This window comes from Hymenobacter cellulosilyticus, assembly GCF_022919215.1.
In the GTDB taxonomy this organism is placed as follows: Bacteria; Bacteroidota; Bacteroidia; order Cytophagales; family Hymenobacteraceae; genus Hymenobacter; species Hymenobacter cellulosilyticus.
In genome coordinates this window covers 2,183,678-2,239,138 of sequence record NZ_CP095046.1, presented here as the reverse complement: position 1 = coordinate 2,239,138, position 55,461 = coordinate 2,183,678, and the positions used below count along the sequence as shown (strand labels likewise).

At 60.6% G+C, this 55,461-nt stretch carries 56 protein-coding genes, 1 tRNA gene and 1 pseudogene (2 of these 58 only partly in view); 34 read left to right on the top strand and 24 right to left on the bottom strand.

What is annotated here, in order from left to right; translation table 11 throughout:
* The 3 genes in view from MUN79_RS10910 to MUN79_RS10900 are tightly spaced (each overlapping or abutting the next) and all read left to right on the top strand, a layout consistent with a single transcriptional unit that may run on beyond the window.
* A protein-coding gene (locus MUN79_RS10910) for a sugar transferase (RefSeq protein ID WP_311136710.1) crosses the window boundary here: on the top strand, positions 1-145 show its 3' portion. 719 nt of this gene lie to the left of the window's left edge; 145 of the gene's 864 nt are visible here — the last part of the coding sequence; its start codon lies beyond the left edge, outside the window; the stop codon is at positions 143-145.
* A complete protein-coding gene (locus MUN79_RS10905) occupies positions 36-617 on the top strand; it encodes a NeuD/PglB/VioB family sugar acetyltransferase (RefSeq protein WP_311136774.1) in 582 nt (193 codons plus the stop codon). Before MUN79_RS10910 ends, MUN79_RS10905 begins: the two co-directional genes overlap by 110 nt.
* Positions 610-1,755: a DegT/DnrJ/EryC1/StrS family aminotransferase gene (locus MUN79_RS10900; protein ID WP_244677680.1), complete on the top strand. Its 1,146-nt coding sequence runs from the start codon at positions 610-612 to the stop codon at positions 1,753-1,755. Before MUN79_RS10905 ends, MUN79_RS10900 begins: the two co-directional genes overlap by 8 nt.
* A 126-nt stretch (positions 1,756-1,881) precedes the next feature.
* On the opposite strand, the gene MUN79_RS10895 is transcribed toward MUN79_RS10900, so the two are convergent.
* The 6 genes from MUN79_RS10895 to atpD all read right to left on the bottom strand — a co-directional run bounded on the left by MUN79_RS10895 (position 1,882) and on the right by atpD (position 6,881).
* A complete protein-coding gene (locus tag MUN79_RS10895) occupies positions 1,882-2,550 on the bottom strand; it encodes a membrane-associated protein (protein WP_244677679.1) in 669 nt (222 codons plus the stop codon).
* 250 nt (positions 2,551-2,800) lie between these two features.
* The gene (locus MUN79_RS10890; RefSeq protein WP_244677678.1) at positions 2,801-3,922 is read right to left on the bottom strand and encodes a trans-sulfuration enzyme family protein; all 1,122 of its coding nucleotides are present in this window, start codon (positions 3,920-3,922) and stop codon (positions 2,801-2,803) included.
* A 61-nt stretch (positions 3,923-3,983) separates the two neighbouring features.
* Positions 3,984-4,499 (bottom strand): tetratricopeptide repeat protein, encoded by a 516-nt coding sequence (locus tag MUN79_RS10885; RefSeq protein ID WP_244677677.1) that lies wholly within the window; start codon positions 4,497-4,499, stop codon positions 3,984-3,986.
* Positions 4,466-4,867, bottom strand: coding sequence for a hypothetical protein (locus MUN79_RS10880; RefSeq protein ID WP_244677676.1), 402 nt, complete (start codon positions 4,865-4,867; stop codon positions 4,466-4,468). The genes MUN79_RS10885 and MUN79_RS10880 overlap by 34 nt, the downstream gene beginning before the upstream one ends.
* 160 nt (positions 4,868-5,027) lie before the next feature.
* Positions 5,028-5,273 (bottom strand): ATP synthase F1 subunit epsilon, encoded by a 246-nt coding sequence (gene atpC / locus MUN79_RS10875; RefSeq protein WP_244677675.1) that lies wholly within the window; start codon positions 5,271-5,273, stop codon positions 5,028-5,030.
* Positions 5,274-5,375: 102 nt separating this feature from the next.
* Positions 5,376-6,881, bottom strand: coding sequence for a F0F1 ATP synthase subunit beta (gene atpD / locus MUN79_RS10870; protein ID WP_244677674.1), 1,506 nt, complete (start codon positions 6,879-6,881; stop codon positions 5,376-5,378).
* Between the two features lie 276 nt (positions 6,882-7,157).
* Between atpD and MUN79_RS10865 the strand changes: the two genes are divergently transcribed.
* From MUN79_RS10865 to pth, 5 genes and pseudogenes are all read left to right on the top strand, one after another.
* Positions 7,158-7,230 (top strand) — tRNA-Gln (locus MUN79_RS10865).
* Between the two features lie 100 nt (positions 7,231-7,330).
* Positions 7,331-8,259: pseudogene (locus tag MUN79_RS10860) on the top strand (ribose-phosphate pyrophosphokinase).
* A gap of 104 nt (positions 8,260-8,363) precedes the next feature.
* Positions 8,364-9,428 (top strand): DUF6340 family protein, encoded by a 1,065-nt coding sequence (locus MUN79_RS10855; RefSeq protein WP_244677673.1) that lies wholly within the window; start codon positions 8,364-8,366, stop codon positions 9,426-9,428.
* Between the two features lie 144 nt (positions 9,429-9,572).
* Positions 9,573-10,148: a 50S ribosomal protein L25/general stress protein Ctc gene (locus tag MUN79_RS10850; RefSeq protein WP_244677672.1), complete on the top strand. Its 576-nt coding sequence runs from the start codon at positions 9,573-9,575 to the stop codon at positions 10,146-10,148.
* A gap of 88 nt (positions 10,149-10,236) precedes the next feature.
* Entirely contained in the window at positions 10,237-10,800 is a 564-nt protein-coding gene (gene pth / locus MUN79_RS10845; RefSeq protein WP_244677671.1) for an aminoacyl-tRNA hydrolase, read from the top strand.
* 230 nt (positions 10,801-11,030) lie between these two features.
* Here the strand turns inward: pth and metG are convergent, their stop codons facing one another.
* Complete coding sequence (metG, locus tag MUN79_RS10840; RefSeq protein WP_244677670.1) at positions 11,031-13,076, bottom strand: methionine--tRNA ligase; 2,046 nt, start codon at positions 13,074-13,076, stop codon at positions 11,031-11,033.
* Between the two features lie 216 nt (positions 13,077-13,292).
* Between metG and MUN79_RS10835 the strand changes: the two genes are divergently transcribed.
* Positions 13,293-13,880, top strand: a complete 588-nt coding sequence (locus tag MUN79_RS10835) for a hypothetical protein (protein WP_244677669.1) — start codon at positions 13,293-13,295, stop codon at positions 13,878-13,880.
* Positions 13,881-13,951: 71 nt separating this feature from the next.
* Here MUN79_RS10835 and MUN79_RS10830 read toward each other — a convergent pair whose 3' ends face one another.
* The 3 genes from MUN79_RS10830 to msrB form a co-directional block, all read right to left on the bottom strand.
* Positions 13,952-14,308: a hypothetical protein gene (locus MUN79_RS10830; RefSeq protein WP_244677668.1), complete on the bottom strand. Its 357-nt coding sequence runs from the start codon at positions 14,306-14,308 to the stop codon at positions 13,952-13,954.
* A gap of 66 nt (positions 14,309-14,374) precedes the next feature.
* A complete protein-coding gene (locus MUN79_RS10825) occupies positions 14,375-15,175 on the bottom strand; it encodes a DUF3050 domain-containing protein (RefSeq protein ID WP_244677667.1) in 801 nt (266 codons plus the stop codon).
* Positions 15,176-15,300: 125 nt separating this feature from the next.
* Entirely contained in the window at positions 15,301-15,861 is a 561-nt protein-coding gene (gene msrB / locus MUN79_RS10820; protein WP_244677666.1) for a peptide-methionine (R)-S-oxide reductase MsrB, read from the bottom strand.
* Positions 15,862-16,052: 191 nt separating this feature from the next.
* On the opposite strand from msrB, the gene typA reads away from it, so the two are divergent.
* Together typA and MUN79_RS10810 are read left to right on the top strand one after the other, a co-directional pair.
* On the top strand, positions 16,053-17,861 hold the full coding sequence (gene typA / locus MUN79_RS10815) for a translational GTPase TypA (protein ID WP_244677665.1): 1,809 nt from the start codon (positions 16,053-16,055) through the stop codon (positions 17,859-17,861).
* Between the two features lie 121 nt (positions 17,862-17,982).
* Positions 17,983-18,726, top strand: a complete 744-nt coding sequence (locus MUN79_RS10810; RefSeq protein ID WP_244677664.1) for a YqjF family protein — start codon at positions 17,983-17,985, stop codon at positions 18,724-18,726.
* Between the two features lie 8 nt (positions 18,727-18,734).
* Here the strand turns inward: MUN79_RS10810 and MUN79_RS10805 are convergent, their stop codons facing one another.
* Genes MUN79_RS10805 through MUN79_RS10795 form a run of 3 tightly spaced genes read right to left on the bottom strand, consistent with a single transcriptional unit; the run spans position 18,735 to position 19,833 of the window.
* Positions 18,735-19,010 carry an acylphosphatase gene (locus MUN79_RS10805; RefSeq protein WP_244677663.1) on the bottom strand — a complete coding sequence of 92 codons (276 nt, stop codon included), beginning with the start codon at positions 19,008-19,010 and terminating at the stop codon, positions 18,735-18,737.
* A gap of 17 nt (positions 19,011-19,027) precedes the next feature.
* A complete protein-coding gene (locus MUN79_RS10800) occupies positions 19,028-19,489 on the bottom strand; it encodes an RNA methyltransferase (RefSeq protein WP_244677662.1) in 462 nt (153 codons plus the stop codon).
* Entirely contained in the window at positions 19,465-19,833 is a 369-nt protein-coding gene (locus MUN79_RS10795; protein WP_244677661.1) for a hypothetical protein, read from the bottom strand. The genes MUN79_RS10800 and MUN79_RS10795 overlap by 25 nt, the downstream gene beginning before the upstream one ends.
* A gap of 180 nt (positions 19,834-20,013) precedes the next feature.
* On the opposite strand from MUN79_RS10795, the gene MUN79_RS10790 reads away from it, so the two are divergent.
* From MUN79_RS10790 to MUN79_RS10760, 7 genes are all read left to right on the top strand, one after another.
* Positions 20,014-20,913 carry a CHASE3 domain-containing protein gene (locus tag MUN79_RS10790; protein WP_244677660.1) on the top strand — a complete coding sequence of 300 codons (900 nt, stop codon included), beginning with the start codon at positions 20,014-20,016 and terminating at the stop codon, positions 20,911-20,913.
* Positions 20,913-21,527: a sensor histidine kinase gene (locus MUN79_RS10785; RefSeq protein ID WP_244677659.1), complete on the top strand. Its 615-nt coding sequence runs from the start codon at positions 20,913-20,915 to the stop codon at positions 21,525-21,527. Before MUN79_RS10790 ends, MUN79_RS10785 begins: the two co-directional genes overlap by 1 nt.
* A 78-nt stretch (positions 21,528-21,605) precedes the next feature.
* Positions 21,606-22,016, top strand: coding sequence for a response regulator (locus MUN79_RS10780; protein WP_244677658.1), 411 nt, complete (start codon positions 21,606-21,608; stop codon positions 22,014-22,016).
* A 267-nt stretch (positions 22,017-22,283) separates the two neighbouring features.
* Positions 22,284-23,186, top strand: a complete 903-nt coding sequence (locus MUN79_RS10775) for a hypothetical protein (protein WP_244677657.1) — start codon at positions 22,284-22,286, stop codon at positions 23,184-23,186.
* A 50-nt stretch (positions 23,187-23,236) separates the two neighbouring features.
* On the top strand, positions 23,237-23,980 hold the full coding sequence (locus MUN79_RS10770) for an endonuclease III domain-containing protein (protein WP_244677656.1): 744 nt from the start codon (positions 23,237-23,239) through the stop codon (positions 23,978-23,980).
* Positions 23,981-24,007: 27 nt separating this feature from the next.
* Positions 24,008-24,283: a DUF167 domain-containing protein gene (locus MUN79_RS10765; protein ID WP_244677655.1), complete on the top strand. Its 276-nt coding sequence runs from the start codon at positions 24,008-24,010 to the stop codon at positions 24,281-24,283.
* 94 nt (positions 24,284-24,377) lie between these two features.
* Positions 24,378-25,172: a ZIP family metal transporter gene (locus MUN79_RS10760; RefSeq protein WP_244677654.1), complete on the top strand. Its 795-nt coding sequence runs from the start codon at positions 24,378-24,380 to the stop codon at positions 25,170-25,172.
* Between the two features lie 101 nt (positions 25,173-25,273).
* On the opposite strand, the gene MUN79_RS10755 is transcribed toward MUN79_RS10760, so the two are convergent.
* Both MUN79_RS10755 and MUN79_RS10750 read right to left on the bottom strand, forming a co-directional pair.
* Positions 25,274-26,665, bottom strand: a complete 1,392-nt coding sequence (locus MUN79_RS10755) for an ammonium transporter (RefSeq protein WP_244677653.1) — start codon at positions 26,663-26,665, stop codon at positions 25,274-25,276.
* Between the two features lie 287 nt (positions 26,666-26,952).
* Positions 26,953-28,791 (bottom strand): polysaccharide deacetylase family protein, encoded by a 1,839-nt coding sequence (locus MUN79_RS10750; protein ID WP_244677652.1) that lies wholly within the window; start codon positions 28,789-28,791, stop codon positions 26,953-26,955.
* Between the two features lie 149 nt (positions 28,792-28,940).
* Here MUN79_RS10750 and MUN79_RS10745 point away from each other — a divergent pair, with 149 nt between their 5' ends.
* The 4 genes from MUN79_RS10745 (at position 28,941) to MUN79_RS10730 (ending at position 32,747) form a co-directional block, all read left to right on the top strand.
* Positions 28,941-29,651: a tetratricopeptide repeat protein gene (locus MUN79_RS10745; RefSeq protein WP_244677651.1), complete on the top strand. Its 711-nt coding sequence runs from the start codon at positions 28,941-28,943 to the stop codon at positions 29,649-29,651.
* Entirely contained in the window at positions 29,540-30,316 is a 777-nt protein-coding gene (locus MUN79_RS10740) for an ATP-binding protein (RefSeq protein ID WP_311136773.1), read from the top strand. The genes MUN79_RS10745 and MUN79_RS10740 overlap by 112 nt, the downstream gene beginning before the upstream one ends.
* 14 nt (positions 30,317-30,330) lie before the next feature.
* Positions 30,331-31,392: a tetratricopeptide repeat protein gene (locus tag MUN79_RS10735; protein WP_244677650.1), complete on the top strand. Its 1,062-nt coding sequence runs from the start codon at positions 30,331-30,333 to the stop codon at positions 31,390-31,392.
* 152 nt (positions 31,393-31,544) lie between these two features.
* The gene (locus MUN79_RS10730; RefSeq protein WP_244677649.1) at positions 31,545-32,747 is read left to right on the top strand and encodes a tetratricopeptide repeat protein; all 1,203 of its coding nucleotides are present in this window, start codon (positions 31,545-31,547) and stop codon (positions 32,745-32,747) included.
* On the opposite strand, the gene MUN79_RS10725 is transcribed toward MUN79_RS10730, so the two are convergent.
* From MUN79_RS10725 to MUN79_RS10710, 4 genes are all read right to left on the bottom strand, one after another.
* The gene (locus MUN79_RS10725) at positions 32,700-33,719 is read right to left on the bottom strand and encodes a M28 family peptidase (RefSeq protein WP_244677648.1); all 1,020 of its coding nucleotides are present in this window, start codon (positions 33,717-33,719) and stop codon (positions 32,700-32,702) included. The genes MUN79_RS10730 and MUN79_RS10725 overlap by 48 nt on opposite strands.
* A 117-nt stretch (positions 33,720-33,836) precedes the next feature.
* Positions 33,837-34,256, bottom strand: coding sequence for a hypothetical protein (locus tag MUN79_RS10720; protein ID WP_244677647.1), 420 nt, complete (start codon positions 34,254-34,256; stop codon positions 33,837-33,839).
* Positions 34,257-34,315: 59 nt separating this feature from the next.
* On the bottom strand, positions 34,316-35,509 hold the full coding sequence (locus tag MUN79_RS10715; protein WP_244677646.1) for a threonine synthase: 1,194 nt from the start codon (positions 35,507-35,509) through the stop codon (positions 34,316-34,318).
* Between the two features lie 81 nt (positions 35,510-35,590).
* The gene (locus MUN79_RS10710; RefSeq protein ID WP_244677645.1) at positions 35,591-36,496 is read right to left on the bottom strand and encodes a LysR family transcriptional regulator; all 906 of its coding nucleotides are present in this window, start codon (positions 36,494-36,496) and stop codon (positions 35,591-35,593) included.
* Positions 36,497-36,758: 262 nt separating this feature from the next.
* Between MUN79_RS10710 and MUN79_RS10705 the strand changes: the two genes are divergently transcribed.
* Complete coding sequence (locus MUN79_RS10705; protein ID WP_244677644.1) at positions 36,759-40,628, top strand: bZIP transcription factor; 3,870 nt, start codon at positions 36,759-36,761, stop codon at positions 40,626-40,628.
* A 561-nt stretch (positions 40,629-41,189) separates the two neighbouring features.
* On the opposite strand, the gene MUN79_RS10700 is transcribed toward MUN79_RS10705, so the two are convergent.
* The 3 genes from MUN79_RS10700 to MUN79_RS10690 all read right to left on the bottom strand — a co-directional run bounded on the left by MUN79_RS10700 (position 41,190) and on the right by MUN79_RS10690 (position 43,047).
* Entirely contained in the window at positions 41,190-41,735 is a 546-nt protein-coding gene (locus MUN79_RS10700) for an RBBP9/YdeN family alpha/beta hydrolase (protein WP_244677643.1), read from the bottom strand.
* Between the two features lie 19 nt (positions 41,736-41,754).
* Positions 41,755-42,591 carry a class D beta-lactamase gene (gene blaOXA, locus MUN79_RS10695; RefSeq protein ID WP_244677642.1) on the bottom strand — a complete coding sequence of 279 codons (837 nt, stop codon included), beginning with the start codon at positions 42,589-42,591 and terminating at the stop codon, positions 41,755-41,757.
* Between the two features lie 249 nt (positions 42,592-42,840).
* Positions 42,841-43,047, bottom strand: coding sequence for a hypothetical protein (locus tag MUN79_RS10690; RefSeq protein ID WP_244677641.1), 207 nt, complete (start codon positions 43,045-43,047; stop codon positions 42,841-42,843).
* 200 nt (positions 43,048-43,247) lie between these two features.
* Here MUN79_RS10690 and MUN79_RS10685 point away from each other — a divergent pair, with 200 nt between their 5' ends.
* The 6 genes from MUN79_RS10685 to MUN79_RS10660 all read left to right on the top strand — a co-directional run bounded on the left by MUN79_RS10685 (position 43,248) and on the right by MUN79_RS10660 (position 49,290).
* Entirely contained in the window at positions 43,248-44,495 is a 1,248-nt protein-coding gene (locus MUN79_RS10685; RefSeq protein WP_244677640.1) for a serpin family protein, read from the top strand.
* A 145-nt stretch (positions 44,496-44,640) separates the two neighbouring features.
* A complete protein-coding gene (locus MUN79_RS10680) occupies positions 44,641-44,778 on the top strand; it encodes a hypothetical protein (protein WP_244677639.1) in 138 nt (45 codons plus the stop codon).
* A gap of 566 nt (positions 44,779-45,344) precedes the next feature.
* The gene (locus MUN79_RS10675; RefSeq protein ID WP_244677638.1) at positions 45,345-47,912 is read left to right on the top strand and encodes a S8/S53 family peptidase; all 2,568 of its coding nucleotides are present in this window, start codon (positions 45,345-45,347) and stop codon (positions 47,910-47,912) included.
* A gap of 116 nt (positions 47,913-48,028) precedes the next feature.
* Positions 48,029-48,472, top strand: a complete 444-nt coding sequence (locus MUN79_RS10670) for a hypothetical protein (RefSeq protein WP_244677637.1) — start codon at positions 48,029-48,031, stop codon at positions 48,470-48,472.
* A 33-nt stretch (positions 48,473-48,505) separates the two neighbouring features.
* Positions 48,506-48,880, top strand: a complete 375-nt coding sequence (locus MUN79_RS10665; protein WP_244677636.1) for a hypothetical protein — start codon at positions 48,506-48,508, stop codon at positions 48,878-48,880.
* Between the two features lie 53 nt (positions 48,881-48,933).
* Complete coding sequence (locus MUN79_RS10660) at positions 48,934-49,290, top strand: hypothetical protein (protein ID WP_244677635.1); 357 nt, start codon at positions 48,934-48,936, stop codon at positions 49,288-49,290.
* Positions 49,291-49,364: 74 nt separating this feature from the next.
* Here the strand turns inward: MUN79_RS10660 and MUN79_RS10655 are convergent, their stop codons facing one another.
* Positions 49,365-49,628, bottom strand: a complete 264-nt coding sequence (locus MUN79_RS10655; protein ID WP_244677634.1) for a hypothetical protein — start codon at positions 49,626-49,628, stop codon at positions 49,365-49,367.
* Between the two features lie 253 nt (positions 49,629-49,881).
* On the opposite strand from MUN79_RS10655, the gene MUN79_RS10650 reads away from it, so the two are divergent.
* The 5 genes from MUN79_RS10650 to MUN79_RS10630 all read left to right on the top strand — a co-directional run bounded on the left by MUN79_RS10650 (position 49,882) and on the right by MUN79_RS10630 (position 54,833).
* On the top strand, positions 49,882-51,213 hold the full coding sequence (locus MUN79_RS10650) for a Gfo/Idh/MocA family protein (RefSeq protein ID WP_244677633.1): 1,332 nt from the start codon (positions 49,882-49,884) through the stop codon (positions 51,211-51,213).
* Between the two features lie 258 nt (positions 51,214-51,471).
* On the top strand, positions 51,472-52,725 hold the full coding sequence (locus MUN79_RS10645; RefSeq protein ID WP_244677632.1) for a hypothetical protein: 1,254 nt from the start codon (positions 51,472-51,474) through the stop codon (positions 52,723-52,725).
* Between the two features lie 324 nt (positions 52,726-53,049).
* Complete coding sequence (locus MUN79_RS10640) at positions 53,050-53,514, top strand: T9SS type A sorting domain-containing protein (protein ID WP_244677631.1); 465 nt, start codon at positions 53,050-53,052, stop codon at positions 53,512-53,514.
* A gap of 261 nt (positions 53,515-53,775) precedes the next feature.
* On the top strand, positions 53,776-54,339 hold the full coding sequence (locus tag MUN79_RS10635; protein WP_244677630.1) for a Crp/Fnr family transcriptional regulator: 564 nt from the start codon (positions 53,776-53,778) through the stop codon (positions 54,337-54,339).
* Between the two features lie 104 nt (positions 54,340-54,443).
* Positions 54,444-54,833 (top strand): RidA family protein, encoded by a 390-nt coding sequence (locus MUN79_RS10630; protein ID WP_244677629.1) that lies wholly within the window; start codon positions 54,444-54,446, stop codon positions 54,831-54,833.
* A gap of 115 nt (positions 54,834-54,948) precedes the next feature.
* Here MUN79_RS10630 and MUN79_RS10625 read toward each other — a convergent pair whose 3' ends face one another.
* On the bottom strand, positions 54,949-55,461 hold the 3' portion of the coding sequence (locus MUN79_RS10625; protein WP_244677628.1) for an energy transducer TonB. It continues 303 nt past the right edge of the window; only the last 513 of its 816 coding nucleotides appear in the window; its start codon lies beyond the right edge, outside the window; it ends in the stop codon at positions 54,949-54,951.

Here is a 55,461-nt window from a genome sequence, read left to right as displayed (position 1 = left end):
GGCTGGGCCGAGAAGTTTTGGTGCTGGCCCGGCAAATCAACGAAGCCCGGCCCACGTGGGAGCTGACTGGTTTCTACGACGACCAGGCTCCGGCCAACCCTACCATTCACGGCCTGCCGTACTTGGGCAACGCGGCGGCTCTTAACGCTACGACCGAGGACCTGCACGTCAGTATCGCCGTGGGCAATGGTCACAGCCGGGCCGCCATTGCCGGCAGCCTCACCTCGCCGCGGCTGCGCTTTGCCACCCTGGTGCACCCGGCCGTAGCCTGCCAGCCTTACCAGCACATCGAGCTGGGCGAAGGCTGCATTGTCGGCCAAGGCTGCATTCTGACCACCGATATCCGCCTGGGCCGCCACGTGCTGCTCAACCTGGGCTGCACCATCGGCCACGACGCCGTACTCGACGATTTTTGCTCCCTGATGCCCCACGCCAACGTGGGTGGGGAAGCGCACCTGAGCACCGGCGTGTACTTGGGCACCAATGCCACCGTTATCAACCAGGTCCGCATTGGGGCCCGCACCATCGTGGGTGCCGGGGCCGTAGCCGTGCGCGACCTGCCCGCCGACTGCACTGCTGTGGGAGTGCCCGCCACCGTTATCAAAATGCATGCATAGCCAGGATTACGACCGTATTTTCCTTTCCCCGCCCCATCTCGGCCGCCACGAGCTCAACTACGTGCACAAAGCCATTGAGGACAACTGGGTGGCTCCGGCTGGCCCCAACCTCACCGGCTTCGAGCAGGATATCTGCCAGTATACGGGTGCGGCCCACTGCGTGGCACTGTCGTCGGGCACGGCTGCTATTCACCTGGGCTTGATCTTGCTGGGCGTGGGTCCAGGCGACGAGGTGCTCTGCCCCTCATTCACGTTTGTCGCCACGGCCAACCCGATTTTGTACCTGGGCGCCACGCCGGTATTCGTGGACAGTGAGCCGACAACCTGGAATATGTGCCCCGACCGGCTGCGCGAGGCTATCGAAGACCGGCTGCGCAAGGGTAAAAAGCCCAAAGCCTTGATTTTGGTGCACCTTTACGGTATGCCCGCCCTGCTCCAGCAGCTGCTGGCCGTTGCCGAAGCCCATGATATACCGGTGCTGGAAGACGCCGCCGAAGCCCTGGGCTCCCGCTACGACGGGCGCCGGCTGGGCACCTTCGGCCACATAGGCGTTTTCTCTTTTAACGGCAACAAGATTATTACCACCAGCAGCGGCGGGGCGCTGGTTACCAACCAAGCTACCTGGGCCGAGAAAACCCGCTTTCTGGCTACTCAGGCCAAAGATCCGGCGCCGTATTACCAACACTCGACCGTGGGCTACAACTACCGGCTCAGCAACATCCTGGCCGGCATTGGCCGCGGGCAAATGGAGCTGATTGACAGCCGCGTAAAAAGCCGCCGGGAAAATTATCAGTGGTACCAGAAGAACCTGCGCGACGTGCCGGCCTTGCAGTTTGGTCCCACCGAACCGGCTCTGGGCACCTCCAACCGCTGGCTCACCACTATTACCCTCGACCCGGAGCACACTTCTGTTACGCCCGAGCAAGTGCGCCAACACCTGGAAACGCACAATATTGAGTCCCGGCCGTTGTGGAAACCCCTGCACCAGCAGCCGCTTTTCGCTCATGCTCCGCGCTACGGCCAGGCCGTCAGCGCCGACTTATTCGCCCGTGGCCTGTGCCTGCCCTCCGGCTCAGCCCTGACAGAGACCGAATTGCAGCGCGTCGCCAGCGCATTGCGCGAAATTCTGGCTCCCTGATTTCGCCTCTTATTTAGTACATACTCCAGTGGAGCAGTACATATAGTTCACTAGGCAGTACAAGCCGTACAAAAGCAGGGGAAGCTAGTACAAGACTTAAGGACCTGGTATATACTTCGTAGACTGTTACGCGGCCATTCGCGCGTTACTTTGGGGCTTTTCAGGGCCTTTAGCGAGTTGCATCGGGCTCTGGAACACTTTGCGGAGCACAAAGTGAGTTGGCACATAAACCAAGGCCAGTAGGGTCGCCATCCAGCACACCAGGTATACCGGGGCCGGTAGCCAAGTTTGGGCCTGGGCATCGTCGAAGCCGAACACGTAGTTTATGTTGACCGGAATTTTGGGGTCAGACATTACGGTACCAGCGGCGGGCAGCAGAAAATACGCCACCAGACACAAGCTCCAGCCCAGGCCCGTCCAGGCCCACAGGGCGCGCCGGTCGTAGCCCAGGCGCTTCACCAAAAACAGCAGCAGAAACGGCAGCCAGCCGTGGAAGAACGACAGGCCACGCAGAAACAACGACCGGTTGGGGTCAAACATGTAGGACGTCATGCCCACCAGCCGCACGCCCAGCAACTCGCCCAGAAAGTCGGCGCACCAGAAGGCCTGGGGCAGCAGAATCCCGACGGCGGCCATAGAAGCTGGCAGCGCCGACTCCGTCCACAGACTGATAAAGCACAGCAGCAGGGCAATGTCGCAGAAATACAGGAAGTTGGTAGCGCCGTAGTTGAGGTAATATACGGGCACCATCACCGCCAGAAAGGCGCTGACAACAAGCTTAAGCGGAAGCGGCAAGCGGGACGAAGCAGAAGCCATGAGCAATGACGTTTGAAAGCGTGAAAGGAAGCCGGATTCAGTCCAGCAGTACCGTAGTACCAGGACGAAATACGGCACCTTCCAGGCAAACGCAACGGCAAAAAACGCTCCTTACAGACTTTTACTTGGGCTGATTTACACTATTACAACCTTGAATATCAATCAACTGACCTCGACTAATCAGACTTAATAAGTTGTCTGCTTCTGTCTATTTCGGCCGGTTTGTCACTTAATCCAGGGCCTGCGCCAGGTCGGCCAAGAGCTCTTCCAGGGGCTCAATACCCACCGACAAGCGCACCAACCCCACGGTAATTCCCAGCTCCTGCTGCTGCTCGGAGCTCAGGTAGCGGTGGGAAGTGCCCAGCGGGTACGACAAGGACGAATCGACGCCGGCCAGGGAGGGCGCAAAGGGAAACCGCTTGGTGCGGTGCATCAAATCATTGACGGCCGAGGCCTCATCCGCCAGCAAAAACGACATCATGCCCCCAAACTGTCCGGCCCCCTGCTCCCGGGCCAGCGCGTGCTGCGGGTGGGCATCCAAACCCGGGTAATTGACCTGCCGCACTTTTGGGTGAGCAGCCAAAAAATGGGCAATGGCCAGGGCGTTGGCACTATGCTCACGCATGCGCAGCCGCAGGGTCTTGAGGCCGCGCACCGCCAGCCAGCTTTCCATGGGGCTTAACGTGAGGCCATAAAATACGCCGATTTGCTTAAGCCGGGCTGCTGTTTCCGCGTCGTTGGTTACCACTACGCCCGCCGTCACGTCGCTGTGCCCGGCAATGTATTTGGTTACGCTGTGCAGCGTAATATCAGCGCCGAGCTCCAGCGGCCGGGTAATAATGGGCGAGGCAAACGTGTTGTCGACTACCAGCTTCAACCCGTGCCGGTGGCACTCGGTGGCCAGGCTCTGCAGGTCGGCTACGCGCAGCAGCGGGTTGCTGATGGTTTCGGCCAGTAGCAGCCGCGTTGTGGGCTGCACAAATTCATCCAGTGTGTAGAGCTGCTCAAACGGCACATACGTGACGGTGATACCCATCCGGCTCAGTTCAGCGTTCAACAATGACGATGAGCCCCCGTAGATATCAGCGGCGCACAGCACATGGTCCCCGGCCTGGCAATAGGCCAAAATAGCAGCAAAAATGGCGGCCATCCCCGAACCCGTAGCAATGGCCCCTACCCCACCCTCCAGCTTATTGACCGCCTCGGCCAGCTCGTCGGAGTTCGGGTTGCCGTTGCGCGAGTACATATACCGGCTGCCCGGCTCCCCAAAATATTGCTCCAGTTCGTTTAAGTCATCAAACTTGAAGACGGAGGTCTGGTAAATCGGGGTGATTTTGGGGGTGATTTTCATGAGCACACGAAGGCAAACGGCGAATATGACGGCAAGGTACGGCCGCTGCCGGAGCCATGCGCTATTTCATTTCCCGAATTTCCTTGCTCAGGTCGGCAGCAGCCGGGCGGCCCTCCGGCAACTTGCGCAGCGCTGCCAGGTACTGCTGGGCCTGAGTCTTGTGGCCCAGCTCAATTTCCACCTTGGTCAAGTTAGCCAAGGTTTGCCAGTCGTTGGGCTTGCGGGTGTTGGCCTGCTCAAACAGCTCCAACGACTTCTGCCACTGCTTATTTTGCGCGTAGTACGTACCCAGATTAAACGGAGCCAAGGAGCTTTCCGGGTAGTACTTGCCCAGTAGTTCAGCCAGTTGGCGCACCACTTCATCGGCCTCAGAATTCTGCATCTGCCAGTAGGGCAACATGTATTCCTCCATGCTCTCGGGCACAAAAACTTTTTCCGCCGCGGGCAAAGCGGCTCCGTCCTTCCACCGCCAGGGTTTATTGCTGGCTTGCCGGTCGGCCAGCGCGGCCGTCAGCACCTCAATTTCCCCCGCTGCCTCCCCGGTCATCTCGTAGGTCTTAGCCAAGCCAAAGCGCATATCCAGCCGGTCGGGGCCACCCGAATTCCTTCGCGCAGCGTGGTGCGTGCGGCAGCCAGCAGCGTTGGCTCGTAGCCCTCACTGATGGAGCCGGCCGCTTCCCCGTTGGGCTTGCTGAACACTAGACCGCCCGGCTTGCCCGGGTTTGAGCTTACTTCAACCCGGTAGGCTTTCTTTAGCAGATAGTTAAAGTTGGCTACGTACCAGTCCGGGTCCTGCGGCTTCTTCTGCTGCCAGGTGGTCAGCACCTTTCGGACCTTGGCCGTATCCTGGGTCTGCATGGCTCGCCGAAAATCAATCTGATACGTCTGGGCATAGCCGGTAAGGGAGACCAGGGTCAGCAGGGAAACTGCCAGGATCTTACGCATAAATAAGGCACCAATAAGGATTGAAGGAGTATCGCAAGCTACTCAAATTGCATCCTTTTTCCAGCCCCACCACTGCTGTTCCGTCTGTGAGTACCAGCCACAAAAAAGCCCCGCACCTGTTGCCAGATGTGGGGCTTCAAAAATTGGAGGAAATAGCAGCTTATGCCACTACGCCTTCGGCCAGTACAATCACATTGTTGCGGAGCACTTCCACCACGCCACCTTCGATGCGGAAGGATTCGCGGCCGGCAGCCCCCGTCACCGTGATGTTGCCCGACTTCAGGGCGCTGATCAGCGGGGCGTGGTTGTTCAGAACCTCAAACAGCCCGTCGGTACCCGGAAACTGCGCCGATACGACGTCACCCTCAAATACTTTCCGGTCCGGCGTGATGATTTCTAAATGCATGGTTTCTAATGTGAGAAATGTGGAAATGTGATGAATGTGCTGGGGGTGGTGTGAAAATCATTTCACATTGCCCACATCAGCACATTCCCCACATTAGAAATATTACTTGGCCTCCGCCATCAGCTTAGCACCCTTGGCTACGGCATCCTCAATGGTGCCGACTAGGTTGAAAGCCGACTCGGGCAGGTGGTCGTAAGTACCGTCGATGATGGCGTTGAAGCCTTTGATGGTATCCTTGATATCAACCAGTACGCCGGCCAGACCGGTGAACTGCTCGGCCACGAAGAAGGGCTGCGACAGGAAGCGCTGTACCCGACGGGCCCGCGTTACGGTCAGTTTATCCTCTTCCGAGAGTTCGTCCATACCCAGGATGGCGATGATGTCCTGCAGTTCCTTGTAGCGCTGCAGAATCTCCTTCACGCGCTGAGCCGTGTTGTAGTGCTCAGCACCAAGAACTTCAATCGACAGAATGCGCGAGGTGGAGTCCAGCGGGTCTACTGCGGGATAAATGCCAAGCTCAGCAATTTTCCGCGACAGTACCGTAGTAGCGTCCAAGTGGGCAAAGGTGTTAGCCGGAGCTGGGTCAGTCAAGTCATCGGCAGGTACATATACGGCCTGTACCGAGGTGATGGAACCACGCTTGGTCGAGGTGATACGCTCCTGCATGGCGCCCATTTCGGTAGCCAGCGTGGGCTGGTAACCTACGGCCGACGGCATACGACCCAACAGAGCCGATACTTCCGAACCCGCCTGGGTGAAGCGGAAAATGTTGTCGATGAAGAACAGGATGTCGCGGCCAGCGCCGGTGCCGTCACCGTCACGGAAGTTTTCCGCAATGGTCAGACCCGACAGGGCTACGCGGGCACGGGCTCCGGGGGGCTCGTTCATCTGGCCGAACACCAGGGTGGCCTGCGACTTGAGCAGTTCGTTCTGGTCCACCTTCGAGAGGTCCCAGCCGCCTTGCTCCATCGAGTGCTTGAACTCTTCACCATACTTGATGATGTCCGACTCGATGAATTCGCGCAGCAGGTCATTGCCTTCGCGGGTGCGCTCACCCACGCCAGCAAACACCGACAGACCAGCGTAAGCCTTAGCAATGTTGTTTACCAGCTCCATGATCAGTACGGTCTTGCCCACACCGGCACCACCAAACAAACCAATCTTGCCACCCTTTACATAGGGAGCGAGTAGGTCGATTACTTTGATACCCGTGAACAGGATTTCCGACGACGTGGCCAGATCTTCGAAGGGCGGGGGCTGGCGGTGGATGGGCAGCGGACCGTCGCTCTTGGGCTGGGGAATGCCGTCGATGGCGTAGCCTACCACGTTGAAGAGACGACCTTTCACGCCTTCGCCCGTGGGCATCGACATGGGGGCGCCCAGGTTCCGGACTACCGCGCCGCGGGTCAGGCCCTCGGTTGAGTCCATGGCGATGGTGCGCACACGGTCTTCACCGAGGTGTTGCTGGCACTCCAGGATGACTACCTGGCCGTTGTCTTTCGTGACTTCGAGTGCGTCGAGGATATTGGGAAGCGTAGAGCCTTCACCCGCGAAGCTCACGTCCACAACGGGACCGATTACCTGGGTGATTTTACCGTTATTCGCCATTGCGAGTCTTTATAGAGGATGGGTGCAACGTTTTCAGGGTGCAAAACTACGGCTTAATCCCGGCTTTGCCAAAGGCTGTTTGGAGTAAAGCTCGGAGCTTTTTTTCGGCCTTAATCCACCCTGATTATCAGCCTATAAGGTCAAAAACGCCATATTTAAGGGGATAGTGCCTGAAAAAAACTTGAAATATTTTTGCGGTAAAATTTGCCTTGAATGATTCCCGTAGTACATTTGCACACCCAAACGGCACATCCACACCGATAGCCGCTTGGAAATTGTCCGATGGTGTAACTGGCAACACGCTTGATTTTGATTCAAGAAAGTCCAGGTTCGAGCCCTGGTCGGACAACCGACTAAGTAACGCGAAAGGCGCTGATCCTTCCTCCCCGGAAGAATCGGCGCCTTTCGCTTTTTCAGTTTATTCCGTTTTCGCTTCCTTTCCCCTCTCCATGGCCCAGCAGGTTAAAATCTTTGCAGGAAACGCATCTCCTGAACTCGGTAAAGCAATTGCCGAAGCATACGGTACTACGCTCGGTGATTTGAGCATTCAGCGCTTCGCTGACACGGAGCTCGGTCCCAGCTTCAATGAAAGCGTGCGCGGCTGCGCCGTATTCCTGATTCAGAGCACCAACCCACCGGCCGAAAACCTGATGGAGCTGATGCTGATGGTGGACGCCGCCAAGCGTGCCTCGGCCGCCTCGGTTACCGTCGTGATGCCCTACTTCGGCTACGCCCGCCAAGACCGTAAGGACAAACCCCGGGTAAGCATCGGGGCCAAAGTGGTGGCCGACTTCATTCAGAGCGTAGGCACCGACCGTCTGATGACTTGCGACCTGCACGCGGGCCAGATTCAGGGCTTCTTCGACATCCCCGTGGATCATTTGGATGGAGCTACTGTTTCGGCTCCTTATATAAAGTCGCTGGGCCTGGATGATTTGATCTTCGCTTCCCCGACGTAGGCGGCGTGGTGCGCACCCGGGCCTTTGCCAAGAAGTTCGGCGCCGAAATCGTAGTCTGCGACAAAATGCGTTTGCGGGCCAACGAAATTGCCTCGATGCAGGTCATTGGCGACGTGACGGGCATGAATGTGGTGCTCGTGGATGACATCGTGGACACGGCCGGCACCATTTGCAAAGCCGCCGAGCTCTTGATGGAGCGCGGAGCCAAGTCGGTACGGGCCGTTATTACCCACGGCGTGCTCAGCGGCCCGGCCCACGAGCGGATCCGCAACTCGGTGCTGGAAGAGTTGGTCATTACCGACACGATTCCGCTGAAAGAGGAAAACCACAAGATCAAGGTGATTTCGCTGGCCAACCTATTTGCCCAGGCTATTCGCAACGTGGTGACCCACGAGTCAATCAGCTCGCTGTTTATCTAACCACCAGCTCAGGCTGGGTTGTATAGTAGTCAGAGCCAATTTTGGCACGGTGTTGAAGAGGGGAGCTGAAAGGTTCCCCTCTTTCCGTTTTTATTTTTCTGACTATGAATTATTCTCTACTCCGTTTTGCCTGGGCCAGCATGGTCATCCTGGGCCTAGCCAGCAGCTGCACCACGACCGTTCACCTGGAGGCACTGGCTCCGGCCTCGGTACCCATGCCTCCCGCCCTGCAGCGCATTGCTACCGCCAACCGCATTCTGCCCGACAGCCGCCGCGACAAGTTCTTCGACGTAATGGAGGGTATTTTCACGGGGGAAGGCCCGATGGTAGACCGGGCCGGGGCGGAAGCCTGCGTACTGAGTACCGGCGAGGCTCTGATGCGCAACAGCCCGCGTTTCCGCGTGACTCCGGCCAACCTGCAGCTCGTGGGCCGCACACGCGAGTTTTTCCTGCCCCCCATGGCTCCTGACTACGTCCGCAAGGTCTGCCGCACCTCGCAGGTCGATGGGCTGGTGGTGCTCGAAGCCTTCGACTCCGACATGCAGCTGCAGAAGCGCCAGGAAGAGCGGGTTATTAAGGAGAAAGACAAGCCCGACCGCAAAGTACTGGTGACGGTGGTGCACATGGACATGCGCATTGTGTCCGGATTCCGCACCTACGGCCCCGAGGGAATAGTAGTCGATCAGGCCCGGCAGGAAGACCATTTGGGCTGGACCAGCGAGGGCGCCACTTACCAAGCTGCGCTGGCCGGCTTGCCCGCCCCGGAGCGCTGCATCCGGGAAGTGGCCCTACGGGTCGGCGACCAGTATGCCCGCCGGATTGCGCCGTCTTACGTGCCGTTGTCGCGCAATATTTACACCCGCGCCAAGAAGAATGCGCACATGCAGCAAGCCCGGCAGTGCGTGCAGGCCACCGACTGGAGCCAGGCCGCGGCCCGCTGGCAGCAGGCTGCCCGCAACCTCAACCACGTAGTAGCAGGCCGGGCCTTTTATAATCTGGCGGTGTACGAGGAAATGAACAACCGCCTGCCCGAGGCAATCGACTACGCCCGCAAGGCAGCCTACACCTGCCAGATGCGGCCGGCCGTGGCGTATCTGCGCGTGCTGCAGGACCGGCAGCAGGCCGAGCAGCTGGTGCAACAGCAGATGGCCGGTACTGCCGCCAAATAGGTTGGTTTTGCCCTACCCTATCCCGACAAAGCTGAGAGCGAGTTTTAATTGTCGGATAGTCCGCCTATCTTTGCGGCCCGTTTTGGGCTGATTGTCAGCTTGGCCGGGAAAACACAATTTACTTTTTCTCAAAAACACAAGCTTATGAAAAGCCTCGAGATTGTAGGGTTTAAAAGAGCGAATCTCGGTAAGAAGGATGCGAAAGCACTGCGTCTTGACTCGTATGTTCCGTGCGTATTGTACGGTGGCGAAGAGCAAGTGCACTTCTCGGCTCCGGCCATCCTCTTCCGCGAATTGCTGTACACCCCCGAAGTACACGTTGTAGACGTGAACGTAGAGGGCACTGTATACCGCGCCATCGTGCAGGATGCTCAGTTCCACCCCGTGAACGAAATGCTGCTGCACGTTGACTTCCTGTTGCTGCAGCCCGGCAAGGAAGTGAAGATGGAAATTCCCGTGAAGTTCGTGGGCGTTTCGCCCGGCGTACTGGCCGGTGGTAAGCTGGTGAGCAAGCTGCGTAAGCTGAAGGTAAAGGCTCTGCCCGAAAACCTGCCCGACTTCGTAGAAGTAAACATCTCGGACCTCGAGCTGGGCAAGTCGATTAAGGTTAGCAAGGTGGAAGCTCAGAACTACACCATCCTGACCAACGGCGCGGCTCCGATTGCTACCGTAACCATCCCACGTGCGCTGAAAGGCCAGATGGCCGGCGGCGACCGTTAATATCTCTCCGCCCTGCGGAAACCAACAGAAATCCTGTCCTGCTTCGGCGGGGCAGGATTTCTTGCGTTAAAACCCCGTATTTCGCCTTATGAAGTTTCTCGTTATGGCCCTGGGCAACATCGGGCCCGAATACGCCGACACCCGCCACAACATCGGCTTTATGGTGGCCGACTATCTGGCCGCCAAGCACGACGCCAGGTTTGAGCTCAAGCGCCACGCCTTCGTCACCGAAATCAAGCACAAGGGCAAAACGCTGGTGCTGGTGAAGCCTACCACCTACATGAATCTGAGTGGCAAAGCGGCCCTGCACTACCTAACGAGCGAGAAAATCCCGAAGGAAAACATGGTGGTCGTCACCGACGACCTGGCCCTCCCCTACGGCAAGCTGCGCCTGAAAGGTAAAGGCTCGGCCGGCGGACACAACGGCCTGAAGCACATTCAGGAAACGCTAGGCACGGATGAATACGCCCGCCTGCGCTTCGGTGTGGACGCCAATTTCCCTAAGGGCCGGCAGGTGGATTATGTGCTGAACCCCTTCTCAGCCGACGAGAAGATTGATCTGGCGCTCCACATTGAAAAAGCCGCCGACGCCATCTTGTCCTTCGCCACTATCGGCCTGGAGCGCACGATGAACGTGGTCAACACTCGGTAATGTGCGAATGTGGTTGAATGTGCTGATGTGCTAATTCTCGTGTCATTGCGAGGAGGCACGACGAAGCAATCCGTCCTCTGCTAGTGACAAACGTTTTTTACCAGAAAGCCCCTTCCTACACGCCGTAGAAAGGGGCTTTTCACTTCAGGATGCTCAGCACTCTTCAGAGGACGGATTGCTTCGGCTTCGCCTCGCAATGACACGTTTCTATGGAAGGACCAAAGCTTACATTATGCGACGTGGCTGCCGGGGCGCACGTGCTGGCCGGGCTGCATGAGTTGTAAAGAACCATCGGCATTTTCGGCCAGCAGCAGCATGCCCTGACTCTGTATGCCTTTGATTTCGCGCGGGGCCAGGTTGAGCAGCACCAAGATCTGCTGGCCAATTAGGGCCTCGGGGATGAAGTGCTCAGCAATGCCGCTGACGATGGTGCGCTGGTCGAGGCCGGTATCGACGGTGAGCTTGAGCAGCTTTTTGGTTTTGGCTACTTTCTCGGCGGCTACCACCGTGCCTACGCGCAGATCCATCCGGCCAAACTCGTCGAAGCTGACGTCTTCTTTGGCGGGCTCAGCTACGGCGTTGGCCAGCTCGTTGGCTTTCTTGGTATCGAGCAGCTTCTGCACCTGAGCTTCCACGGTGGCATCTTCGATTTTGTCGAAGAGCAGGGCGGCGGCCCCAATTTCGTGACCGGCCGTCAGTGTGTTGGGACGGCCGGCAGTTTGCCAGCTGCCTTTTTCTACCCGCAGCATTTCGCCCAGCTTCTCAGCGGAGGCAGGTAGGAAGGGCTCCATAAGCGTAACCAGGCCGGCGGCAATCTGCAGGGCTACGTGCAGCACGGTACCGGTGCGAGCCTCGTCGGTTTTGATCAGCTTCCAGGGCTCGGTTTCGGCCAGGTATTTATTACCGACGCGGGTCAGGTTCATCAGCTCGCCCAGGGCGTCGCGGAAACGGTAATTGTCAATCAGCTCCCCGATGCGCTGCGGAAACTCGGCCAATTGGGCCAGGGCTTCCAGGTCAATGGGCTGCAATTCGCCGCTAATAGTAGGCACTTTGCCGGCGAAGAACTTGTGGGTAAGCACCACGGCCCGGTTCACGAAGTTGCCCAGGTTGGCCACCAGCTCGTTGTTGTTGCGGGCTTGAAAGTCTTTCCAGGTAAAGTCGTTGTCCTTGGTTTCGGGGGCGTTGGCACACAGGGCGTAGCGCAGCACATCGGCCTTGCCGGGGAAATCCAGCAGGTACTCGTGCAGCCACACGGCCCAGTTGCGGGACGTACTTATTTTGTCGCCTTCCAGGTTCAGAAACTCGTTGGCAGGCACGTTATCGGGCAGGATATAGTCGCCGTGGGCCTTGAGCATCGCCGGGAAGATAATGCAGTGGAACACGATGTTGTCCTTGCCGATGAAGTGCACCAGCTTGCTGCCGCTGTCTTTCCAGTAGGTTTCCCAGGTATCGGGCAGCAGATCTTTGGTAGCGGAAATGTAGCCGATGGGTGCATCAAACCACACGTAGAGCACTTTGCCTTCGGCACCTTCTACGGGCACGGGCACGCCCCAGTCCAGGTCGCGGGTGACGGCGCGGGGCTGCAGGCCCTGGTCAATCCAGGATTTGCACTGCCCGTACACGTTGGTTTTCCAGTCGGACTTGTGGCCTTCCACAATCCACTCGCGCAGCCAGGGCTCGTACTGGTCGAGGGGCAGGTACCAGTGCTTGGTTTCGCGCAGCACGGGCTGGTTGCCGCTGAGCATGCTGCGGGGCGAAATCAATTCGGTGGGGCTCAAGGACGAGCCACATTTTTCACACTGGTCACCGTAGGCGTTTTCGTTACCGCAGTTGGGGCAGGTGCCTACGATGTAGCGGTCGGCCAAAAACTGCTCGGCTTTTTCGTCGAAATACTGCTGCGAGGTCTGCTCGATGAATTTGCCTTCCTCATACAGCTTTTTGAAAAAGCCGCTGGCTACTTCGCTGTGCGTTTGGGAAGAAGTGCGCGAATAAATATCGAACGACACGCCAAATTCGGCGAAGGAATCCCGAATTATAGCGTGGTATTTATCTACGACTTGCTGGGGCGTTACGCCTTCTTTTTGAGCCCGAATTGTGATGGGTACGCCGTGCTCGTCGGAGCCGCAAATAAACTTGACGTCACGACCTGCGGAGCGCAGATAACGAACGTAAATATCCGCCGGTAAATACACGCCGGCCAAATGCCCGATATGCACGGGGCCATTGGCATAAGGCAGCGCAGCCGTGACGGTATAGCGTTGAGGATCAGATTGCATACGCAAAGAAAAAACAGAAATTCAGTGAGAGAAGAAGCGAAGATTTAGAGGACTTATTCGCTTATATAGGCACAAAGAAACAAGGTTTTCGAAGGATTGGCGGTGGTTCAAAACCTTAACATAGCCCAACAGGTAAATAGGTCTATATTTGGGCCGAACGGTAACGTTACGAGACGCTGCATTTGTGTCAGCCCCTTCAATTTATCCCCTCCGCCCATGAAAAAATCTGCTCCGGATCAGCCTGAGAAAAAGGCTAAAAAAGATCCAGAACAAAAAGCGCAGCGCAAAGCTGATAAAGCTGCCGCCCGCGCCTCCAGTTCCCTGGTCGACAAGCGCTCCGAAAAGAAAGCCAGTCAGAAAAAGTCGCTGAAGGCTGCTGCCAAGCAGCTGCAAAAAGAGCTGGATCTGCGCATGAAGGAAGTGGTAGACCGCATCCGCAAAGAAACGAAAGCCAAGCTCAAAGAAGTAGTAAAAGATGCCACCAAGCGCTTAGACGTTGATACTGAGCGCATGTTTGAGGAAGCTTTGCACAACATCGTGCGGCACTATGACGGGGCAGCCTCGGTAGCTGGCTCCGATAGCATTTCCACACTAGCCCCTACTGGCACTGCCGTTGACACGAAGCCAGCGGCACAGCGCAATCGGTCGGCAGCCGGCGGCAACTCCCGCCCGGCGGCTGCAGCTCCGGCACCCCGCCGGTCGCGCCCCGCAGCCGGCAGCGCCCCGCGCCGTGACCGAAAGGCTGCCGCCCCCACAACGGATAACGCCGAGGCTGGCGGAGACAACGAAGCGTCGAACAGCTAACGACAACGCGTTTTTTGGCTGATTTTTACCACCGGGCCGGTTCTCTTGCAGGAGAGCCGGCCCGGCGTGGTTTAGGGCAGGCGGCGCACCGTATCTACCGGGGCTCCATCGAGGCGGCGCAGGCGGGTTTCGGTGGAGGTGTTGTTGGGGTCGTTGGTATTCACGTTTTCCACCCGCTGCCGGGCGTTGGAGCGGGCCGCCTGCTCCCGAATATCGACCCGGCCCGGGGTGGCATCCGGGGCCGAGCCGCCGTAGCCGGCGTTGCTATTGTAGGCAGCTTGGCGGTCGGCATCGGTGCGAATAGTGCTGGGCAGCGGGGCCCGGTCCACTTCGGCGCTGCTTTCCTGACTGGCCGTGCAGGCCGTGAGCCAGGCAGCCCCCGTCAGCAGGCAGATGCGGCCCGCAGTGTATATAGATTGATACGACATGGTTGTAAAAGTTAGGGCAGCTCTGGTATGAGCTGCCCTCTTACAACGCGCAGAAAGACGAGTTAGTTAGCCTGCAGTCGAAACCGGCACGGCGGCGCTCATGGCCTGCCGGATTCCGTCCCACAGGGCCACCCGGGCCTGCATGCAGCGGGCGGCTACTTCCCGGCACTCTTCCCAGCTCTGCTCGGTGCTGCCGCACAGCTCGCGCACCATCTGCTCGGCCAGGGGCGTGTGCACTTCCTCATCGAGCTGAATGTGGCGGTTGAGGTAGTAAATGAAGGTTTCGAGCTGGCCCGGAAAGCGCGTCCCCAGATCGGCTACCAGGTGGCGGAACATGTCGGGAATAACGTCTTCGCGCCCGAAGGTGAAGGCCGCCGCCACCACGTGCGACTTGCCCGTGTTGATGACGTTGAAGGTACTGAGCACGAACTGCTGCACCGCGTACGGCACGTTGGCTTGCAGCAAGGCCATTTCTACCGACTCTCCCACCGACAGCGCGTCCAGGAGCTTGCGAATGGGCTGGGTGTCGGCGCCGCACTCTTCCATGGCCCGAAGGTACATCTCAAAGTGACTGGCCGGCCGGCCGTGCTGGTCCACGTCGGTTTCCTCTTCCAGCACGATTTCGTTGATCAGGCGGCGGGTGGCCGGATTGCCACGCGGTACCCACGGCACCGTCACGCAGGTCAGGTCACGCTGCAGAATCTTGAGCAGGGACATAAAATCCCACACGGCAAACACGTGATGCTGCATAAACACCCGCAGGTCATCCAGGGTCTGAATGCCCTGGTACACGTTGTGGGTCACCAGCTGCTCCCGGGCCGAGGCCAGCTGCTGCTGCAAGGTGTGAATTGGATCGACGGTGGTCATAGACTAAAAATGAAAACGATGACGAAAGCCACAGCCGTTGCACTGTAATACGGGCCGGGCTTACAACAAGGCAGCCCGCCGAAGGACTTCAGCGGGCTGCCTGGCAACACAAATATCGGGCAGTTTTACTTGGCCTTTTCAAAAATCATTCCGTCCGAGTCCATGCAGTAGCGCAGGCCAGTAGGCTTGGGTCCGTCGTCGAAGACGTGGCCCAGGTGGCCGCCGCACTTGGCGCACACCAGCTCGTCGCGACTCATGCCGTGGGTGTTGTCGGTAGTTACTTTCAGGCTGCTATCAGTGGCCGGGGCCCAGAAGCTCGGCCAGCCCGTGCCCGACTCAAACTTGGCCTCGGAGGTGAAGAGCAGGTTGTGGTCGGCGGCGCAGTAGTACGAACCTTTTTCGTGGTTGTCGAAGTATTTATTATTGAACGCCTGCTCAGTACCCTGCTGGCGCAGAATAAAATACTGGGCCGGGGTAAGCTGGGCCTTCCACTGCGCATCGGTCTTGCGCACTGGAAACTCGTCGGGCCGGTGCGACACGGGCTGGGCCTTCGGATACTGCCGGCCCGCAGCGGTGGGCTGCGTGGGGGCCTGAGGCTTCTCCGCGGCCAGATTCTGGCGTTTTTGGGAGCAGGCGGAGTTCAGCGTTAGAGAAGAAATTAGCAGAACCAGAAAGGAGGTGCGCATGAGCAAAGGAAAAAGTTGAACACTACACAAACAGCGCCTACAAAGCCGCTGCTGATGCAGGAAACATACGCGGCGGAGCTTCGGTTCGGTTTAGGTAAGGGCGTGCCTTTCAGCCTGAATCAGCTAACATTTTGATAACTCGGGCTTTTGCCAACAGAAATGCCTACCTTTGCACCCGCAAAACCATCTGTATGCAGAACATTCGGAATATCGCAATCATTGCGCACGTTGACCACGGCAAGACTACGCTCGTGGACAAGATTATTCACGCCTCGAAGCTGTTCGACGAACACCAGCAGTTCGACGACCTGATCCTCGATAACAACGATCTGGAGCGCGAGCGGGGTATCACCATCGTATCCAAGAACGTATCCGTCCGCTATAAGGACGTTAAAATCAACATCATCGACACCCCTGGTCACGCCGACTTCGGTGGTGAGGTGGAGCGCGTACTGAAGATGGCCGACGGCGTACTGCTGCTGGTCGATGCTTTCGAAGGCGCCATGCCCCAGACCCGCTTCGTGCTGGGCAAAGCCATTGACCTGGGCCTGAAGCCCATCGTGGTAGTAAACAAAGTCGACAAGGAAAACTGCCGTCCCGACGAGGTGCACGAGCAGGTATTCGACCTGATGTTCAACCTGGGTGCCAACGAAGACCAGCTGGACTTCGTGACCCTGTACGGCTCCTCGAAGCAGGGCTGGATGAGCACCGACTGGAAAGTAAAGACCGACAGCATCATCCCGCTGCTCGACGCCGTAGTAGCCTCCATTCCTCCGGCTCCGACCTTGGACGGCACGCCCCAGATGCAGGTTACCTCGCTCGACTACTCTTCGTTCGTGGGTCGTATTGCCATCGGCCGTGTGCACCGCGGTACGCTGCGTGAAGGCGCCAACATGAGCCTGGTGAAGCGCGACGGCACGATCAAGAAAGTTAAGATCAAAGAGCTGCAAGTTTTCGAAGGCCTGGGCAAAAACAAGGTTTCCGAGGTTAGCTCGGGCGAAATCTGCGCCGTAACCGGCATCGAAGGCTTCGACATTGGCGACACCCTCGCCGACGCCGAAAACCCCGAGGGCCTGGCTACCATCAGCATCGACGAGCCGACGATGAACATGCTGTTCACCATCAACAACTCGCCGTTCTTCGGTAAGGAAGGTAAGTTCGTGACCTCGCGTCACCTGCGCGACCGTCTGTTCAAGGAAACCGAGAAAAACCTGGCCCTGCGCGTAAAGGAAACCGATAAGGAAGACACGTTCCTCGTGTACGGCCGCGGCATTCTGCACTTGTCGGTACTGATCGAGACCATGCGTCGTGAAGGCTTTGAGTTGCAGGTAGGCCAGCCCCAGGTTCTGTTCCGTGAAGACGAAAACGGCAACCGTCTGGAGCCTATCGAGCACCTGGTGGTAGACGTACCGGAGGAAACTGCCGGTAAGGTTATCGAACTGGTGACGATGCGCAAAGGCGAGCTGACCATCATGGAGCCTAAGGGCGACCTGCAGCACCTGGAGTTCAACATCCCCGCCCGGGGCCTGATTGGCCTGCGCAACAACGTGCTGACCGCCACCGCTGGTGAGGCCATCATGAACCACCGCTTCTCGGCTTACGAGCCCTACAAAGGCGTAATTCCCGGCCGTATCTCGGGTTCGCTGATTTCGATGGACACCGGTGCCGGCACCGCTTACACCATCGACAAGATGCAGGACCGTGGTGAGTTCTTCGTTGATCCAGGCGAGGAAGTGTACGCTGGCCAGGTTATCGGTGAGCACACCCGCCCCAACGACTTGACCATTAACATCCAGAAAGGCAAGAAGCTCACGAACATGCGTGCTTCGGGCTCGGATGAAAACGCCAAGATCATTCCTAAGCGTCAGTTCTCGCTGGAAGAAGCCATGGAATACATCCAGAAGGATGAGTACCTGGAAGTAACGCCGAAGTCGGTGCGGATGCGCAAGATCCTGCTCGACGAGAACGAGCGTCTGCGCTCGGCCAAGAAAGTAGACTAAGCAGTTAGTCGATTTGAGTAGAAAAGGGATGCAGCCGACGGCTGCATCCCTTTTTGCTTTATTGCTGCGCCGGCTCAGCTTTTCAGGGGGCTGAGTTGTTGTTAAGGTCAAACCTGCGCTTATGACTTTTGCCCCCCTTCCCCTCCGGCCCCGGCTGCCCCTAATGCGGCAGCGTTGGAGCCAGCTGCTTTTCGCCCACTGGCCGGTGGCACCGGAAGTACTGCAGCCGTATCTGCCGACCCGCTTGGAGCTGGACTTGTTTGAGGGCCAGGCATGGCTGGGTGTGGTGCCCTTTACCATGAGCGGAATCCGCCCCCTGGGGCTGCCCGCCGTGCCGGGACTAAGCAATCTGCACGAACTCAACGTGCGCACCTACGCCCGACTGGATGGGGTGCCTGGCGTGTGGTTTTTATCCCTGGATGCCACTCAGCCGCTGGGCGTGTGGGCGGCCCGCAACCTGTTTCACTTGCCTTATCTGCACGCCCGCATGACCCTTACCGAGACCAACGGCACGCTGCACGCCAAGGCTGAGCGTACGCACCCGGGCGCAGCCCCAGCCACCTTCGCCGCTTCTTGGACACCCGGTCGCCAACTGCCGGCCTCAGCCCCGGGTACGCTGCAGCACTTTCTTACGGAACGCTACCATCTCTACACGGCTGGACCCGACCTGCAAAGCGCCATCAAAGGCTCTGACTTGTGGCGCGGCGACGTGTACCACGCCCCGTGGGCCCTGCGCACGGCCACGCTCCATACTTGGGAATCGACAGTGGTGGAAAGCCACTGCCTGCCTACGCTGGCCGGAGCCCCGCTCCTGTACGCGGCCGACGCGCTGGATGTGTGGGTCCGCAGAATTCAGCGGGTGTAAGACCGGGCCTAACGGCGAACCTCGAACTCGGTATAGCCCCGCACTTCTCCGCCGCTTACCTCTACCCTATCCACGCGGGCCGTGAGCGGACCTTGGTGGCACCAGGCTTGCAGCGCGTCCAGCGCTTCGGCAGGACCTTCGGCTTCGATGCTGACCGTACCGTCCGCGTTGTTGCGGGCAAAGCCCGTCAGGCCCAGGCGCTGGGCTTCGGCGCGGGTGCTCTGGCGGAAAAACACGCCCTGCACCCGGCCGTGGACATGAAAGTTGCGGTGCTCAATAGCCATGACGAGAAAGGTAGAGTTTACTGCCGCTGGCGCACGGCTTCGAAGGTGAGCACAGCGGTGGCAATGCTCACGTTGAGCGAGTCGATGTAGCCGCGCATGGGGATAATGATGGTTTCGGTGCAGGCCTCGCGCAGCTCAGGGGTAAGGCCGTCGGCCTCGGTGCCCATCACGAAGGCGGTGGGGCCGCGGAAATCGTACTCTGTATAGGGCCGGGCCGTGGGCGTAAGGGCGGCGGCATAGGTCTGGATGCCGTTTTCCTGGCACCAAGCCAGCACTTCCTGCCGGGTAGAGGCCACCGTGGGCACCGTGAAGATGCAGCCGATACTGGAGCGGATGGCGTTGGGGTTGTAGAGGTCGGTGCGCGGGTCGCAGACGATAACGGCATCAACGTGGGCCGCGTCGGCGGTGCGCAGCACGGCACCCAGGTTGCCGGGCTTCTCTACGGCTTCCAGAATCAGCAATAAGGGGTTGGGGGGCAAGTCCAGCGTCTGGAGGCGGCGTTGTGGGGGCGGGCCAGGGCCAGAATTCCGTCGGACCCTTCCCGGTAGGCCACCCGCTCAAACACGGCTTTGGACACCGAAAACCACTCAACCAGGCTTCCCAACGTAGCCTGCAATTCCTGCTGCCGGGTTTCGCCGGCCAGCTCGGGGCACACAAATAGGCTGCGAATCTCGATGCCCGCTTGGTGGGCAATGGTCAGCTCACGGTGCCCCTCGATGATGGTAAGCTGCTGCTCGCGCCGCTCGGAGGCCTTTTGCTGCAGGCGCAGCAGGTTTTTGATGCGCGGGTTCTGGGGGCTGGTTATCGGGTCGAGGGCGGGCATAGGCTAAAGCGGGCAAAGACTAGGGCGAAGGTACGCAGCCAGGGCCGGTACGGCCTACGGGCCCGGGAGCGTAACACGCAAACTTTACGGTTTGGGCCCTTGCTTTGGCGCAAATCATCCAGTTTGAGCTACGGCACGGCTGAACCAGAATGTGCCCCGAAGCCCGTAGGTTTGTAGCCTATGCAACTCAATCTGAACACGAAAATCCTGCTGGGCTTTGCCGTAGCGGCCGGCGTGCTGCTGCTCACGGCCGTGGCCTCCTTTCTGAGCATTCGGCAAGTAGCCGTGCAAACCCGCCACGTAGAGCATACTTACCGCGTGATTCTGGAGGCCGAGCAGCTCACTTCCCGGGTGCGCGACGCCGAGTCGCGGGTGCGGGGCTTTCTGCTCACGGCCGACACGTCCTACCTGCAGACCTACGGTACCTCGCAGCAGGAAGTCGAGGAAAGCTTCGGGCGGCTGGAACGCATGACGGCCGACAACCCCCGCCAAGCAGCCCGCGTGGACTCGATGCGGCAGCTGGTGGAGCAAAAATTCAGCAACATGCGCCTGCTGCTCAACCAGGACCGGTCCATTACCAGCTCCTCGACTCAGACCATTCTGGACACTGGCCGGCAAACGATGCGGGCCATTTTTGCCTTGTTTGAAGGCATCAAAACCAGCGAACTGAAACTGCTGGCCGAGCGCAACCGGCAGCAAACTCTCTACGAAACCATTGCCCCCATCACCATCATTGTTTCGGCCACCATTGCTATTCTGATAACGCTATGGCTGTTTCAGAAGATATCCAAGGAAATTGCGGCCAACGAGAAACTGCAGCAGGAGCTAGCCGCCATCAACCAGGCCACCAGTCAGCGCATTCAGATTATCGAGAACCTGGCCAACCAAGTGGTGCAGGGCGACTATAAGGTCAAGATTAAGGACAAGGAGAAGGACAGCTTGGGCAATCTGGCCACTTCGCTTAACCGCATGACCCAGACCCTGGACGACACCTTTGGGGCCCTGCAGAACCGAAACCGGGAACTCGACCAGTTTGCCTACGTGACGTCCCACGACCTGAAAGCCCCCTGCGCGGGGTGATGACCGTGGTAAAATGGATTGAAGACGAGCTCAAGGCCGAGCTTTCCGACCAGATGCGGCAGTACCTGGGCATGATGAAAGGCCGCCTGACGCGCCTGGAAGACCTTATCAACGGACTGCTGGCGTACGCGCGCATCGGGCGCACCGAGCAGAAGCTGGAAGAAGTGGCTGTGCAGGAACTGGTAGACGAAGTGCGGGAACTGGTGGTGCCGCCCACGTTCCAGGTCAACGTGACTTCCCCACTGCCGGTGCTAGTTACCGACCGGCTGAGCTTGCAGCAGATATTCACCAACCTGTTCAGCAACGCCGTAAAATACCATCATCAGGGCCAGGGCACCATCACGGTAAGCTGCACCGAGGCCAAAAAGGAATATGAGTTCACCGTGGCTGACGACGGACCCGGTATTGCGCCCGAGTACCACGAGAAGATCTTCCTGATTTTCCAAACCCTGCGCGACCGGAACACGGCCGAGAGTACCGGCATTGGCTTGAGCATTGTCAAGAAGATTTTGGACGAGCAGAAGAGCAGCATTCGGGTAAGCTCGGAGCCGGGTCAGGGTACGGCCTTTATTTTCACCTGGCCCAAAGTTTCCGTTACCGAAAAAGCAATCTAGGTACTAGCTTGCACCGTTTTCGGCTGAGCCCCGCCCGACCTGGCCAGTGGATTTTTCCTCTACCCCTTGATTTTTCTTATGCGCTCGGTACTATTGGTTGAGGATGACTTTTTTGACACGATGACCGTGCAGAAGGCTTTCGAGAAATTCAGCATTCAGCACAAGCTCTACACAGCCTTTAACGGTCTGGAAGCCCTGGACTTGCTGCTGGGCCGTAACGGAGCCGAAGCCATTGAGCCCCTGCCGGAGGTAATACTGCTGGATTTGAACATGCCCAAGATGAACGGACACGAGTTCTTGGTGGAACTGCGCAGCCACCCGGCGCTCAGCGAGATTCCCGTTTTCATTACCACCACCTCGGCCATGGACATTGACCGGGCCCGGGCCCAGAACCTGGGCGTGAGCGGCTACATTCTCAAGCCCCTCGACTTTGAAACCGGCACTGATATGGTCGACAGCATCAGCCTGCTGGAGCAGCTGCTTAAGTAGCCCGCTTCTTTTCCAACTTATTACATTACAAGGTATTATCAGGCCACTCCTGCCGCTTCCAAGCGCGGCGGCAGTGGCCTGGCTCGTTGCTGAGGATCCTGAAAATCGGGAGCTCTGCAACTAATTACCCCGGCCGTAGCATCTTTGGGAATGGATGAGGCCCCGGCCGTGTTCGGACAGCGCCCTGGCGGCAGCCCGATTTTCCGCGGCCAGCCCTTCCACAATCTTCCTCATTCTGGCATAAGGCCAGAATAACTACTGCTTCTCATGACGTTCCGTTTTTGCCTTTTCCTGATGACGCTGGGTGCGGCCACTCCCACGGCAGTACTAGCCCAGAACACGCCGCGTGAGCTCAATACCCTGCCCACCGTTCCCGATTCGGCCCGCCGCCAGACCCGGCAGCAGCCCCAGCTTTCCCAGCAGCCCCAGCCCCCGGCTCAACCCGCCCCCTCGACGGCACCAGTCCCGGCCTCCCCAATTCCTTCGGAGAACAGCAAGTTTGCGGTAGGCCTCAAAAACGGCACCGTGTACCGGGCCTACGATGTGGAAACCAAGCAGCCCATTTTCGGACGCTCCTACCTGCTGCTCGACGACCAGCGGCGGATTGACCTGAGCGAAATCAGCTTCTACGAGGACGAAAGCGGCCATTACGTGCGTACGGTGCTGCCGAAATCTTCGCGCGAGACGACGCTGCGCCGGGACCGGGTGGGCCGCCTGAGCTTGTATTCCCAAACCAGCACCCAGTACGCGGGCAGTGGCTACAGTCCCTTTGGCTACGGCCGCTACGGGGGCTACGGCTATGGTGGCTACGGCTACGGTGGGCCCATGTACCGCACGGTAAAGACGGAGTACTTCAGCAAGGACAACGGCCCAATTCAGGACCTGAGCGTGCGCAACCTAAGCATTGCCACCGCCGACAATGCTGGCAGCGTGGCGCTGTTGATGCAGGCACGCAAATACCAGACCTTCACGACGCTGAGCTACATAGCAGCGGCTGGAGTGGTAGCCGCCGGCCTGTTTTCGACCCTGAACCCCGGGCAGTCGGGCTCGGGCATTTCCCCGCTGATTTACGCCGGTATTCCGCTGGCCATCGTGCCCATAGTACTGGGCAGCAAGCAGCAGCAGAACATCAAGCAGGCCATTTCGCTCTACAACCGGGGCTCGGAGTAAGCTGACCAGAGAGAGGGCAACCCACCGCGCCAGCGGGCGTAAGGTGAAGGGTGGAGCCTACCTCAGCCGTTTGTACCGATTTTGCTTCCTGCCAGGCCCGGGCCCTGCGGGCTCATGAGCTGCTGTGCGCGGAATACGGCGCGCCGTTTCGTTTTTTCAGCATCAAGGACCCGCTCAGTGAGCTAATCAGCGCCCTGCTTTCCCACCGCACCCGCAACCAGGAGTCGCACCGGGCTTACCAGCAGCTGCGCACCGACTTTCCGACTTGGGAAGAAGTGCGGGACGCGCCCACGGCGGCCGTGGAGCAGGCCATTAGCGCCTGTACCTGGCCCGAGCAGAAAGCCCCCCGGATTCAGGCCGTGCTGCGCGAAATCAGCACCCGCTGTGGGGGCCCCTGCGACCTTTCGTTTCTGGCCGAAAAGCCTATTCCCGAGGCCCGGGCGTGGCTGGAGTCGATTTCCGGCGTAGGCCCCAAGACCAGCGCTGCGACGCTGCTTTTCAGCTCCCTGCGCCTGCCAGCCATGCCCGTCGACAGTCACCACCACCGCGTGGCCCAGCGGCTAGGGCTGATTGGCCCCAAAGTAGGCGAAGGACCGGCCCACAAGCTGCTGGCGGCTCTGCTCCCACCCGAATGGGACGCCCAGCAAGTGTACGACCACCACGAAGCCCTCATGTTCCACGGGCAGAAGTGCTGCTATTTTCACAGTCCGGCCTGCGGGCGGTGCGTGGTGCTGGACCAGTGCCCTTTTGGGCAGGCCCGGCTGGGCAAGCCGGCTGCCCAGAACCCGGCGTAGTATCTTACGGGGCCTTTTTGCCTTTTTATGCCCGTTATCCTGCACCTCAAAGCCAAGCCCAACAGCCGCCAGAATCAGCTGGTCGTCGGGGACGACGGCAGCTTGACAGTGCGCCTAAAGGCTCCGGCTCAAGATGGCAAGGCCAACGCCTGCTTGCTAGCGTATCTGGCTGAGGTATTCGGGGTGAGTAAATCCGGAGTGGAGCTGCTGAGCGGGCATACGGCGCCGTTTAAGAAGGTGCGGCTGGCGTCTGTGGACGAAGCCGAGCTGCCAGCTATTCTAGCCCAGTTTCGGGAGCAATAGACGGATACTCAGGCGGTAGGGGTTTACCTCGGCCGTAAGCTGGACTAAGAAGCCGAAGGTGCGTATAAGGGTCGAGCTTCCTTATCCTGCACACATGACTTTTCCGACCTGGGCCGTAGCCGGCTTTTGGGGCCTGGTTTCGGGTTCCGCTCTGGTAATTGGGGCCGGTATTGGCTATTATGCCAACATTGCCCCCCGCATAATTGCCGCCATTATGGCCTTTGGCAGCGGCGTGCTGATTTCCACTTTGTCGTTGGAGCTAATGGAGGATGCCTACGCCAAAGGCGGCCTCGACTCTACGGCCCTGGGCTTCGTGGGCGGGGCGGCGGTCTACACGTTGGCCAACTGGCTGCTGGCCCGGCACGGCGCCAAGCACCGCAAACGCTCGGGGCAGCACCAGAAAGTAGAGCGCGAAAAAGTGCAGACGGGCCAGAAAGAAGCCACCGAACCCGGGGACGACAATGGCATGGCCCTGGCCATTGGGGCCCTGCTCGACGGAATTCCGGAAAGCATCGTTATTGGCCTGAGTCTGCTGGCTGGTGGAGCCGTGAGCGTGGTGGCGGTAGTGGCTATTTTTCTGTCGAACCTGCCCGAGGGCCTTTCCAGCGCGGCCGGTATGAAAAAAGCCGGCCGCCCGGCGCGCTACGTGTTCCTGCTGTGGCTGGGCATTGCCCTGATTTCGGGCTTGTCGTCGCTAGCCGGCTACACCATTTTCAGCCACTTTTCCCAGGAAGTAGTGGCCGCTACCACCGCCGTAGCGGCCGGTGCCGTGCTGGCTATGATTGCCGACACGATGATTCCCGAAGCCTTCGAAACGGCCCACAACTTCACGGGTCTGATAACGGTGCTGGGGTTTCTGACGGCTTTTTTCCTGAGCAAGATGGAGTAAGCCGGCTCCTGAAAAACAGCGAAAAAGAAAAGGCCGCCGGCTTCAACCCCGGCGGCCACCCCTTCTTATAACCTTATGCAGCACTACTGCCGCGGCAGTACTCAGATCCGCTCCACTACCGTTTCACGCACTTGCTCTTTGCGGTAGGTTTGCTCGAATTCTTCATCAATATGGTAGGTTGATTCTTCGTGCTGGCTCAGGTCGAGACCTAGCTCTTCCTGGGCTGGTTTTACGCGTAATCCGAAGATTAGGTCGGTGATTTTCAGCAAAATCCAGGCTCCAACAAAGGTAAAAGTGATGACGATGGCCAGACCTAGCACGTGGTAGCTGAAGGTGGTCATGGAGCCGTGGATCAAGCCAACTTTATCGGCAAACACGCCGGTGAGCAGCATACCTACGATGCCACCCAAGCCGTGGCAGGGAAACACGTCGAGCGTATCGTCAAGGGAGGTGCGGCTGTTCTGCCAGTGCACGGCGGCCTGGCTGATGAGGGCGGCCAGCACCCCGATCAGCACGCTCTGCCCGTAGGTAACGTAACCGGCGGCAGGCGTAATGGCCACCAGACCTACCACCGCCCCGATGCAGGCACCCAGCGCGGTAGGCTTGCCACCCCGCACGACTTCAATCAGCAGCCAGGCTACCAGAGCCGCGGCCGAGGCCATGTTGGTATTCACAAACGAGAGGGCCGCCAGCTCGTTGGCGCCCAAAGCCGAGCCGGCATTAAAACCAAACCAGCCAAACCACAGCAAGCCCGTACCCAGAATAACGTACGGCACGTTGGGCGTTACAAAAGACGTTTTGCGGCCGTGAATAGCACGCGGACCCAGCACAATAGCGGCGGCCAGAGAGGCAATACCGGCAGAAATGTGTACCACCGTGCCCCCGGCAAAGTCGAGCACGCCCCATTTGCGCAGGAAGCCTTCGGGGTGCCAGGTCCAATGGGCCAGCGGGCAGTAGATAAAGATGCAGAACAGCACCATAAAGGCCAGATACGCCTTAAAGCGCACCCGCTCGGCAAAGGAGCCGGTAATCAGGGCCGGGGTGATAATGGCAAACTTGAGCTGAAAGGCAAAGAACAGCACAAAGGGAATATTCGGCGACAAGACCGGATGCGGAGCCGTGCCCACGTTGCGCAGCATCACAAAGGTGAGTGGGTTGCCAATCAGGCCGTGCCAGGAGTCGCCGTAGGCCAGGGAGAAGCCCACGAAGTACCACACCAGAGAGATGACGCCCAGGGCCACAAAGCTCTGTAGCATGGTGGAAATAACGTTTTTGGGTCGCACCATGCCCCCGTAAAAAAACGACAGACCCGGCGTCATGATGAGCACGAAGGCCGTGGCGGTCAGCATCCAGGCCATGTCGGCCGCATTGAGGCTGCCGGCTACGGCAGCGGGGTGCGGCAGGTCGACGAAGGCGGCGACGGTGCTGAGAATGATGAGCCCGGCCAGCGTCAGTAAACTATAGCTCGGGCGAAGGACTGCAGAACGACTCATAATACCTGGTTGTAAGTACCCACCTTTCTATTCAAAGGTCAATTTACACCTAACCCTTTAAAAAATCTATAAACTACCCTTATATTTTAGGGGCTAAACTACCAAACACTACATTTATCTGCACTTTGACTGTCTGCATTGAGGGCATTTTCAAAATAACTATCATTTGTTAGTAACACCACTTTAAACAAGTATGCCCCACCAACGCTTTCGTGCAAGGGCGTTGGTGGGGCAGAGCAGGATTATAGCTTAAGTGGGTCAGCGAAGAACTGGTTATTGTATCAAAGCTACTTCTTGCGCTTAAAGCGGTAGTATTTTCGGTACCAGGACGCGGTTTTCTTGAACAAAGTGCTAGTTGTTTCCTCAGGGAACATATTGACCCGAAAAATCTGGAACCGGTCATCTTCCAGGTGCAGGCCGCCCGTGTCGGTAGCCACCCCAAAGGCAAAGCCAGCGTGGCTGACCAGTTGCTTTACTTCTTCATTGAGCCCGCCGTACGGGTAGGCAAAGGACACCACTTGGGTTTTCAGCTGCTGTTCCAGCTGCTGCTTACTCACCGTTATTTCCTGGGCGGCTTGCTCGGCGGGCAACGTGGTCAGGTTGGGATGCCGAAGCGTGTGAGCCCCAATTTCCCAGCCGGCCGCCACAAAAGCCTGCTTTTGCTCCAGACTCATAATCTCGCAGCGCGGCTCAGTGGGGTCCGAGTCTACGTCCCAGAAATTGTAGCGCACTTGCTCGTCGCCCAGTAGGTAGAGCACGCCGCGGTAGCCGTAGCGCTGCATCAGGGGCAGTAGGTTCGTAAAGTTGTCGGTGTAGCCGTCGTCGAAGGTCAGAATCAGCGGCCGGGCCGGAAACTCCTGCAAGTCCCGCTCCCCGTTGGCAAAAGCCAGGTAGTCGAGAAAGGTGATGGGCGTGAAGCCCCTGCGCTGGAAAAACTGCAGGTGCTGCTCGAAGTTGTCCCGCGTGACGAAGATGCGGTGCTTGGTTGGCAGCGGCTCCAGCGGAATCTTGTGATACATCAGGATGGGAATAAAGCCCGGCACCCGCTTTTGCATCATGGCCCCGCGGTACACCTCCAGCACCTGGGCCGCCACGGCGGGCAGGGTATAATCGCGCTGCACCCGGGCCTGCAGCGCCGCCCCGGCCGGGTGGGGCGCGGTCAGAAACGTACGGGCATCCTGCAGCAGCTCGTTGTAGTCGACAGTAGTAGGCTGCAGTCGGGCCGAAATGTCGCCGAAATTTGACGCGGCGGCTTGCTCGTAGTTGGCTTCCGTCACCAGGCCGGCGTAGGCCGCTTCGCCCAAAGCCAGCACGCTGCAGGCCGCGCCCAGGGCCTCAATGGCCACCCGCCCCGCACCCACCACCAGAGCCGACTGCCGCAGCCACTGCGGGACATCCTGGGTGAAGCCCACCACTTCGACCCGCTCGCCAAACTCGGCCTGCAACTGCGCCAGGGCCGCTTTGCCGGCGGCGGGCAGTTGCTCCAGCTCCGCTCCTACCAGGGCCACGCGCAGCACCGCAAACTCCCGGAGCAAGGCCGGAAATACGTGCTGCAGCAGCTGGGCCGCCCGCTCACCCTTGCCCCCGTTGAAGCGCCCGATAAACGAGAGCCGCAGGGGCCGGACCTGGGTGGCCAGCTCGGGGGCCTGGTCTGCAAAATTGACACCATTGGGCAGCAGCACGATTTTCTCGGGCTGCATCTTCACTTCCTCTACCAAGTGAGTTTTCAGGTTGGCGCAAATAGCCACCACCTTGTCGCCGTAGATGTCGAAGAGGCTGGTGGAAGTGTGCAGGTGCTGACGGCCGTGCACCGTGGAAACCAGCGGTACGCCAGTGCCTTTCACGGCAAAATACGCCACCCAGCTGGCCGCCCGGGAGTGGGCGTGCACTACCTCAATGCGGTGCTCCCGCAGCAGGCGGCGTAGCAGCAGAATGTTGCGCAGCCGCTGCGGATGCCGCCGGTTGGTAATGGGCGCCTGCACGCACAGCGCCCCGGTGGGCAACTGGTCCATGTCCGACACCATCACCACCTCGTGCCCCTGGGCCCGGTGCGCCTCGGCCAGATGCACGGCGTAGCTGACGGAACCAGCAAAGAAATCGGCGGACAGTACGTGAAGAATGCGCATAGAGGAAAGAAACGGGAATGGCCGACAAAGGTACAAAAGGCCCGAAGCGCGCCGCCGGCCAAGCGGGGGCAAAAACGCGGGCAACGCCTTGGCGCTGGGCTCTTGGAAGCAAAAGCCGTAGCTTGCAGTTTCAATTTTAGGCGTGTGTTATGGCTGCTTTGCCCAATCCTTCCGACTTACAACCCCTACTCGACGCGCTGGCGTTTTCGCCCGAGAATGTGCCCCTGCGGCGGCACGTAGCCACTTTGCTGCGGCAGGCCGCCCGCCTGGCCGAGGCCGAAGAGCATTACCGCACCGGCCTGCGCCAGGCCCCCGCCGACGTGGAGCTGCAGCTGGGTCTGGCCGAAACGTATTCCGACCTACAGAAAACTTCGGAGGCTCTGGTGGTGCTGGAAGAATTGCTGCGCGACCATCCCGACCACGGCCGGGCCCACCTGCTGCACGCGCGGCTGCTGGCCCGGGCCGGCGGTCCGCCCGACGAGGCCCGCGCCGCCTACCAGCAGGCACTGCAACTCGATGGCAGCCTGCGCGATCCGTCCCTGGACGAGCAGCTGGGTTTGCGCCCGGCCGCTCAGCCCGCCGGCGGTGGGGCCCCGGCCGACTACTCGGCCAGCGTATCGGCCGACTACGGCATCGACGAGCGGGCTTTGTTTGCGGGGTTGGAGAAGCCTAAAATCACCTTCAATGACGTGGGCGGCATGGACGCGGTGAAGGAGGAAATCCGCCTGAAGATTATTCACCCGCTGCAATTCCCGGACTTATACAAAGCCTACGGCAAGGCAGCCGGGGCGGACTGCTGCTCTACGGCCCGCCCGGCTGCGGCAAAACCCACCTGGCCCGGGCCACGGCCGGCGAGGTGAAGGCCTCGTTTATCCACGTCGGCATCAACGACATTCTGGATATGTGGATGGGGCAGAGCGAGAAAAAGCTCCACGACTTGTTTGAGCTGGCCCGCGTGCAGGCCCCCTGCGTACTGTTTTTCGACGAAGTAGACGCCTTGGCTGCCAACCGTCACGACCTGCGCCAGAGCGCCGGCCGCACTCTCATCAACCAGTTTCTGGAGGAGCTCGATGGGGCCCGGCACTCCAACGACGGCGTGCTGATCTTGGCCGCCACCAACGCGCCTTGGCACCTGGACCCCGCCTTTCGCCGCCCCGGCCGCTTCGACCGGATTGTATTGGTAACTCCACCCGACGAGCCCGCCCGGGTTGCCATTCTGGAGGTGCTGCTGCGCGGTAAGCCCGTGGCTCCGGGCCTGAACCTGGCGGCGCTGGCGGCCCAAACCGCCGGCCTCTCCGGCGCCGACCTGCAAGCCGTGGTAGACCTGGCTGTGGAAGGCTGTCTGCGCGAGTCGATGAAGGCGGGCAAGGCGCTGCCGGTGCAGCAAAGCAACCTGCTGGCCGCCGCCAAGCAGGTGCGCCCCAGCACCAAGGAGTGGTTTGCCACAGCCAAAAACTACGCTTTGTATTCGAATGAGGGCGGCAACTACGACGACATCCTGACCTACCTGGGCATCAAAAAATAACGCCGGGCGGGACGATGAATCGGGCGGAATGGTATAAAAGAGGACAGCTGCTGCTGGACCGTCACCGGCCCGAGCAGGCAGAGCAGGTGCTGCGCCAAGGCCTGGCCGAGCAGCCGCGGCAGGTATTTGCCCATATCTTGCTGGCCCTGGCGCTGTACCGGCAAAACCGTATGGCTGAGGCCCGCACCGCCGCGCACGGGGCACTGGCCCTCGACCCGGCCGCTAGTGAGGCATATTACCTGCTGAGCCTGATTGAAAACCAGCTGGAGCAGCCAACGGCCAGTTATGCCGCGCTGGCTGAAGCTCTGCGTCTGCAGCCTTTCAATACCAAATATCTCGCCGTCCAAGCTCAGTTTCTGCTGCACCAGGAGCGGTGGGCCGAGGCCCAGGCGGCGGCCGAGCGGGGCTTGGCCCACAATCCCCTGCACGCCGATAGTCTGGTAGCCAGGGCCAAAGCTTTGTGCCAGCAGAAGCGCTGGGCGGAGCTGGATCAGGCTCTGCACCGCCTGCTGGCCGCGCATCCTAACCTGACCACCGCCCACTTGCTGCGCGGCCAGGAAGCGCTACGGCAAAAGCAGTACCCCGAAGCCCGGGCCTATATTCAGGAGGCGCTGCGCCTCGACCCGCTCAATCAGGAAGCGAAACTGCTGCTAACAGCCAGTGAAGCCAAGCAGACTTTGGCTAAGCCCTCTACGCTGGAGGCTCCTTTCCTCAACCCGCTGCCGTGGTGGGGCTGGCTGGCTTTTCTGGCACTGCTTGCCCTTAGCGGCGGTGCCTTGCTGGAGTCGGCTGATCAGTCGGAAGAGTATTTTCTCTGGTACAGCGGCGGAATGTGGGCCGTGGCCGCGCTTATTTTGACCGGCCAGTACGGAAAAAAGCTTCTCCGGCAGCGGCCGTTAACCATTCTGCTGCTAGGCATGGCCGGGGTAGCATTTTGCGCCGGCTACAGCTTGGTGGTGTGGCACAAAACATACGCTCCAGATCTGCTCCGCTTGATTCCGCTGACGGTGATGCTGAGTCTGCACCGAATTTGGGGACAAAAGCAAAAGCCACTGTCAGCCACAACAGCGCACTAAACGGCGCGGACGGCCGGCCCCGTGCCGCCAAGCTCGGCCGAATAACTGGGTTCTGGTTATCTACCACGCGGCTGCTTCGCTTACTTTAGCGGAACGTTGTGCGGAGGCCTTATGCCAAGACGTAAGCGGCCGCTCTATTCTTTACTATTTCTATGGAATCTTACCAAGCCCTGGATCGGGTCCAATTGCTACTGCAGCACCAGCGCCCCCACGACGCCGAACAGGAGGCCCGCCGCCTGCTCCGCGACGACCCCGACAACAGTCCGCTCCTGTGTTTGCTGGCTTTGGCCCAAATGGCCCAGGAGCAGCTGCCCGCCGCCAAAGCCACGGCCGAGCACGCTATTCATATCGATCCGGAAAATGCCTTTGCCTTCTACGTACTCAGCGCGGCCCTGCTGCGGCAGCAGGAGCTACCGGCGGCCCTAAATGCCATCGAGGAAGCCCTGGCGTTGAATCCTGAGGATGCCGACTATCAGCACGTGCTGGGACAGATCCGCTTTCATCAGGGCCAATTGCACGCCGCCCTGCGTGCCGCCGAAGCCGGCCTGGCCGCCGACCCTACCCACGTGGACTGCCTCGGACTGCGGGCCCGCTGCCTGTCCCGCCTGGGCCGCGGCGACGAAGCCTCAGCCAACTTCGACGAAGCGCTGCGCCAGAGCCCGACCGACGCCGGCACCCACGCCGACCTGGGCTGGGTGGCCTTGGAGCGGGGCCGGGCCAAGGAAGCCTCCCGGCATTTCCAGGAAGCCCTGCGCCTGAACCCGACTTCCGAATACGCCCGGGAAGGACTCGTAGCCGCCCTGAAATCCCGCTTCTGGCTCTACAGCTGGTTTTACCGCTTCACCGTCTGGACCCAGACGATGAGCCCTAACATGCGCCAGGGCTTGTTTATCGGCCTATTTTTACTCTCGCGCCTCGTACCGGTACTGCTTCCGCTGTATCTGGTATTCGTGTACATGAGCTGGTTTGCCGAGCCGCTGTTTAATTCCCTGCTGCGCTTCAACCGCTACGGACGCTATGCCCTCAGCGCCGAAAACACCCGCTATTCCAACCAGTTTCTGGCTTTGCTCTTCAGCGGCCTGGTCTTATTGGGCACGGGCCACTACGCGGCGCTGTCGGTGCCTACTACCGCTGGCATCGTGGCACTGGGGCTGCTGTTTCCGCTGGTCGGCACTCAGCGCCAGTGGCAGCCCAAGCGCAAGCAACAGTCGAGCTGGTTTGGTTGGGCACTGGCCGCAGCGGGAGTGCTGGCAATAGTAGCCGAGGCCTTGAGCCTGCCGGTCGAAGCCCAGATTTTCCAGGTGTTTTTATATGGCACGCTGGCCTACATCTGGTTTACAGCCCTGCGCCCCTGAGCTACAACCCCAGAATAGCCCGAATACGCCATTGACGACCTCGGCCATGCGCCGAAAGTCCAGCGTATCGATGGTGTCGGTGGTTTGGTGGTAGTTGGCGTTGCGCAAAAAGGAGGTGTCGTTGATCATCAGGGCCTCGTAGCCGTAGCGCCAGTAGTTGCGGTGGTCGGAAAGGCCAGCCAGCCCGACGGCGCTGGGCAGGTTGATTTTTTGCACGTCGATGTCGGCGTGGGCCTGCATGAGCTTTTGTACCTGGCTTACTATGGCTTCCTGGCCCTGCTTGCCTACTACGGTAATAAAGTTGCCGGTATTGGGATACAGCTGGGCCAGGCGGTCATCCGGAAAACGCTGAGAGCCGGGCTCGTCGCTGAAGTAGCCGATCATCTCGTAGCAAATCATGGCCCGCACGGCTATTTTTTGGTCGTGCAGGGATTTGGCGTGCACGGCGCTGCCCATGTCCTCGGTTCCGAAAAACGGTGGCTCTTCCAGTGAATACGCCACAAAATCGATGCGGCGCTTCAGGGTGGGCTTCAGGGCGTGCAGTAGGCGGGCCGTTTCGAGCAGGCCGGCCACGGCACTGGCGTTGTCGTCGGCGCCGGGCTGGTCGCCGCACACGTCGTAGTGCGCCCCCACGATGATGCGCTCCGCGTCGGCCGGGCCGAAAGAGGCAATAATGTTGCGGTAGGGCTGCCCATCGACGCGAAACAGCTGCTCTTCTACCCGGCAGTCCAGCTTTTCCAACTCAGCCTTGATGTAATCCGCCGCTTTGTTGAGCGAAGTCTGGTTGCGGTAGGTGCGGGCCGGGCGCAACTCGGTAAGAAACTTCACATCGGCGTACAGCCGGTCCTGATTGGCTTTCATGGCTTTCCCTTGCGTGGTTAACGACTCCTTCTGCCCGCGCTTCTTGCAGCCGGCAAACACCAGCAAACCAACGACCAGCCCGAGGGCGGCAATCAACAGAAGCTTCGACATGCTGCTAGTGTACCCCAAAATCAATTGTTGGTTATAGTCCGGCTTGGCAGCAGCTACTCAGCGGCCCATAAAACAACGCATTCTACCAACAATCGGCAGAACAGCCATTTCAACACATTAACCACGAGGCGGAGGCAGCAGTGGAAATGTGGCAAACCGGTCGGGGCTGTGCCAGCCGGGCCACTGCGACAGGGTGCCAGCAAACAACATCTGTATAAGGTCCTCAGGGTCCAGATTGTGGGCCCACCAGCTAAGGGAAAGCTCGTAGAAATACTGCTCCTGCCCTACCCGATAGTCGAGCACGACGCGACACTCATCAGGCCAGTTCAGAAGCAGCCTTTCGGAGCCCCGCCGAAACCACAGCCCCGGCCAGACGCTACTGAGGCCCGCACGCTGCCGATGAGCCAGCTGGTCGAGCTGCGCCTCCCAGGGAAAATTGGCGTAGGCAGCCAGGGCCCCGGCTTCGGTAATCGGACCCTGCTCCGGCCACTCGTCGGAGGAAAAGTCAACGTGTTGCCAGCCCCAGGTTACGTCCATAGTTGCGGGCTTTGGTAAGGCGGCAAGCTACGGAAAGATGCGTTTTTTGCTTTGCCAGCCTAGTACTGGCCTTCCACGTTGTCGAGGTACTTCTGGCCCGAGCCGGTGTTGAGCAGCAGAATCTTCTCGTCGGCGCGGAGCCAGCCGGTGCTGAGCAAGTGGCGGGCGGCCATCCAGACGGCGGCCCCCTCGGGCGCTACAAACAGGCCTTCGAGGCGGCCCAGCTCCCGCATGCCTTCTACCATCTGCTCGTCGGTGATGCTTACGGCCGTGCCCTGCGACTCGCGCAGCACGGCAAGCATGAGTGGTTCACCCAAGGGGCGCGGCACGGCCAGTCCGTTGGCAATGGTGGGTTTGCCAACGTAGTGGTGGGCGTTGGCCTGCCGGCCCGTATAGGTTTCAATCAGCGGGCAACAGTTGGCGGCCTGCACAGCCACCATGCGGGGCAGCTGCACGTCGGGCGCCAGCCAGCCCAGGGCTTTCATTTCCTGGAAGGCCTTCCAGATGCCGATAAGGCCGGTGCCGCCACCGGCGGGGTAGAGAATCACGTCGGGCAGCGTCCAGCCCAGCTGCTCGGCAATTTCGTAGCCCATAGTTTTCTTGCCCTCAATGCGGTAAGGCTCCTTCAGCGTCGAGACGTCGAGCAGCTCACCGTTGGCGTTGGTTTGGCGTACCCAGGCCGCGCAGTCGTTGATCAGGCCATCAATCAGTTCGACTTCGGCCCCGTACCAGTAGCACTCTTCCCGGAACGCCTTGGGCGTGTGCCGGGGCATGGCTACTACGGCCCGCATGCCGGCCTTGGCGCAATAGGCGGCCATTGCCACGCCCGCGTTGCCGGCCGTGGGCACGATGCAGCCTTCAATGCCCAGCTCCTTGGCCTTGGAAATAGCCATGCTCAGGCCCCGTGCCTTAAATGAGCCGGTCGGGTTCTTGCCCTCGTCCTTGAGCACCAACGAGCGAAGGTCGTAACGGGCGGCTAGGCGCTGCAGATCCAGAATCGGGGTGAATCCTTCGCCCAAGCTCACCCGGTTTTCGTCGTGAAGCAGGGGCAGCACTTCGCGGTAGCGCCACATCGAGCCGTCGGTCTGGCAGATGCTGGCTTTGCTCAGAGGCTCGAGCAAATCATAAGTAGCCAGCAGGGGCATCTGGCAGCAGTCCGACACGCGCTGCAGGGTAAAGGCCGAGTGGGGCCGGCCGCAGGCGGAGCATTCCAGGGTCTGGATTCGGGAGGTGAGGGCGGTGCAGGTTTCCATGGGCAGAGGCGAGGTAGTCGAGCTTTAGAACGGCAAGTAGCCCCGGCGGTATGCGGAAACAAAATAGTGATTCGGAATAGGCTATTCCCTTTTCGAATAGTGCCGCTTCATAAACTGCACGAAATCTTTGTAGGGCAAATTGTTCTCGGTGCCCTTGCGCTGGATGAAGTTGAACTGCCGCCGCATGGCCAGCCCCTGAATCGGCACCTCCAGCAGCTCCCCCGATTCCAGCTCCTTGACCACCGCCTGCCGGGGCAGAAAGGCCAGGCAGGTATCCACGCGCACAAAGTTCTTGAGGGCCTCGGTGCCGCCCAGGCGCACCTTCACGGGCAGATCCGGGAGCTTGAGGTGATGCTGGGCTAGGGCATCTTCGAGCACCGCCAGGGTACCCGAACCCACTTCGCGCACGGCCAGGGGCACGTTGTGCAAATCCTGCACCGTCAGGTTCTGGCGGTTCAGCGGGTTTTTGGCCGAGCACACGGCAATGACGTCGTCGGTCAAGAACGGGGTGTAGGTCACGTTGCTGACTTTATTGATGCCCTCAATAATGCCCAGGTCAATTTCGTGGTCGAGTAGGGCCCGCAGGATATTTTCGCTGTTGCGGTTTTTGAGCGTGAGCTGGATGTTGGGGTGCTGGTTGAGGTAGGCCGACAGCACCGGGGGCAGCACGTAGAGCGAAATGGTGGTGCTGGCCCCAATCATCATGCGGAAGCGCGGGGAGTAGTCGGCGCTGAGGGCCGTAAATTCCTGGTGCAGCTCGTGCTGGAGCTGCTTGGCCACGAGCAGCTTACGGTACAGCAGCTCCCCGGCAGGCGTGAGCTTGACCGTGTTGCCGAGCCGCTCAAACAGGCCGATCTTATATTCTTCCTCCAGGGCCTTCACGTGCTTGCTCACGGCCGACTGGCTCACGAACAGGTTCTGGCTGGCCTTGGTGAAGCTCAGCAGGCGGGCTACTTCCAGGAATATTTCGTGCTTGTAGGAGAGCATAAGGGCAAAACGCTAAAACTACCGAACCGGCGCGGCTATGGAACTCAGCCCAACCCGCGGGGCTACATACGCGCCCGGGGCCGAAAGCTGCTTCCGGACCTGAACCGCAGGCTTTAGCCGTCGGCGTCAAAAGCTCAGGAATAAATCAGTAAGTTTCAGCTGCCGGGCCCGGGTTTACGCAGCGGGCGGCCCCGGTTTTCTTCTTATTGATACGGCTTCGCAGCAGGTCTTATTTCTTACAATTTACGCAGGGCAGTAGCTTATGGAGACCTGGTTAGTGGTGATAGTCACGGTGGTAGTGGCTGTGGTTTACCAGGGCCTAAAGGACCGGCTCAAAGGGCTGGAGCAACGCCTGCACCAGCGGGAAACGGCCCACGCCCAGCTGCTGACAGAGCTAGAGCAGCTCCGCGCCCAGTTGCAGCAGCTGCGCACGAGCGTATCGGCTACTCCACCCCGCCCCGCGCCGCCGGTGGCCGCTCCTGCCCCCGCTACGGCGGCTACCCCTGTTGTGGCCCCGGTCGTTTCCCGCCCTCCGGTAACGCCGCCGGCTGTTCCGGTACCGGCGGCACCAGCGCCAGCTGTCCCAGAAGCACCCGTTGCTTTGCCCCGGCCCGTGCTGCCGCCCGTAGCTGCTCCCGTACCCGCTGCGCCCGTGGTGCCACCGGTGGCCACGCCGGTTATTCCACCCGCCCCGCCCGCCCCACCAGCCGAGCCCAAACCCCTTCTGCAGCCGGAACCGCAACCAGAGCCCCGCCCCACCCCGCAACCAGAACCCAAGCCCGTGCTGCCACCCCCAGCTCCGCCGCGGCCCGTGCTACCACCCGTACCCGCGGAACCGGCCGAGCCCACCTGGTGGGAACGAACCGAGCAGGTGCTGCTCGACAACTGGACGGGTATCCTGGGTGCCGTGGTGCTGGTTATCGGCGTCGGTTTTCTGGGTGTGTATACCGCGCTGCAGGTAACGGCCCCGGTGCGCTTCGCCATGATTACGGGCTTTGCGGCGGCATTGCTGGGCCTGAACTACTACCTGCGCACCAAGCCCTTTGCCGAACGGCTGCACGTGTGGCTGCAAAGCAGCGCGGCGGCTATTTTCCTGTTTGCCTGCGTGGGCGCGGTGAGTGTGCCGGGTTTGCAGTGGGCTGCTCCACCGCTGAGCTACCTCCTCTTGCTAGTGGGCGTGGCGGCCAACCTCTGGCTGGCCTGGACCAGCAGCCGGGAGTCGGTGGCGACGCTGCACGGGGTGCTGAGTCTGGTGGCCCTGGCCGTTATTCCGCCCGACTTGCTCACCCTAGGCGCGGCCGCGGCAGTTACGGCCTTTAGCATTGCCATTACTTACCGGCAGCAGTGGAAATACCAGCTGCTGTTGAGCATTCTTAGCTTTTTCGTTTTTCACCAGTATTGGCATTTCCACCTGGCCGGCCCGCTGCTGGGCGGGGCCCGGCTGGCGGCCATGAGCCTGGTGGTGCTGGTGGGCGTGGCGGCAGCCGTGGTGCAATACCGCCGCGTGTACGCCGATTCCCGGTTTGACGCCCTGCTGTTTGCCGCCCACGTGCTTAACTGGACCGCCCTGGGCTTCAACCTCTACCAATACAGCACCGGCTCCCCCTGGAAAACCATTCCGCTGGGCCTGGGCGCGGTACTCACCTTTTTTGTGGCCCGCCGGGCGCGGAAGCTGGGCATTCAGTGGCTGTTCCAAACTGACACCATCATTTCCCTGATTCTGGCCCTGGCTACGGCTTTTTCCCTGCAGGGCTGGCACGCCACGGGCCCGGTAGTGGCCCTGTTTATGCTGCTCGAAGCTTTGCTGATTGCCTTCATCATGGCCCGGGAACGGGAAACGTTGGTGTTTCAGGTGGCTGCCGTGGGTGCCTTGCTGGCCGGGGCGGGCCTGCTGGTGATGATTGTGGCCCAACTGAGCAACTATACTCCGCTGGAACTGCACCGCAATGCCCTGCTGGTGTTCCTGGCGGCCAGCCTGGGCGCGGGCTATTTCCGCCTGACCTACTCCCAACCCCTGCTGGCGGCCGAAGCCGATGACTCAGCTACGAGCCGCGCCCTGCACCAGGGTTTCGGCGGCCTTGTCGGGGCTTTGTATCTGGGGGTGGCGGCTTTGCTACTCCGGGCCCTGTTTGGAGTGAATATTCCCCCGGTGGGTCTGCTTATTGCCGGTGCGGTGGCCGCGGCGGGCATCGTGTTTGGCCTGGCCCGGTGGCTGCGCGGGGAGCCGGCCTGGTTCCGGACGTTGCATCTGGCCGCCGGCCAAATTCTGCTCACCGTCGCCATTCTGGGCCTGCACAAGCTGGGGCTGGTGTGGCCGGCCACGGCGGCTGTGCTCTACCTCGAAACGCTGACGCTGACCTGGCTGCTGGGCCGCAAAACAGAGGTGGCCGCGTTTCGCCTCTACCTCGGCGCGGCGTTGCTGGCGGGTGTGTGGCTGCTGTTTGCCGACCTTCTGCACCGGGAAGCCCTGCCTCCGGCCAGTTTACACCGCAATGCGGCCCTGCTGCTGGCAGCGGGTATGGTTAGCACTGTATTCTTCGGTCTGCTGGCCCGGCAGCTTTGGTTGAGCACCCAGCTAACCGTCTCTTCCCCCGACCGCAGCCTGCACCAGGTGCTGGGCGGGCTAGGCGGGGCGCTGTACCTAGCTGGGGCCGGGGTAATATTGCAGGCCCTGTTTGGCCCGCCCCAGCCACCGGTTGCGGCGTTGGTGAGTGGGGCGACCGCGGCGGCCGGGCTGGTTTTCGGGCTAAGCCGGTGGCTGCGGGGGCAAGCCGAGTGGTTCCGAATTATGCACCTGGTAATCGGCCAAATTCTGCTGACCGTGGCCGTGCTGGGCTTGCATAAGGCCGGCCTGAGCTGGCCGCTTACCACCCTGCTGCTCTACGTCGAATTCCTGCTGATGCTGGGGCTGCTGGCTTGGCGCCGCGAATGGCCGGTATACCGCGGGCAGCTCTACGCCACGCTGCTAGTGGCCGGGCTGCTGCCTATCATCGGGTATGCTACCAAGGAGCTAAGCCCGGAGTATCGGGCCATGCTGCTGACCTTGGCCGCCCTGGCCACGGTTGGAACGCAGGCGACGCTGGTGCGCCTAGCCGCTCCGCCGTACGATTTGCTGCCTTTCTCCTACAACCCAGCTTACCGCCTGCGCGTGGGTGGCACTGTGGCGGGTTTGCTGCTGCTAGCTGCCAGCGGGCTGGTTTATCAACATATCTGGGCCGGTTGGGCGGCATTGGGCTTGGGTGCGGGGCTGCTTTTGCTGCGCCGCGCCGTACCGGTACCGGGCCTGTGGGTGGGCATCCTGCTGGCCGTGGCAGGCACGCACCTGCTGCAGTGGGAATACGCCTTCCGCCTCACGAATATCGGGACCAAACTGCCCTTTCGACTCGAGCCGCTGGGTTTTGGTGCGGGTCCTACGCTCCGCCTGGTCGTGTACCTGCTGCCGCTGACTTTGCTGTCGGGGCTGGGAATGGGCAGCTCCTGGTGGCCGGTGCAAAGCCACCACGTGCGCTGGCCCTGGCTGTATTTGTTGGGCGTGCACCTGACCTTCTTTGGCTGGGTTGTGCTGGGTCCGCACTCGGTAGCCTTGCCCGCCTTATCGTGGACGCTGCTGGCCGCCGGCACCGCCCTAGCTGCTCAGATGCTGCGCCGCCGCTTTGCCGACCCCGAACAACTAACCCGCCAGGGCCTGCCCGACCGTTTTTTGCTGCATCTTACCTACGGCCTGCTGCTGGCGGCCCTGCTTTGGCACTTTGCCAAGCTTGTGCCGAGTGCCGTGCTGCTGTGGCAGGTGCCGGCCCGGCGCATTACGGCCGCGGCGCTGGTGCTCGTGCTGGCCGGCCTGGCTTGGCGCCAACCGCCCAGCACCGCTCCGGTGTACCGCAGCTGGCAGCTGATTCATCCTTATTTGCCCGAATTTACCCTGCTGCTGCTGAGCTTCACGCTCTGGAAAGAAGTGGCCCTTACCTGGCAGGCGCTGCTGTGGCTGGCTCTGGCTTTTGCCCTCACGCTGGGTGCTGCCCGCCTGCCCGAGCGGCTGCGGCGGGTGCAGCTCTACGGGGTGCTGTTTTTCTGGCTTTCTACCCTCTGGACAAGCTACGTGGCCCTGCGCTACCTGGCCCGGGCCAGCTGCTGAGCCTACGGTGGCTGACCACGGCCGGGGCCGTAGCCCTGCAGTTTGCCTACGCGGCCGGAGCGCTGCGCTACTCCGCCGCGGCCCAGCCCACCTATTGGCCCGCCGGTCTGGGCGGGCTGACCCGGTTAGGACAGCTCAGCCCCAGGCAACTGGTAGCGGCCCTGCTGTACCCGGCTTTTGTGGCGCTTACGGTGCTGCTCGTGCAGTCCTTCGACCGGTCGGTGCTCACGGTGCTGCTCATGCTGGAAGTGGTGGCCTTATTTGTGAGCAGCCTGCTGCTACGCCGCCAGGATTTCCGCTATGCATCCCTAGCCGGCGTGGCCATCTGCCTGGTGCGCCTCGTGTTCTTCGACCTGAGCCAGCGCGGCACCATTACCCGGGCGGTGGTATTTATCCTGATGGGCCTGCTGCTGCTGGGCATGAATGCCTTGTATGCCCGTTTCAAGGACCGTTTCGCTCCTCTTGCTGCTGAGCCCGACGACGATTTCTCAGCCGCAAATACTGAAGCCGACGACGAGTCCGGGACTGCTACAGCTCCTGCGGAGTAGCTCCCGAAGCCATTTAGCGGGACGTGCCGCTACTGCGTAATTCCTGCAGCAAGGCGTGGCCGGCGGGCCATGCGCCTAGGCCGGAAGCGGAGTTTATATGGCCCAAATTGCCCACGTCGACCAGCCGGCTGCCCCAGCTCCGGGCAAACTCGGCGGCCCGGGTCAGCGTCACGTACTCGTCGTTGCCGGAGGCTACCACAATGCTGGGAAATGGCAGCCGCTGCAGGGGCATGGGCGCGAAGCCCACGGCCTCCGCCGGGAAGTCGGGCCGGTCGGTGTCGGCGGGAGCTACCAACAGGGCTCCTTGCACTTTGCCCGTATCGTGCTGCCCGGCCCAGAAGCCAATGGTGCTGCAAGCCAGGCTGTGCGCGGCCAGCACCACCGGACCCGGGGCTGCGGCCACGGCTTGGTTTAGCGTTTCGACCCACTCGGCGCGCTGGGGCGCGTCCCAATCCTGCTGCTCCACGCGCCGGTAGCCGTACAGGTGTTCCCAGATGCTTTGCCAATGCTCGGGGCCGGAGCTACCCAGTCCAGGCACAGTCAATAGGGTAATAGGCATAGGTCAGGAATGCGGTAAGTTACTTTGCTGGTCCGGCCAAGAGCCCGAATTCGCGCTGCAGAATCTGCTCAGTAATGGCGCGGCGGCCTTGTACGAATTGCGCGGTGGCGGGCTTACCGTCGGCGGGCTCAGCGTTCAGGGCAAAGAAATAGGCTTTCCCATTCTGCTCTACCCAGCCCACAAACCAGCCATTGTCGTGGCCCTGCTGCATGGTCCAGCCGGTTTTGCCGCGCAGTACCCAGCCCGGACCACGGCTCAGGATTAGCATATTTTTAGTCAGGTCTTGGGTGCGGCGGGCTACCGGGAGCTTTCCGCGCTGCAGGCGCTGCAAAAAGTCGATTTGCTCGAACTGCGTGATGCGCGAGGGGCCCGTAAGCCAGAAGGTGTCTACGGAGGCGGGCGTCACACGCATGCTGCCAAACCGCAGCCGGGGCAGCCACTGCTGATACCGCTCGGCGCCCACGCGCCGGGCCAGCTGCTGGTAGCACGGCACGCAGGATACCCGTAGGGCCTGAGCAAAGCTCATATCCCGGTTCCACTGCGGAAAGCTGCGCGTCACTCCGTCCCAGCGGAACACCTCGGCCGTGTCGCGCACGACCCCGGTTTCCAGCCCGATCAGCGTGTTGGGAATCTTAAACGTGGAAGCCGGCAGAAAGCCCTGCCGGCAGCGGGCCACGTCGTAGGCCATGAATTGCCGGGTGGCCGCGTCCAGCACCAGGAAGGAGCCCCGCAGCCCATAGGCCGCGAAATACGCCCCAAAGTCCCGCTCCTTCACGGCCGGGCTACGAGTGGTCGAGCCCATGAGCAACGCCAGCACCAGCAGGCCAGCAAAACGTAAAAACAGGAGGTGTCGCACGCTTAAAAGTCAACCGAAAGCCCACCGCGCGGCGGGTGATAAGTAATAAACCAGACTCAATACTAACTTATTCCGGCGTACTGCGCTCCTACTCGCCCGATATGGCTTCCAGGCGGAACGAGGTGAGGTAGTAGTATTGCTACCCCGCTACGGATGACGGCTTAGAATATTCGGTATAAGTACCAGTGAAGCTTACTGGCAACGAATCCTGGCGAAAAGCCTCGGGCAGGGCACCGCATACAAAGCCCATCACCTGCGTGTTGGGGAACCCAGCAGGCTGGTGTGGATGGTGTACCGCTTCTCCTGCGCGTCGAAGCGGACTAGGCCGCGGCCTTCCTCATTTTCCCGGACGATAACCCAACCGCAGGTATCAGGAGCCGCGACATTCTTCCGCTCGTCAGAGCAGGCGGTGGCCAGCAGGGCCGCCAGGGTCAGAATAGGTACGGGAATTTTCATCAATGCTTCTCTTTGAGGCTGAACAGGTCAATACAGGAGCTGGCCGCAAGCTACAACGTTGCATGCCGCCAACCCAGCACCGGGCCCGGTATAGCAGCAAGCAGATATAGCTGCAACCTTTTCCAGACGACTGGCCTCCTCTCTAGACAAAAAGCCAGCCCGCCTGGCTTCAGCCAACTCACTTCTTAACCGCTTATGCTATGAACCTTACCCATTCCTCTTCCTGGCTGGGCCTGCTGACCGGCAGCCTGCTGCTATTCACGGCCTGCCAAAAAGAAGATGCTGCCCCCGCTGCCGACGACAGCAACGAGCCCGTGCTGCGGGCTCTGACCGACACCGAAGCCAAGACGGTGAACAGCTCCAATGACTTTGCCTTCCGCTCGTTTGCCGCCCTGCACGAGCAAGCCAACGGGGCCAACGTCTTTATGTCGCCGCTAAGCATTTCGTCGGCCCTGACCATGGTGTACAACGGTGCCGACGGCACCACCAAGGAAGCCATGCGCCAGACGCTGGGCTTCCAGCCCCAGACCGACCAGCAAATCAACCAGGCTTACCAGTCGCTCACGACGCTGCTGCGCGGCATGGACAAGCGCGTGACCTTCGGCTCGGCCAACTCCATCTGGTATAATCAGCAGTATCAGTTGCAGCTGCCGTTTGTGCAAACCAACGCCCAGTATTTCGATGCCACCGTGCGGGGCATGGACTTTGGGGCCGCCTCGACGGCGGAAACGATAAACGCCTGGGTGCGCGAAAAAACCCAGGGCAAAATTGACGGCATTGTGGAGGGTACCAGCGCCGACCAGGTTATGATTCTGGTCAACGCCATCTACTTCAAGGGTGCCTGGGCCCATGCTTTCGACAAGGCCCTGACCCGGCCGGCCGCCTTCACCCGCGCCGACGGCACCACCGCCACGGTTGACTTCATGACTCAGTCTAACGGGCAGTATGGTTACTACCAGGACGCCGACCGCCGGGTAATCGACATTCCCTACGGCAACGGGCAATACAGCCTGACGGTAGTCGTGCCGCAGGGCAACGCGACGGTCAAGGATGTAGTGCGCAGCCTGAACGGCGCGCAGCTTACTACCTGGCTGGCGGCGGCCAAGCCTAGTAGCTGGACCCTGCGCCTGCCCCGCTTTAAGATGCAGTACAAGAAAGAGCTAGGCGCCATGCTGGCTCAGCTCGGCATGGGGGAGGCATTTTCCAGCCAGGCCAACTTTAGCCGGATGCTGAGCAACTCATCGGCCCGGCTGGCCATCAGTGAAGTGCAGCACAAAACGTACCTGGACGTAAACGAGGAAGGAACCGAAGCCGCCGCCGTCACTTCGGTGGGCGTCATCAATACCTCGGTGCCGCCCGTCGTAAGCGTAGACCGCGCCTGCGTTTTCCTGATTCGGGAAAAATCGACCAACGCCATCCTCTTTATGGGGCAGCTGATGAACCCCTAAGGCAGCTTTCGGGCGGGGCTGCTGTAAATAAGCGTACCTTGGGCGCGCAACATCCCATTTGCACGTCGCGGCCGGGCCCAACCTGGCGGCCCAATGCGGGGTATATGCTGCTTGTTACCCATTTTTCCGCTTAACGTTTTTCATCATGGCGACTACCAATCAAACCGCTGAAACCAACCAGACGGGCGAAGCCCGCATCGAAACTGCCCAGGAGGCCCTCTACCGTCGCGTAAAGCAGGCCCAGGAGCGTCGTCGTCAGAAGCGCAAGCGCATTCACGCTTAGGCTTTCTTACTCCGCTGAAAAGCCCTGATTGCCCTTGCGGCAGTCAGGGCTTTTTGTTTCACTTCAAGTTGTACTTTTAGTGTGTAGCTACATAAATCATCAAATCTTCACTTCACATTTATATTGCAATTATTGTATAAATACTGATAAATAAATCTTTAGCATTTCTAAAGTAGCCAAGAGCCAGAGTCAGCAAGATTATGGCCATTTTTTTGCGAAAAATTTAATTTACTTAGGTAAAACCGATCGAAAACCGTAACCGTATGGCTACTTTGTTACCATAGTCCTATTCATGAAAATTCTGATTCTCGTCCCTTTCCAGGTTGAGCGCAGGAGTAGGATTACTGGTACAGTGCCATTCTTTCTTTTCCACTCTTTTCCTTCCACCATCTTCCGTTTATGAGAAAACAGTTATTCACCCTCGCCTTTGCCTGCCTGGCAAGCCGAGCCCTGTTTGCCCAGGCCGTCGTCGACCCCGAGCTCAGGAACGTATTGCGCACCACGCCCCTGGCCCAGGTGGTCGTGACCTTTCAGGGCGACGGTGCCCCAAGCCCCTGCAGCTTAATTTGCTGCGGGAGCTGGGTATTAGCAAGGGCCTCACCTTTCAGGCCCTGCCCATTGCCGGCGTGTTGGCTACGGCAGCTCAGGTAGAGGCTTTGGCCCAGAACCCCCAGGTTAAATCCATTTACTACAACAAGCGCCTGACTTACTACAACTTCGACGACACCAACCTGACCGGGGTGAAGCGCCTGCGCGCCGATAAGGACCTGACCGCCCGCAATAACGGCCTGCCGGTGTCGGGCAAGGGCATTGGTGTTCTCATCAACGACAGCGGCGTAGATGGCACCCACGACGACATCAAGCTGGGCACCCACCTGGTGCAGAACACGCTGGGCAGCACCAACCTGAACGCCTACGACGCCATGCTACCGGTAACCTACCTGGAAGGCGTGCCCAACACCGATACCAACTCGGGCCACGGCACCCACTGCGCCGGCACCGTGGGCGGCAACGGCACCCGTTCGGGCGGTAAGTACGAAGGCGTGGCGCCGGGCGCTTCGCTGCTGGGCTACGGCTCGGGCGGAGCCCTGCTCGTGCTCGACGCCATCGGCGGCTTCGATTACGCCCTGACCCACCAGTACCAGTACAACATCCGGGTTATCAGCAACTCATTCGGCACCAGCGGCGACTTCGACCCGGCGGCGCCCATCAACCTGGTAACCAAAAAGTGCTACGACCGGGGCATGGTAGTGGTATTTGCTGCCGGCAACGACGGCCCCGGCGCGGATACCCATAACCCCTACGCCATTGCGCCCTGGACTATTTCGGTGGGCGCCGGGGACCGGTTTGGCCGCCTGGCCGACTTTTCCTCGCGCGGCGTAAAAGGCGAAGGCGGTACGTTTGTGGCCGACGGGGAAACCTGGAAATACGCCAACCAGCCCGTCGTTGTGGCTCCCGGCGTCGACGTGGTTTCGACCCGGGCGGTGGCTCCGGTTTCGACCCTGGGTGCCCAGATGGACGCCGAGCTGCTAGCCCCGGCCCACGTGCCGTTCTATACCCACATGAGCGGCACTTCCATGGCCACGCCTCACGTGGCTGGCGTAGTAGCCCTGATTCTGGAAGCCAAGCCTTCGTTGTCGCCGGCCCAGGTGCGGGAGTTGCTGGAGAAAACCGCCACCAACATGCCCGGCCGCGAAACCTGGGAAGTAGGAGCCGGCTACGTGAATGCCTACGCTGCCGTGGATAAAGCCTTCCGCGACACCAACTTCGGCGCTACCGTCAACGCGACACGCACCTTTAACAGCAGCGTCAACTTCCTGACCAACACCCAGGACTTCAGCCTCGACTACAGCCCGCTGCCAACCTCTGCCAACGAGCTTACTTTCTCGGTGGCGCCGGGCACCAACAGCCTGGAAGCCAAGGTAAGCGCCGCGGGCCTGCTGGGTCAGACCGGTAACCCCGTCAATCTGATTCTGCTCGACCCCAATGGCGTAGAGTACCGCTCGGGTGTTCCGGTGCTTTTTGCTCAGACCTATGACCGCAGCGTAGCCGTGGCTGCGCCCGCGCCCGGCACCTGGACGCTGAAAGCCGAAGGCCTGCAGGGCCTGGCCCTGCCCGAAACCCTGACCGGTAAGATTTCCCAGGTGGTGGCCAATGGCACAAGCGGCCTGGGCGACATCGTGGGCCATCCGGCCGAAGCGGCTATTAAGATGGCCGTGGCCGCCCGCCTCATCGACGGTGTAAGCGGCGGTTTCCGCCCCAACGACTTGCTGCGCCGCATTCAGCTGGCCGATTACTTGATGATGGGCCAGGCCGGCCGCCAGTATCTGCCCACCACTGGCGCTGCCACGTTTACCGACGTGACCGGCAGCCAGGTGCTGTTGGCCGAGGCCGTAACGGCCAAGGGCGCTGCCCTGCGCGACCGGTTCCAGCAATATAACGGCATGATGCGCCCCACCGCGCCGGGCCAGTTCTCGGCCAATGGTACCGTGGACCGCACCACGCTGGCCTACGCTCTGGTGCAGGCTTTGGGCCTGCAAGAAGTGGCGCTGGCCCGCACCGGCAAGCCCGTGACAGTGAAAGCCGACGGCAAGGACATTGCCGTGGATGACGCGGCCAAGATTCCGGCCGGAATGGAAGGCTACGTGAGCGTGGCCCTGGAGCTGAACCTGATTAACGCCTACTACTCCCTGAGCCAGGGCCCGTTTGACCTGCAGCCCAAGCTGCACGCTACCTTCAAGCCCACCCAGAACGTGACCCGCGCCGATTTCGCCGTGATTGTGACCCGCACCTTCCCGCAGTGGGAGGCTCTCACCCAGCCCGTGGCCGGCGCTGCGCAAACCACCTCGACCAGCGGCACGGTAGCTACCCTGGCCACGCAGGAGGCTTTGAGTGCTTACCCCAACCCCTTCTCGGGCAGCACCACGCTGAGCTACACCCTGCCCCAGGCTGGCTTTGTGTCAGTTGAAATCTACAACCTGATGGGCAAGAAAGTGAAGTCGGTAGTGGCCGAGCAGATGAACGCCGGCTACCACGAGGTGAAAGTGGACGGCAGCAGCTTGTCGCGCGGCACCTACCTGTTCACGGTGAAAGCTGGCGGCCAAACGTCTTCCCAGCGCTTGGTAGTGCAGTAAAACCCAAACCCATAGTCGTAAATTTTCAGTAGCTAAACAGCCCGCTTCCCTTGGAGGCGGGCTGTTTTGTGTTATCGGCCGTAGAGCAGCTCAGTTTTTACCAACAGTTTTACCGCATGCCCACCCGGCTTTTTCTCCTGTTGCTTCTTTTCACTACCAGATGCGACTCTACCACTCCGGTGCAGCTGCGGGTTACCAACGACAGTCAGCTCCGGCAGGTCGGCATCCGGGTGGAGTGCGACGGGCAGCTGGTGCTGGATACGCTGGTGAGCAAGTACCGCAGTAGCGCCGACCAGCTCCGCCGTGAACTGCGCCTGCGCCCCGGGCCGCACCGCATCGTGGCCCAGGCCCGCGGGCAGCGCACCCGCCTCGACACGCTTATTTCCACGGCCGAAACCAACGTGCTGGGCCTCACCTTCCGCTTCGACTCGCTGGCACCCCGCTCCCAGAAAACGTATTTTGCCGACGGAGCCGAGGGCGAAATCACCTTTCCCGCGTTTTACCAGCCTCGCTCCTTCCGCCTCTTCCAGTTTCAGGCCCGCGACCTGCAACGTCCCTGAGCAGGACGCCCGCCCGCTGCGTTACTTTGCCCCATGATAAAAGCTTCTTCCCTGCTGCTGTTAAGTGCTTTGTGCCTGGGCAGCTGCCAACAAGCGGATACGGACACGCCCGGCGGCACGCTGCTGGCCCCACCCGCAATGCCGGATTCTGTAGAAAACGTAGCTCTGGCTTCCCCACCGCCCCACCCGGTTACGTCCGCTGCCGAGGCCCTCACTGCGGTAAGCAACTACCAGATGGAAATGCCGGAGGGCGGAGAATACGAGTTTGATTCGGCCAAGGTCGAGGAAGCCGACGCGCACTGGCAGGTGGCGCTGCCCAGTATTCCCGGGGAGGGGCGCGTAAAGAACCAGGCGGTGTTTCAGGTCAGTAAGGCCTCCGGCGACGTGCGCGTCCGGTTTGTCCGCTAGCTGCCAAGCGCCTTCGCAAGGGCAGACCGCAATTTGTGTTCTTACTTTGCGCCATGAAAAAAGCCCTTCCTTTCCTGCTGCTCGGGGCGGCCGGCCTGCTCGGCAGCTGCCAGCAAAAGCCCGCCGCCGACTCGGCCACGCCGCCCGCTTCCGAAGCCATTGCCCCGCCGGCTCCGGCCACCGGCACGGCCGTATCGACCGAGGCTGAAGCCCGCGCCGCCATTGGCCGCCACGTGCAAAGCCTGCCCAACGCCAAGCTCTTCGTAGTCGACTCGGCGACGGCCGTGGAGGTCGACGACCATTGGCAGGTGATGGTGCCCCGCACCGACTGGGCCAAGCGCATGCCCAACAAAGCCGCCTTTGAGGTCAACAAGTCGACCGGCGCGGTAAAGACGCTGATGGTGAAGTAACCTTGGCCTACTAGCATACAAAAAGGCCCGAACCAGCGCTGGTTCGGGCCTTTTTAGTGTCCATCAGGAGCTGACTACTTCTTCAGCTGGTCGCGGTGCTCCTGTTCGGTATCGGGCTGGTTGCGGCGGTCGGCGTGGTCGTCGGTGCCGTTGATGAAGTCCTCGTCGCCTTTGGCCAGGCTGTGCAGGTGGCGGATTCCGTCGCCCATGGTTACGCCGGCTTCGGTGTCAATGGTGGGCGAGGTGGTGGCGGGGTCAATCGGGTTGGCCGCCGTAGCGCCGATAGCGCCGGTGGTGTCGTCCTGTTTTTTATCGGTTTTCTTGGAGGTATCAGCCATGATTTCTAGGAGTAAGCTGCCGAAAGCAGCGGTGGGGAACCGGGAATGACAGGCGGGGCAGGCCGCGCCAGTCCCTCTGCTATACGCGGGGAAATACCAACGGTTTTTGGGCCGCCACCCAACACCGCTCCGCCACGGCTGCTTAGCCGGCCGCGGGGCGCCGAGGTAGAACTGCCAACAACCTGTTATTTCTCAGGTCGTAGGCTACAAGACAACCTCCATTCCGACCAACCATACTTCCCCACTATTCTTTATGAGCAACTTACCCAACCCGGCGCCGGCCTGCGACCCGTCGCGCCGCCAATTCATTGCCCAAACCGGGCGCGGGCTGCTGGCTGTGGGCGTGGCCGGCACACTCGGAAACCTGCCTGCCGCGGCTGCCCCAATTACTGACCAGGCCGCCGACCTAGTGCTGCAGTCGGGCCCGACCGACGTGAAGCTGCCCGAAATCAATGCTAAAACCGAGCCCAAGGGTACCAGCATTCCCAACCCCCAGCCCGTAGATCAGCGGGTGGGCTACGCCGTGGTGGGCCTGGGCCACCTTACTCTGGAAGAGCTGCTGCCGGCCCTGTCGCAGTGTAAGAAGTCGAAGCTGGTAGCCCTGGTCAGCGGCGACGCCGACAAGATGAGCAAGGTGGCCCGGCAGTACGGCATTTCGCCCCAGAACTGCTACAGCTACCAGACCTACGACAACCTCAAGGACAACCCTGCCGTCGACGTGATTTACATCGTGCTGCCCAACTCCATGCACGCCGAGTACACCATTCGTGGGGCCAGGGCCGGCAAGCACATTCTCTGCGAAAAGCCCATGGCCAACACCGCCAAGGAGTGCGAGCAGATGATTGAGGCCTGCCAGAAAGCCGGCAAAAAGCTCATGATTGCCTACCGCATTCAGTACGAGCCCATGAACCGCAAGGTGCAGGAGATGGTGCGCAGCAACGCCTTCGGCAAAACCAAGATCATTGAGGCCACCAACACCCAGAACCAGGGCCCTCCGGACCAGTGGCGGCACAAGAAAGCTCTGGCCGGTGGCGGCGCCCTGCCCGATATTGGCCTGTACTGCCTCAACACGGTGCGCTTCCTGCTCGGCGAGGAGCCTGCTGAGGTAGCAGCCCATATGTACAGTACTCCCAATGACCCGCGCTTCAAGGAAATCGAAGAGAACATGCTCTTTACCCTGCGCTTTCCCAGCGGGGTGCTGGCCAACTGCGTCACGGGCTACGGCAGCTACACCTCCAAGCGCTACCGGGTGCAGGCCGAAACCGGCTGGATTCAGATGGACCCGGCCTTCAGCTACCACGGTTTGAAGCTGGAGCAGGCCCACGCCCCCGACGGCAACGAGCAGAAGGCCCAGATCAACCTGGGTGAGAAAAACCAGTTTGCCCTGGAAATGGACCACTTCTCCGACTGCGTCAAGAACAACAAGACGCCCTACACGCCCGGCGAAGAAGGCCTGCAGGACCAGCGCATCATGGAGGCCCTGTACCAGTCGGCCCGCAACGGCGGCAAGCCGGTAAAGCTGAAGAATGAAACCGCCAAGCTCGACGCCTTCCGCGGCACCCCGCCCACCGAAGGACAGAGCTAAGCCCGCAGCAGACTTCCAATAAAAAAAGCCCCGGTCAGCAATGACCGGGGCTTTTTGGTGGCGCTATTTCTGACGGGACCGACTGCCCAGGCAGGCCAATTGCCGGGCTACGTAGTACTAGCTCCTATTCTTGACATCAGGTATCAACTTTTTAAATAAAAGAGGTAAAAATTAGACATATCATATATAGCAAGCTTTTACCTTTGTAGCGAATGCGCGGGGTGGGCCCGGCCGCATTCTTCGCTCTATCAAGCTGCTATGCTCAGACAACGACACATCTATTCCCTTGCTGTAGCCAGTGCCCTCACGCTGGCCTTTACCCAACAAGCCCAGGCCCAAGCGGGCAAAAACGGACCGTTAACCGTCAGCAGCGCCGGCGTGGTGGTCAACACCTATTCGGCCCTGACGGCTGACGCTCCCGCCGGATCTACTACCCTGACCGTGGCCAGCACGGCCGGCCTGAGCAATGGCGACCTGGTGCTGGTTATCCAGATGCAGGGCGCGACCATCAACACGACCAATACCAGCAGCTACGGCGCTATTACGGCCTACAACAACGCCGGCAACTACGAGCTGGTCGTGGTGCAGGGCGTTAGCAGCAGCAGCACCTTTGGCCTGAGCAAGGCCCTGAGCCGCAGCTATACCGCCGCCGGCAAAGCCCAGATTGTGCGCCTGCCGCGCCATACCTCGGTCACCATCAACAGCGGGGCCTCCATCACGGGCGCGGCCTGGAATGGCAGCACCGGCGGGGTTGTAGCCCTGGAAGCCACGGAAAACACGACCATCAGCGGTAGCATTGTGGCTACGGGCCTGGGCTTCCGCGGCGGAGCCTCGACCAATACCAGCGCCAGCAACAACACCAACTACGTAGGCACCGGCAACACCGGGGGTGAGAAAGGGGAAAGCATTGCCGGCTACGGCGCGTCTTACCCCGGCGGCAGCCGGGGCCGGGGAGCCCCGGCCAATGGCGGCGGGGGCGGCAACTCCGTGAATGCCGGCGGCGGTGGCGGGGCCAATGCCAATTCGGGCACTGCCTGGACCGGCCGAGGCAACCCGAGCACGTCCACCAGCGCGTGGAGCTCGGCCTGGGCTCTGGAAAGTCCCAGCATGGCCGGGACCTCCTCCTCCGGGGGTGGGCGCGGCGGCTACGGCGTATCTGACTTCAACCTGGACGCCCTCACGGTAGGACCCGACCAAGCCAGCTGGGGCCAGTATAGCCGGCCAAACACCGGCGGCTTAGGCGGCCGCCCCCTCGACTACGGCACCGACCGTCTGTACCTAGGTGGCGGAGGTGGCACCGGCGACGGCAACACCAGCGTGGCCGGCGTGGGGGGCCGCGGCGGCGGACTTATCTACCTGATTGGGCCCAGCTTCAACGGGGGCGGCAGCGTCGTATCGAACGGGACGGCCGGGGGAACCTCCCAGGCCAACAACCCCTTCGCCGATGGCGCGGGCGGTGGAGGCGCCGGGGTACAATCATCCTCAATGCCAGCACCTCCCTCGGGCCCTTAGCACGCAGGCCAACGGCGGGGCGGGCGGCAACACGGAGAATACGGTCGATAAGGGCTACGGGCCCGGGGGCGGAGGCGGAGCCGGATATGTTGGCTTCCCAACCGTCACGTTCAGTGGCTTATCCATTGCTCTGCTTGGCGGGGCTAACGGAATTTCTACTTCGCCAGGCCTTACCGAGTTTCCGCCTAATGGCGCTACCAGAGGGGCAATGCCAGCTTTGCCTTCCGCCCGCTTACAGCTACTCCCCTGCCCGTTACCTGGAAAAGCTTCACGGCCTCCTGGGATGGGACCCGTGCCCGCCTAGCCTGGGCCACAGCTTCCGAGGTGCGTACCCAGCACTTCATCACCGAGCGCAGCACCGATGGCCGCACGTTTACCGCTTTCGGCCAGCTAATTGCCGCGGCCGGCTCCAGCCAGACCGAGCGGCGCTACACTGCCTTCGACCCCGCTCCACCCGCCCGGCAGGTGTACTACCGCATCCGCCAGGTGGATACCGATGGAGCAACGAGCTTTACCCCCATCCTACTGGTGCAAACTCAGCCTCCCAGTACCCTGACCCTGCCCGTGGGCGCTTACCCCACGCCCGTGCTGCGGGGCCAGCGCCTACACACGGCGCTGCCGGCCGGCACGGCCTTGCAGATTCACGACCTGCTGGGCCGTAGTGTGCCCGTTTCGACAGTACCCGCTGCCAATGGCACCCTGGATGTGGATACGCACAGCTTATCAGCCGGGGTATACCTGCTGGCCGTGCCAGGCGGCCCGGCCCAGCGCCTGGTGGTGCAGGAGTAAGAGCCTGGGCAACCCTTCCGAAAAGCCCTCGGGTAGCAACGCAACACAGCTGCGCTACCCGAGGGCTTTTTCATTCAATGGCACGCGGCGGCCAGAGGAAGCGCCAGAGTATGTGCTACCTAACTGAACGAAGCAGGCCGGAGCTCTACCTTTGGGCAAGACGCCAGCCAATGCAGGGCGGCCAGCCTCCTGCGTCCGGGGTATTTGTTTTTTGAGCAGCGCCGCTGAGACAGTCTGCCGCCTTCGTATCCTTTATTGTATATGGCCAATCCGCTAAGAACTCACCTCGAAAAAGTAGTAGCGTTTACCGATGCTGAATTTGAGTTTGTCCATTCACACTTTACTCGCCGCCGGTATAAGAAGCACCAGTTCCTGGTTCAGGAAGGCGAGTTGGTACCCTACGCCTACTTCATCGTTTCGGGGCTGGTGAAGCTGGGGTATACCGACGCGGCGGGCAAGCAGCATATCATTTCCTTCGCCATGGAAGACTGGTGGGAAAGCGACTTTCAGGCCTTCTACACCCAAACCCGGGCTACGCTGACGCTGGATTGTCTGGAAGACACGGAGGTGCTGTGCCTGTCCTTCGCGAACTACCAAAAACTGCGCACCGACCTGCACAAGATGGAGCACTTCTTTCTGGAGAAATCAAACGGTGGCCATATTGCTGCCCAGCGGCGCATCCTGTCCTTGCTTACCACCAATGCCAGGGAGCGGTACGAGCAGGTAGTGCAGCAATTCCCATCCCTCCTGCAACGGGTACCGAAAACTCTACTGGCAGCCTACCTGGGCGTGTCGCGCGAAACCCTGAGCCGGCTCTCTTCTTAGTGTGACCTACCTCACACGGAAATTGTGCCATACGTCACGCGTATTTCCTGGCCTGTCCGAGAGCTTTGCACCACGCATTTCAACCTCTCACCAAGCAACGAAACATGGAAAAACGCATCATCAACCCCTGGCAGTGGCAGAACGCGCGCGGCTACGCGCAGGCCGTGGAAGTAACCCAGGTAGCTGGCACGCTCTATTGCGCCGGCCAGGCCGCGGTGCATCCCGATGGCAGCTCCAGCACCGACGACATGAGAAGCCAACTACTGCTGGCCATCGAGAACCTGGAGCAGGTAATCAGCCAGGCCGGCTACGACTGCCAGGGCATCGTGCGGCTGAATGTCTACACCACTTCCTCGGCCGAGCTTTTCGCTTGCTTCGACGTTTTTCAGGCCTGGATAAACAAGCACGGCATTCAGCAAGCCAGCACACTGTTTGAAGTCCCGAGCCTGTTTGAAACCCTGAAAGTAGAGCTGGAGGCTACGGTCGTCCGGTAGCTACTACTCTCTTTCGCGCAGCACTCCATTGACTTCCGCGGTTACCTGGCGGCCTGCTTCAGGCCCCAGTCGGCCGGCAAGTATGGCTGCAGACGAAGGGTGTGGTCCGCGGGCGTCACAGGAGGCGGAACTCGATGGGCAACGTGTAGGTCACGGCCACGGGTTGCCCGGCCACTACGGCCGGCTTCCAGGCCGGCATACTCCGCAGCAGCCGCAGCACTTCCTCATCCGTACCGGCGCCGATACCCTTGACAATAGCACCATCGACTAGCTGCCCGTGCGCATCGACTACGAATCGGGCCCAGACATTGCCTTCTACCTGATTGCGCAGGGCTAGGGCCGGATACCGGATATGCGTACTCAGCCATTGCTGCAGCGCAACGGGGCCGCCGGGAAACTGGGCGGGCCGCTCGAAGGCAAACCACGTCGTGTCGCGGCCAGCGCGGGTGTAGCAGTGGCCACCGATGCGCTGCCCGGCCCGGTAGGTGTCCGCGCGCAGCAGTCGGCCCGATGGATGCCAGGCCCGAAGAGTACCGTGCCGCTGCCCCCGCTGGTACGAGAGCTGCCACCGCAACCGCCCACTCGGGTACCAGGCTTGCGCCACGCCGTGTAGGTGGCCCTGGCTGTA

Excerpts from the sequence above, each read along its gene's own strand:
- MUN79_RS10900 (WP_244677680.1), top strand. The coding sequence starts at position 610 with ATGCATAGCCAGGATTACGACCGTATTTTCCTTTCCCCGCCCCATCTC.
- MUN79_RS10890 (WP_244677678.1), bottom strand. The coding sequence starts at position 3,922 with ATGAAAATCACCCCCAAAATCACCCCGATTTACCAGACCTCCGTCTTC.
- MUN79_RS10885 (WP_244677677.1), bottom strand. The coding sequence starts at position 4,499 with ATGCGCTTTGGCTTGGCTAAGACCTACGAGATGACCGGGGAGGCAGCG.
- MUN79_RS10880 (WP_244677676.1), bottom strand. The coding sequence starts at position 4,867 with ATGCGTAAGATCCTGGCAGTTTCCCTGCTGACCCTGGTCTCCCTTACC.
- atpC (WP_244677675.1), bottom strand. The coding sequence starts at position 5,273 with ATGCATTTAGAAATCATCACGCCGGACCGGAAAGTATTTGAGGGTGAC.
- atpD (WP_244677674.1), bottom strand. The coding sequence starts at position 6,881 with ATGGCGAATAACGGTAAAATCACCCAGGTAATCGGTCCCGTTGTGGAC.
- MUN79_RS10855 (WP_244677673.1), top strand. The coding sequence starts at position 8,364 with ATGAATTATTCTCTACTCCGTTTTGCCTGGGCCAGCATGGTCATCCTG.
- MUN79_RS10850 (WP_244677672.1), top strand. The coding sequence starts at position 9,573 with ATGAAAAGCCTCGAGATTGTAGGGTTTAAAAGAGCGAATCTCGGTAAG.
- pth (WP_244677671.1), top strand. The coding sequence starts at position 10,237 with ATGAAGTTTCTCGTTATGGCCCTGGGCAACATCGGGCCCGAATACGCC.
- metG (WP_244677670.1), bottom strand. The coding sequence starts at position 13,076 with ATGCAATCTGATCCTCAACGCTATACCGTCACGGCTGCGCTGCCTTAT.
- MUN79_RS10835 (WP_244677669.1), top strand. The coding sequence starts at position 13,293 with ATGAAAAAATCTGCTCCGGATCAGCCTGAGAAAAAGGCTAAAAAAGAT.
- MUN79_RS10830 (WP_244677668.1), bottom strand. The coding sequence starts at position 14,308 with ATGTCGTATCAATCTATATACACTGCGGGCCGCATCTGCCTGCTGACG.
- MUN79_RS10825 (WP_244677667.1), bottom strand. The coding sequence starts at position 15,175 with ATGACCACCGTCGATCCAATTCACACCTTGCAGCAGCAGCTGGCCTCG.
- msrB (WP_244677666.1), bottom strand. The coding sequence starts at position 15,861 with ATGCGCACCTCCTTTCTGGTTCTGCTAATTTCTTCTCTAACGCTGAAC.
- typA (WP_244677665.1), top strand. The coding sequence starts at position 16,053 with ATGCAGAACATTCGGAATATCGCAATCATTGCGCACGTTGACCACGGC.
- MUN79_RS10810 (WP_244677664.1), top strand. The coding sequence starts at position 17,983 with ATGACTTTTGCCCCCCTTCCCCTCCGGCCCCGGCTGCCCCTAATGCGG.
- MUN79_RS10805 (WP_244677663.1), bottom strand. The coding sequence starts at position 19,010 with ATGGCTATTGAGCACCGCAACTTTCATGTCCACGGCCGGGTGCAGGGC.
- MUN79_RS10795 (WP_244677661.1), bottom strand. The coding sequence starts at position 19,833 with ATGCCCGCCCTCGACCCGATAACCAGCCCCCAGAACCCGCGCATCAAA.
- MUN79_RS10790 (WP_244677660.1), top strand. The coding sequence starts at position 20,014 with ATGCAACTCAATCTGAACACGAAAATCCTGCTGGGCTTTGCCGTAGCG.
- MUN79_RS10785 (WP_244677659.1), top strand. The coding sequence starts at position 20,913 with ATGACCGTGGTAAAATGGATTGAAGACGAGCTCAAGGCCGAGCTTTCC.
- MUN79_RS10780 (WP_244677658.1), top strand. The coding sequence starts at position 21,606 with ATGCGCTCGGTACTATTGGTTGAGGATGACTTTTTTGACACGATGACC.
- MUN79_RS10775 (WP_244677657.1), top strand. The coding sequence starts at position 22,284 with ATGACGTTCCGTTTTTGCCTTTTCCTGATGACGCTGGGTGCGGCCACT.
- MUN79_RS10765 (WP_244677655.1), top strand. The coding sequence starts at position 24,008 with ATGCCCGTTATCCTGCACCTCAAAGCCAAGCCCAACAGCCGCCAGAAT.
- MUN79_RS10760 (WP_244677654.1), top strand. The coding sequence starts at position 24,378 with ATGACTTTTCCGACCTGGGCCGTAGCCGGCTTTTGGGGCCTGGTTTCG.
- MUN79_RS10755 (WP_244677653.1), bottom strand. The coding sequence starts at position 26,665 with ATGAGTCGTTCTGCAGTCCTTCGCCCGAGCTATAGTTTACTGACGCTG.
- MUN79_RS10750 (WP_244677652.1), bottom strand. The coding sequence starts at position 28,791 with ATGCGCATTCTTCACGTACTGTCCGCCGATTTCTTTGCTGGTTCCGTC.
- MUN79_RS10745 (WP_244677651.1), top strand. The coding sequence starts at position 28,941 with ATGGCTGCTTTGCCCAATCCTTCCGACTTACAACCCCTACTCGACGCG.
- MUN79_RS10735 (WP_244677650.1), top strand. The coding sequence starts at position 30,331 with ATGAATCGGGCGGAATGGTATAAAAGAGGACAGCTGCTGCTGGACCGT.
- MUN79_RS10730 (WP_244677649.1), top strand. The coding sequence starts at position 31,545 with ATGGAATCTTACCAAGCCCTGGATCGGGTCCAATTGCTACTGCAGCAC.
- MUN79_RS10725 (WP_244677648.1), bottom strand. The coding sequence starts at position 33,719 with ATGTCGAAGCTTCTGTTGATTGCCGCCCTCGGGCTGGTCGTTGGTTTG.
- MUN79_RS10720 (WP_244677647.1), bottom strand. The coding sequence starts at position 34,256 with ATGGACGTAACCTGGGGCTGGCAACACGTTGACTTTTCCTCCGACGAG.
- MUN79_RS10715 (WP_244677646.1), bottom strand. The coding sequence starts at position 35,509 with ATGGAAACCTGCACCGCCCTCACCTCCCGAATCCAGACCCTGGAATGC.
- MUN79_RS10710 (WP_244677645.1), bottom strand. The coding sequence starts at position 36,496 with ATGCTCTCCTACAAGCACGAAATATTCCTGGAAGTAGCCCGCCTGCTG.
- MUN79_RS10705 (WP_244677644.1), top strand. The coding sequence starts at position 36,759 with ATGGAGACCTGGTTAGTGGTGATAGTCACGGTGGTAGTGGCTGTGGTT.
- MUN79_RS10700 (WP_244677643.1), bottom strand. The coding sequence starts at position 41,735 with ATGCCTATTACCCTATTGACTGTGCCTGGACTGGGTAGCTCCGGCCCC.
- MUN79_RS10690 (WP_244677641.1), bottom strand. The coding sequence starts at position 43,047 with ATGAAAATTCCCGTACCTATTCTGACCCTGGCGGCCCTGCTGGCCACC.
- MUN79_RS10685 (WP_244677640.1), top strand. The coding sequence starts at position 43,248 with ATGAACCTTACCCATTCCTCTTCCTGGCTGGGCCTGCTGACCGGCAGC.
- MUN79_RS10680 (WP_244677639.1), top strand. The coding sequence starts at position 44,641 with ATGGCGACTACCAATCAAACCGCTGAAACCAACCAGACGGGCGAAGCC.
- MUN79_RS10670 (WP_244677637.1), top strand. The coding sequence starts at position 48,029 with ATGCCCACCCGGCTTTTTCTCCTGTTGCTTCTTTTCACTACCAGATGC.
- MUN79_RS10665 (WP_244677636.1), top strand. The coding sequence starts at position 48,506 with ATGATAAAAGCTTCTTCCCTGCTGCTGTTAAGTGCTTTGTGCCTGGGC.
- MUN79_RS10660 (WP_244677635.1), top strand. The coding sequence starts at position 48,934 with ATGAAAAAAGCCCTTCCTTTCCTGCTGCTCGGGGCGGCCGGCCTGCTC.
- MUN79_RS10655 (WP_244677634.1), bottom strand. The coding sequence starts at position 49,628 with ATGGCTGATACCTCCAAGAAAACCGATAAAAAACAGGACGACACCACC.
- MUN79_RS10650 (WP_244677633.1), top strand. The coding sequence starts at position 49,882 with ATGAGCAACTTACCCAACCCGGCGCCGGCCTGCGACCCGTCGCGCCGC.
- MUN79_RS10645 (WP_244677632.1), top strand. The coding sequence starts at position 51,472 with ATGCTCAGACAACGACACATCTATTCCCTTGCTGTAGCCAGTGCCCTC.
- MUN79_RS10635 (WP_244677630.1), top strand. The coding sequence starts at position 53,776 with ATGGCCAATCCGCTAAGAACTCACCTCGAAAAAGTAGTAGCGTTTACC.
- MUN79_RS10630 (WP_244677629.1), top strand. The coding sequence starts at position 54,444 with ATGGAAAAACGCATCATCAACCCCTGGCAGTGGCAGAACGCGCGCGGC.